General features: G+C 29.3%; 48 protein-coding genes, 1 tRNA gene and 3 pseudogenes. 34 read left to right on the top strand and 18 right to left on the bottom strand.

What is annotated here, in order from left to right:
* The 4 genes from CQA44_RS07070 to CQA44_RS07085 all read right to left on the bottom strand — a co-directional run.
* The coding region (locus tag CQA44_RS07070; protein WP_147289762.1) for an arginase family protein at window positions 1-603 on the bottom strand (603 nt) is incomplete at its 3' end.
* An 11-nt stretch (window positions 604-614) separates the two neighbouring features.
* The gene (pseI, locus tag CQA44_RS07075; protein WP_258864928.1) at window positions 615-1,640 is read right to left on the bottom strand and encodes a pseudaminic acid synthase; all 1,026 of its coding nucleotides are present in this window, start codon (window positions 1,638-1,640) and stop codon (window positions 615-617) included.
* 2 nt (window positions 1,641-1,642) lie between these two features.
* A complete protein-coding gene (pseH, locus tag CQA44_RS07080) occupies window positions 1,643-2,179 on the bottom strand; it encodes a UDP-4-amino-4,6-dideoxy-N-acetyl-beta-L-altrosamine N-acetyltransferase (RefSeq protein ID WP_115546582.1) in 537 nt (178 codons plus the stop codon).
* 9 nt (window positions 2,180-2,188) lie between these two features.
* Window positions 2,189-3,118 carry a phospholipase A gene (locus CQA44_RS07085; protein ID WP_115546583.1) on the bottom strand — a complete coding sequence of 310 codons (930 nt, stop codon included), beginning with the start codon at window positions 3,116-3,118 and terminating at the stop codon, window positions 2,189-2,191.
* A gap of 86 nt (window positions 3,119-3,204) precedes the next feature.
* Here CQA44_RS07085 and glmS point away from each other — a divergent pair, with 86 nt between their 5' ends.
* Window positions 3,205-4,989 carry a glutamine--fructose-6-phosphate transaminase (isomerizing) gene (gene glmS, locus CQA44_RS07090; protein WP_115546584.1) on the top strand — a complete coding sequence of 595 codons (1,785 nt, stop codon included), beginning with the start codon at window positions 3,205-3,207 and terminating at the stop codon, window positions 4,987-4,989.
* An 8-nt stretch (window positions 4,990-4,997) separates the two neighbouring features.
* Entirely contained in the window at window positions 4,998-6,977 is a 1,980-nt protein-coding gene (locus tag CQA44_RS07095) for a GGDEF domain-containing protein (RefSeq protein ID WP_115546585.1), read from the top strand.
* 59 nt (window positions 6,978-7,036) lie between these two features.
* Here the strand turns inward: CQA44_RS07095 and CQA44_RS07100 are convergent, their stop codons facing one another.
* Window positions 7,037-7,942, bottom strand: coding sequence for a methylenetetrahydrofolate reductase (locus CQA44_RS07100; protein ID WP_115546586.1), 906 nt, complete (start codon window positions 7,940-7,942; stop codon window positions 7,037-7,039).
* A gap of 109 nt (window positions 7,943-8,051) precedes the next feature.
* Between CQA44_RS07100 and CQA44_RS07105 the strand changes: the two genes are divergently transcribed.
* Window positions 8,052-9,707 carry an N-6 DNA methylase gene (locus CQA44_RS07105; protein WP_115546587.1) on the top strand — a complete coding sequence of 552 codons (1,656 nt, stop codon included), beginning with the start codon at window positions 8,052-8,054 and terminating at the stop codon, window positions 9,705-9,707.
* 92 nt (window positions 9,708-9,799) lie between these two features.
* Here the strand turns inward: CQA44_RS07105 and CQA44_RS07110 are convergent, their stop codons facing one another.
* Both CQA44_RS07110 and CQA44_RS13000 read right to left on the bottom strand, forming a co-directional pair.
* Window positions 9,800-10,330, bottom strand: a complete 531-nt coding sequence (locus CQA44_RS07110; RefSeq protein ID WP_220272147.1) for a BspA family leucine-rich repeat surface protein — start codon at window positions 10,328-10,330, stop codon at window positions 9,800-9,802.
* A 25-nt stretch (window positions 10,331-10,355) separates the two neighbouring features.
* Entirely contained in the window at window positions 10,356-10,493 is a 138-nt protein-coding gene (locus CQA44_RS13000) for a hypothetical protein (RefSeq protein WP_220272148.1), read from the bottom strand.
* Window positions 10,494-10,650: 157 nt separating this feature from the next.
* Between CQA44_RS13000 and rfbF the strand changes: the two genes are divergently transcribed.
* The gene (rfbF, locus tag CQA44_RS07115) at window positions 10,651-11,457 is read left to right on the top strand and encodes a glucose-1-phosphate cytidylyltransferase (protein ID WP_115546588.1); all 807 of its coding nucleotides are present in this window, start codon (window positions 10,651-10,653) and stop codon (window positions 11,455-11,457) included.
* 57 nt (window positions 11,458-11,514) lie between these two features.
* Here the strand turns inward: rfbF and CQA44_RS07120 are convergent, their stop codons facing one another.
* Together CQA44_RS07120 and pta are read right to left on the bottom strand one after the other, a co-directional pair.
* Window positions 11,515-12,714 carry an acetate/propionate family kinase gene (locus CQA44_RS07120; protein ID WP_115546589.1) on the bottom strand — a complete coding sequence of 400 codons (1,200 nt, stop codon included), beginning with the start codon at window positions 12,712-12,714 and terminating at the stop codon, window positions 11,515-11,517.
* An 11-nt stretch (window positions 12,715-12,725) separates the two neighbouring features.
* Entirely contained in the window at window positions 12,726-13,730 is a 1,005-nt protein-coding gene (gene pta, locus CQA44_RS07125) for a phosphate acetyltransferase (protein ID WP_115546590.1), read from the bottom strand.
* A gap of 196 nt (window positions 13,731-13,926) precedes the next feature.
* Between pta and CQA44_RS07130 the strand changes: the two genes are divergently transcribed.
* Window positions 13,927-14,017, top strand: a tRNA-Ser gene (locus CQA44_RS07130).
* 20 nt (window positions 14,018-14,037) lie between these two features.
* On the opposite strand, the gene CQA44_RS07135 is transcribed toward CQA44_RS07130, so the two are convergent.
* The 7 genes from CQA44_RS07135 to CQA44_RS07165 form a co-directional block, all read right to left on the bottom strand.
* The gene (locus tag CQA44_RS07135) at window positions 14,038-14,976 is read right to left on the bottom strand and encodes a beta-1,4-N-acetylgalactosaminyltransferase (RefSeq protein ID WP_309544884.1); all 939 of its coding nucleotides are present in this window, start codon (window positions 14,974-14,976) and stop codon (window positions 14,038-14,040) included.
* Entirely contained in the window at window positions 14,913-15,179 is a 267-nt protein-coding gene (locus CQA44_RS07140) for a hypothetical protein (RefSeq protein ID WP_115546592.1), read from the bottom strand. The genes CQA44_RS07135 and CQA44_RS07140 overlap by 64 nt, the downstream gene beginning before the upstream one ends.
* A 446-nt stretch (window positions 15,180-15,625) precedes the next feature.
* A complete protein-coding gene (prpD, locus tag CQA44_RS07145; protein ID WP_115546593.1) occupies window positions 15,626-17,080 on the bottom strand; it encodes a 2-methylcitrate dehydratase in 1,455 nt (484 codons plus the stop codon).
* 9 nt (window positions 17,081-17,089) lie between these two features.
* Window positions 17,090-18,217, bottom strand: a complete 1,128-nt coding sequence (locus CQA44_RS07150; protein ID WP_115546594.1) for a citrate/2-methylcitrate synthase — start codon at window positions 18,215-18,217, stop codon at window positions 17,090-17,092.
* Entirely contained in the window at window positions 18,204-19,088 is an 885-nt protein-coding gene (gene prpB / locus CQA44_RS07155) for a methylisocitrate lyase (RefSeq protein ID WP_115546595.1), read from the bottom strand. The genes CQA44_RS07150 and prpB overlap by 14 nt, the downstream gene beginning before the upstream one ends.
* A 317-nt stretch (window positions 19,089-19,405) precedes the next feature.
* The gene (pyrC, locus tag CQA44_RS07160) at window positions 19,406-20,422 is read right to left on the bottom strand and encodes a dihydroorotase (RefSeq protein WP_115546596.1); all 1,017 of its coding nucleotides are present in this window, start codon (window positions 20,420-20,422) and stop codon (window positions 19,406-19,408) included.
* Between the two features lie 8 nt (window positions 20,423-20,430).
* Window positions 20,431-21,792, bottom strand: coding sequence for a phosphomannomutase/phosphoglucomutase (locus tag CQA44_RS07165; RefSeq protein WP_115546597.1), 1,362 nt, complete (start codon window positions 21,790-21,792; stop codon window positions 20,431-20,433).
* 127 nt (window positions 21,793-21,919) lie between these two features.
* Between CQA44_RS07165 and hisC the strand changes: the two genes are divergently transcribed.
* The 6 genes from hisC to CQA44_RS07195 are packed head-to-tail and all read left to right on the top strand — an operon-like array spanning window position 21,920 to window position 29,202.
* Entirely contained in the window at window positions 21,920-23,026 is a 1,107-nt protein-coding gene (gene hisC, locus CQA44_RS07170; protein ID WP_115546598.1) for a histidinol-phosphate transaminase, read from the top strand.
* 18 nt (window positions 23,027-23,044) lie between these two features.
* A complete protein-coding gene (gene fliF, locus CQA44_RS07175) occupies window positions 23,045-24,733 on the top strand; it encodes a flagellar basal-body MS-ring/collar protein FliF (RefSeq protein ID WP_115546599.1) in 1,689 nt (562 codons plus the stop codon).
* 1 nt (window position 24,734) lies between these two features.
* Window positions 24,735-25,766 (top strand): flagellar motor switch protein FliG, encoded by a 1,032-nt coding sequence (gene fliG, locus CQA44_RS07180; RefSeq protein ID WP_115546600.1) that lies wholly within the window; start codon window positions 24,735-24,737, stop codon window positions 25,764-25,766.
* On the top strand, window positions 25,759-26,535 hold the full coding sequence (fliH, locus tag CQA44_RS07185; RefSeq protein ID WP_181881816.1) for a flagellar assembly protein FliH: 777 nt from the start codon (window positions 25,759-25,761) through the stop codon (window positions 26,533-26,535). Before fliG ends, fliH begins: the two co-directional genes overlap by 8 nt.
* A gap of 27 nt (window positions 26,536-26,562) precedes the next feature.
* Window positions 26,563-28,362 (top strand): 1-deoxy-D-xylulose-5-phosphate synthase, encoded by a 1,800-nt coding sequence (dxs, locus tag CQA44_RS07190; protein WP_115546622.1) that lies wholly within the window; start codon window positions 26,563-26,565, stop codon window positions 28,360-28,362.
* A 3-nt stretch (window positions 28,363-28,365) separates the two neighbouring features.
* Window positions 28,366-29,202, top strand: coding sequence for a hypothetical protein (locus tag CQA44_RS07195; RefSeq protein WP_115546602.1), 837 nt, complete (start codon window positions 28,366-28,368; stop codon window positions 29,200-29,202).
* 134 nt (window positions 29,203-29,336) lie between these two features.
* On the opposite strand, the gene CQA44_RS07200 is transcribed toward CQA44_RS07195, so the two are convergent.
* A complete protein-coding gene (locus CQA44_RS07200) occupies window positions 29,337-29,645 on the bottom strand; it encodes a TRL-like family protein (RefSeq protein ID WP_115546603.1) in 309 nt (102 codons plus the stop codon).
* Between the two features lie 228 nt (window positions 29,646-29,873).
* Here CQA44_RS07200 and plsY point away from each other — a divergent pair, with 228 nt between their 5' ends.
* The 10 genes from plsY to CQA44_RS07250 are packed head-to-tail and all read left to right on the top strand — an operon-like array spanning window position 29,874 to window position 37,745.
* On the top strand, window positions 29,874-30,542 hold the full coding sequence (plsY, locus tag CQA44_RS07205; protein ID WP_115546604.1) for a glycerol-3-phosphate 1-O-acyltransferase PlsY: 669 nt from the start codon (window positions 29,874-29,876) through the stop codon (window positions 30,540-30,542).
* Window positions 30,543-30,878, top strand: coding sequence for a dihydroneopterin aldolase (locus CQA44_RS07210; protein WP_115546605.1), 336 nt, complete (start codon window positions 30,543-30,545; stop codon window positions 30,876-30,878). It abuts the gene before it with no gap.
* Entirely contained in the window at window positions 30,871-32,004 is a 1,134-nt protein-coding gene (locus CQA44_RS07215; protein WP_115546606.1) for an ABC transporter permease, read from the top strand. The genes CQA44_RS07210 and CQA44_RS07215 overlap by 8 nt, the downstream gene beginning before the upstream one ends.
* Complete coding sequence (locus tag CQA44_RS07220; protein ID WP_115546607.1) at window positions 32,001-32,762, top strand: ABC transporter ATP-binding protein; 762 nt, start codon at window positions 32,001-32,003, stop codon at window positions 32,760-32,762. The genes CQA44_RS07215 and CQA44_RS07220 overlap by 4 nt, the downstream gene beginning before the upstream one ends.
* Window positions 32,747-33,583, top strand: a complete 837-nt coding sequence (locus CQA44_RS07225; protein WP_115546608.1) for an MlaD family protein — start codon at window positions 32,747-32,749, stop codon at window positions 33,581-33,583. Before CQA44_RS07220 ends, CQA44_RS07225 begins: the two co-directional genes overlap by 16 nt.
* The gene (locus CQA44_RS07230; RefSeq protein ID WP_115546609.1) at window positions 33,580-34,155 is read left to right on the top strand and encodes a hypothetical protein; all 576 of its coding nucleotides are present in this window, start codon (window positions 33,580-33,582) and stop codon (window positions 34,153-34,155) included. Before CQA44_RS07225 ends, CQA44_RS07230 begins: the two co-directional genes overlap by 4 nt.
* A 10-nt stretch (window positions 34,156-34,165) precedes the next feature.
* Complete coding sequence (gene gltX, locus CQA44_RS07235; protein ID WP_181881817.1) at window positions 34,166-35,524, top strand: glutamate--tRNA ligase; 1,359 nt, start codon at window positions 34,166-34,168, stop codon at window positions 35,522-35,524.
* 44 nt (window positions 35,525-35,568) lie between these two features.
* Entirely contained in the window at window positions 35,569-36,105 is a 537-nt protein-coding gene (locus tag CQA44_RS07240) for a 50S ribosomal protein L25/general stress protein Ctc (RefSeq protein WP_115546610.1), read from the top strand.
* 3 nt (window positions 36,106-36,108) lie between these two features.
* Window positions 36,109-36,693 (top strand): aminoacyl-tRNA hydrolase, encoded by a 585-nt coding sequence (pth, locus tag CQA44_RS07245; RefSeq protein ID WP_115546611.1) that lies wholly within the window; start codon window positions 36,109-36,111, stop codon window positions 36,691-36,693.
* Window positions 36,693-37,745, top strand: a complete 1,053-nt coding sequence (locus CQA44_RS07250) for an LptF/LptG family permease (RefSeq protein ID WP_115546612.1) — start codon at window positions 36,693-36,695, stop codon at window positions 37,743-37,745. Before pth ends, CQA44_RS07250 begins: the two co-directional genes overlap by 1 nt.
* On the opposite strand, the gene lnt is transcribed toward CQA44_RS07250, so the two are convergent.
* Window positions 37,730-39,049 (bottom strand): apolipoprotein N-acyltransferase, encoded by a 1,320-nt coding sequence (gene lnt, locus CQA44_RS07255; RefSeq protein WP_115546613.1) that lies wholly within the window; start codon window positions 39,047-39,049, stop codon window positions 37,730-37,732. The two genes, CQA44_RS07250 and lnt, sit on opposite strands and share 16 nt — an antisense overlap.
* An 87-nt stretch (window positions 39,050-39,136) precedes the next feature.
* On the opposite strand from lnt, the gene CQA44_RS07260 reads away from it, so the two are divergent.
* The 13 genes and pseudogenes from CQA44_RS07260 (at window position 39,137) to CQA44_RS07315 (ending at window position 53,120) form a co-directional block, all read left to right on the top strand.
* On the top strand, window positions 39,137-39,697 hold the full coding sequence (locus CQA44_RS07260; protein WP_115546614.1) for a CvpA family protein: 561 nt from the start codon (window positions 39,137-39,139) through the stop codon (window positions 39,695-39,697).
* Between the two features lie 15 nt (window positions 39,698-39,712).
* Entirely contained in the window at window positions 39,713-41,230 is a 1,518-nt protein-coding gene (gene lysS, locus CQA44_RS07265) for a lysine--tRNA ligase (RefSeq protein ID WP_115546615.1), read from the top strand.
* Complete coding sequence (locus tag CQA44_RS07270) at window positions 41,230-42,477, top strand: serine hydroxymethyltransferase (protein ID WP_115546616.1); 1,248 nt, start codon at window positions 41,230-41,232, stop codon at window positions 42,475-42,477. Before lysS ends, CQA44_RS07270 begins: the two co-directional genes overlap by 1 nt.
* On the top strand, window positions 42,477-43,022 hold the full coding sequence (locus CQA44_RS07275) for a DUF1882 domain-containing protein (protein ID WP_115546617.1): 546 nt from the start codon (window positions 42,477-42,479) through the stop codon (window positions 43,020-43,022). The genes CQA44_RS07270 and CQA44_RS07275 overlap by 1 nt, the downstream gene beginning before the upstream one ends.
* 18 nt (window positions 43,023-43,040) lie before the next feature.
* Window positions 43,041-43,724: an SPOR domain-containing protein gene (locus CQA44_RS07280; protein WP_115546618.1), complete on the top strand. Its 684-nt coding sequence runs from the start codon at window positions 43,041-43,043 to the stop codon at window positions 43,722-43,724.
* Between the two features lie 952 nt (window positions 43,725-44,676).
* Window positions 44,677-45,273, top strand: a pseudogene (locus CQA44_RS07285) (saccharopine dehydrogenase family protein); the annotation flags it as partial.
* A 477-nt stretch (window positions 45,274-45,750) separates the two neighbouring features.
* Window positions 45,751-46,359: pseudogene (locus CQA44_RS07290) on the top strand (saccharopine dehydrogenase family protein); the annotation flags it as partial.
* A gap of 811 nt (window positions 46,360-47,170) precedes the next feature.
* Window positions 47,171-47,419 (top strand): annotated as a pseudogene (locus tag CQA44_RS07295) (DUF4156 domain-containing protein); the annotation flags it as partial.
* A gap of 137 nt (window positions 47,420-47,556) precedes the next feature.
* Window positions 47,557-48,078 (top strand): SLATT domain-containing protein, encoded by a 522-nt coding sequence (locus CQA44_RS07300; protein ID WP_115546620.1) that lies wholly within the window; start codon window positions 47,557-47,559, stop codon window positions 48,076-48,078.
* Complete coding sequence (locus tag CQA44_RS07305) at window positions 48,065-48,880, top strand: SMODS domain-containing nucleotidyltransferase (protein ID WP_115546621.1); 816 nt, start codon at window positions 48,065-48,067, stop codon at window positions 48,878-48,880. The genes CQA44_RS07300 and CQA44_RS07305 overlap by 14 nt, the downstream gene beginning before the upstream one ends.
* Window positions 48,881-48,961: 81 nt before the next feature.
* Entirely contained in the window at window positions 48,962-50,602 is a 1,641-nt protein-coding gene (locus CQA44_RS07310) for an N-6 DNA methylase (RefSeq protein ID WP_258864929.1), read from the top strand.
* A gap of 122 nt (window positions 50,603-50,724) precedes the next feature.
* Window positions 50,725-51,066 (top strand): hypothetical protein, encoded by a 342-nt coding sequence (locus CQA44_RS13195; protein WP_258864930.1) that lies wholly within the window; start codon window positions 50,725-50,727, stop codon window positions 51,064-51,066.
* Window positions 51,063-53,120: a restriction endonuclease subunit S gene (locus CQA44_RS07315; protein WP_258864931.1), complete on the top strand. Its 2,058-nt coding sequence runs from the start codon at window positions 51,063-51,065 to the stop codon at window positions 53,118-53,120. Before CQA44_RS13195 ends, CQA44_RS07315 begins: the two co-directional genes overlap by 4 nt.
* The last annotated feature ends 66 nt before the right edge of the window (window positions 53,121-53,186 follow it).

The raw sequence follows: 53,186 nt of genomic DNA on the forward strand, positions 1-53,186 counted from the left end.
ATGGCTAGGTAGGCTAAAGCTCTCTTTAAGCCCACCCTTGCCGATAATAGCACTCACTGCCATAGCGTGATAGCCCTTGTAAAAATCATCATTGGGTAGAGCTATGTCTGGGTGTGCGTCAATCCACACCATCGCAATCTCATCTTTATACATTTGTGCAAGGTAGGTAAAAGGCGGCACAGAGATAGCACATTCCCCGCCAAGAGTAAGGATTTTAGCGGGTTTATGTGTAGAGAGAATTTCTAGGGCACTTTTAGTCTGGCTTGCCAAAACCTCCTTATCAATAATGCCCTCTTGCACGATTCTATGCCCTGAATCATCTACTATGAAGTCCCTATTAATAGGCACTATGGCGGTATGATGCTTGCTAGAGTAAGCAGAATGAGCTTTACTAGGGGCTATGGTGCTATGCTCACTGCTTGATAAAATACAATCAACGATTAGATTAAGAATCTGTGCTCCTAATATATAGCCCTGCGAAGCCTCGCTTTGACTTAAGTCCCCAAACCACCCTGCTATATCACCACCCTGCCATTGAGGATAGATGAGCCTTAAAATCTCTTTTTGCGGATTTGAAGAATGATGTGAAATGTTATTTTGCATAAATGATCCTTTTAACTAAAATCTTCCCACTCTAAAGGCTTTCCAAATTCTAAGTCTCTTAAAGCAGTTTTGTTTATAATATCTTTAAGATATTTTGGTGATAGCCCATTATTTGGTCTAACTGATTTAATATTTTCTAATGTTAGCTTATCTCCTTTTTTAATATCTTTACAGACAAATAGACTTCTTGCAAATTCTCTTCCTTTTTTTCTATTTTTATATTTTAAAAAGTTATTGTTTTTTAGTGCAGCTTCACTTTCTCTGATAATCTTTACTAATTTAGTAAATTGTGTTTTATTTAGACTAAATTTACTATCAACTCCTCCATATTTTTTATCTAGTATAAAATGTTTTTCAATTACACTCGCTTTTAGGGTAGTGGCAATTATTGATGCAAGATTTCCTTTGCTATGGTCAGATAAGCCATATTTTATTTTTATTTTATATTTTCTTTCTAGTCTTTTAGCATCATTTACCATATCAATAAGATTTAATTCACTAGTCTTAGCAGGGTAAGCACTAGTGCATTTAAGCAGCGTTATATCATAATTATTTTGTGTTATTATACACTCTATTGCATCATCTAGTTCATTATTATTTGCAATTCCACTTGATAAAATTATTGGTTTATTTTTACTTGCAATATAGCTTATTAGATTTGTATCGGTTATTTCAAAACTAGCAATTTTATAGATAGGATTATTGATAGATTCTAATAAGTCTACCCCTTCTTTATCAAATGCAGAGCTAAAACAAAACAAGCCAATTTTTCTAGCTATACTAAAAAGTTCATAATTCCATTCTAATGGCATATATGCTTCTTTATATAAATCATAAAGATATTTATTGTCCCATATAGTATTTGAATTGATTTTAAAAATATCACTTCTGCACTCTAATGTAAGGCTATCAGGTGTATAAGTTTGTAATTTAATAGCATCAGCCCCGCATTCTTTTATTGCATATATACTCTCTTTTGCTAATGATAAGTTTTGATTATGATTTGCACTTAATTCTGCAACTATAAATATGCCCAATATTACTTCCTTAATGCTAGAATGATAATATCAATAAAGACTTTATTTCTTTTGATTGCTTCAGGAAAAATCCCATATTGCATAAAACTATGTTTTTGATAAAATCTTAATGCCCTTTTATTTGTGCTTAGCACTTTAGCAAATAATATATGAAGATTTAATTCCTTAAATGCTATATATTTTAGGATATTCATTAATTTATCTCCATTTTTTTCATTTGGGTTTGAGTAGATTCCAAATATGGCATTTTTATTGTAAAAATCAATATTATTAAAACAAACTACACCAATAAAGCAATCTTCTTTATTTTTTAAATTTTTATTTTGAATACTTTGTTCCTGTATGGCAAAATATGCTTTATTCTTATCTCTTTTAAGATTTTCTATGAATTTAAAATGCTCTTCTTTGGTAATTTCTCTATTTATGGACATAAACTTCCTAATATTCTTATTATTCCTCATCTCTAAAATCTCTAATTTTTGTTTTTCGTTAAGATTTGTAAAGTTAAACGCAATTAAATTTTCAAAACTAAAATTCATTTCTATATCCTAAAATGTAGCTATGGCAATCCCTATACCAATGCCATTTTTTTTAAAATTATATTCAAATATATTATCTCCATAGCCATAGAAATATTGTGCATATATCGCAAAATTTTCTAAATTAAATTTATATTCTAGCAATACATTGCCTTTGTATTTTGCATAATTATGAAATAGATTTGATATAGTAAGTTTAAGGTTATTTCGAGATAAGAAATCATATTCTAAGATTAAATCACTATATCCTAAATATTTATCAATGTTTTTTGGATCTTTTCTTATATATGCCCAAGCTTTTAGCTTTAATCTAAAATTTTCTATTTTATACATAATTTCTGCTAGTATTAAATCTACTCCGCGTGATATAGTAACATTTTCTTCTCCATTAGAGATATGTTTAAATCCAAATCTAATATTATACAATTTTCCGCCAAGAAAGGGAGTATCTAATGTTTTATATATGATTAATTCAGGAATATAATCATTATTTCTAAAGGGGCTTGATAGCTTTGGTGAGTATATTTGAAAGAAAGACTTTTGTGTATAGGCAAAAAATGCTCCAAGCCCCCAAGAGATATTTTGAAAAATATTTGCTTTTGCACTAAATTGAAGTTTTATTTCATATTTTTTATATGGGCTTGGAGCTGTGCTTTGATAATAAATAGGAAGAAAATAGTTTTCATTATGTAAAGAAAATCTTTTAATAAAGCTATTTGCAGTATCTAAATTATGATAATATGGGAATTCATAATCCTTTATTTCATCTTGTGTTGCAGAATCTTTCGTTTTAGAATTTTTAGAAGATTCTCTAAAGGTTATTTTGGAGCAATCTTGCTTTTTTGTATAATTTATAGCTTCTATTGATTGTGAGTTCTCACTGCCATTTAATCCATATATTATTAATGAAAATAAAATTATTATATTTAAATAGCTCATAAGCAATCCATAAAGTAAAAATAATCTTTAATTAGGTAGAATTCTACATTTTACTCAAAAATTACTTAAAAATGTATGGAGTGTGTATGTGTGGCATTATAGGCTATATTGGGAATAAAGAAAAAAAACAAATAATAATTGATGGATTAAGAGAGCTTGAATATAGAGGTTATGATAGTGCTGGAATGGCAGTTTTAAATAATGATGGATTAACTATTTTTAAAACCACAGGAAAATTAAAAAATTTAGAAAGTAAATGCAAAGATTTTAGCTCAAGTGGTTTTGGCGTAGCAATAGGACATACTAGATGGGCAACTCACGGGAAAGTTTCTGAAGTAAATTCTCACCCAATTAGTGCAGAATTTAGCACCATAGTTCATAATGGAATAATTGAAAATTATATAGAAATAAAGCAGGATTTAGAAAAAAAAGGTCATATATTTTTAAGTCAAACAGATACTGAAGTAGTAGTGCATTTATTTGAAGATATTTTATTAAGCACCAAAGATGTTTTTAGTGCTTTTAAAAAGACTATTGAAGTAATCAAAGGCTCTTATGCAATTTTGCTAATAACAAAAAAGGATAAAGAAAAAATTTTCTATGCTAAGAATTCTTCTCCATTGCTAATAGGTAGTGATGGAGCTGGTATATATTTTGCCTCTTCATCTACACCTTTAATTGGCATTGTAAATGAGGTTTGCTATCTTGAAGATAATGATGTTGGCTACATAGATATAAATAACTTTAAGAGTTTAAAAAATATTCAACCTATAACTAATACTAAATTGCTATCTCAAAAAGATGGTTATAGGTATTTTATGGAAAAAGAAATTTATGAGCAACATAAAGTTTTACAAGATACCATAGCAGGAAGAATCTTTGATGATGATATAAGATTAGAATTGCCAGAAGATTTTTTAGATGGTATTAATTTAATCACATTATGTGCTTGTGGTACAAGCCATAATGCTTCTTTGAGTGCAAAATATCTTTTTGAAAGAGAAGTAAAAATTAAAACAAATGTAGTTATAGCAAGTGAGTTTAGATACTCTAATCCTGTAATGCAAAAAGATGAGCTTTTTGTGGTTATCTCTCAAAGTGGTGAGACAGCAGATACGCTAGAAGCATTAAAACTAGCAAATAGGCATAATCTAAAAACCCTTGCAATTTGCAATATTGAGGATAGTTCTATTGTTAGAGAAGCAAAATATAGCCTTCTTACTCGTGCTGGAATAGAAAGAGGAGTAGCATCTACAAAGGCATTTGCTACGCAAGTAATGTTGCTTTGGATGTTTGGAATCTATATTGCCATTAATAAAAAAACTATTTCACAAGATGAAGTTAAAAGACATATTGTTGATATGAGAAATTCAATCAATGCTACCAAAATAAGCCCAAAAATTCACGATAGACTAAAAAAACTTTCTAAGAGATATTTACATGGACATGGATTCTTTTTTATTGGGAGGGATATTTTTTATCCTCTAGCTTTAGAAGGTGCTTTGAAATTAAAGGAAGTTAGCTATCTTCATGCAGAGGGTTATCCTGGTGGTGAAATGAAACACGGACCAATAGCATTAGCTGATAGTGAGCTTTTTACAATAAGCCTTATGCCAAAAAAAATATTATATGATAAGATTAAAAATAACACAGAAGAATTAAGCACGAGAGACGCTACAATTTGTGTAATAAGCAGTGAAGTTATAGAATTAGCTGATGATATGGTTTTAATTGATAACTTTAATAGCTACATGGAAGAGTTTTTTTCTATGATGGTTATTTTGCAGATTCTAGCTTTAGAGGTTGCTATAAGGTTAGGTAATGATGTTGATATGCCTAGAAATTTAGCAAAGAGTGTTACCGTTGAATAGGAGAAAAAATGTTTTTTTTACGATTAAAAATTATTATATTATCTATTGTTATTATAGGTCTAACTAGTATATTTTTGTTATACAAGACAGATTTATATATTAAAAATAAGGCAATTGATTTAATATCAACACAGTTATCAAGCACTTCTAAAACAGCTTTTGATATTGCTAGTATAACTGGTATTGGGGTAGATTCTCATACTTATGAGATTATAAATACAATTAAAAGCCAAAATAATGTAAGAGACTTGTGGATTAGCAGAAATGATAATTTAAGCAAAGAACTTAATAAATCTAAAAGCTCACTTCGTGATTTAGTTGAAAGAAAGGTATATATTTCAAAAAGCCCAAGAGAAGTTGAAATTAGAAAAGTAGATGGGATAAATGAGCATATTGCTAGAGTTTCTGTCCCTATAATAGCTACTGATAAATGTGCTCTATGTCATAGTAGTATTAAGACAGGAGAAGTTGCTGGAAGTGTGAATATAGAGATGTTATTAACTGATAACATACAAGGAATTTATGATTCTATGCATGCTGAATTTATAGGGATTGTTTTAGTTTCTGCTTTTATATTAATGATTATGACTATGTTTAGTATCAATTCATTTACTAAGTTAGTTACTAGCGTTAAGACTGCAATTCAGGGTGCTATAAATGGAGACTTTTCTCTAAGAGTTAAGGATACAGGGGTTGGAATTTCTAATGATATTTCTAAATTAACGAATAGATTATTAGAGTCTTTGGATAAAAATATTGCAATTATTGATACAAAGGTTTCATCTATCTTTTTTTATAATAAAGCACTTTATAATAGGAATCCTCTAACAAGGCTTGTTGAGGTTATTTCTGAAGTTACTAATCTATTTATTTTTAAAAATAAGATAGGCAGATTCTATCAAACTAAAGAAGTATATAAAGAGTTGCAAGCAATTATTTTTAGATATATTAAATATAAGAATTTATTTTTTGCTGAAATTGTTAATGGGAAAATTGCAAGCGGATATAAAATAGAAAATAATACAGAAATGAGAGTTATTGCTGGTGAAATAAAAAGTATAGAAAAACGGCTAGATGACCCAAATCCTAATATTATTTTTAATGATGATAATGGAAGTATTTTTATATCAACTTCTATTGGTGACTTAAATGTAATTGACTTAAGAATTATTATTTCTAAGAATGTTATGCTTTATTATTCTATAGCTCTAAGTTCTAAAAAGGAGTTGTTAGAAAAAGAAAAGAGTATTACTAGAATCTATAACTATATGCGTGAAGCAAAACCAATAATTAATAATATATTACTTTTAAAAGAGATTGAAGAGTCTTCTTATACAGACCCCCTTACTAAAGTTTATAATAGATTCTATCTTGAAAAGTACGCCACAGAAGTTGAAGCACAGCTTGAAAAGTATATAAGCTTTGGGATATTGATGTTAGATATAGACCATTTTAAAAGGATTAATGATAGCTATGGACATGCTGTTGGTGACGCAGGGATTGTGCTATTAACTGAAACTATAAGAAATATCATAAAAGATAAAGATAAGATTATTAGATATGGTGGGGAAGAGTTTGTAGTTATATTGGAGGGTTATGATATAAATGAGACAAATAAAGTAGCTGAAAGAATAAGAAGTGCTTTTGCTATGGCTAAAAAATGTTCTCTTATGGAGCTTGATTTTAATAAATCTGTAAGTATTGGTGTATCTTGTATGCCAGATTTTTCTAAAAATGTTTGGGATTGTATTAAACAAGCAGACTTAGCACTTTATGAAGCAAAAGAGAGTGGTAGAAATAGGGTAATAAAATATTCTCTTGAGTTAAAATTAAAAGATGATGCTAAGAAAGCAGAAGAAGATTTAGAACAAACTAAAGTTAAGGAATCTAAAACATCTAACACTTCTTTAAATGGTGTAAAAAATGAAAATTCTGCTAATGATGATGAGGATTTCTTAGAGAGTTTGAGATTAAATAACTTAATTTAAGTTATTTAAATCTTAATAGTTTAAAAGATGTATAAAAGAGGTGTAATTAATATTAGGATTTAATTTAATAAAATAGATTCTGCTAAACTTATTTTGTTAGCACACATAAAGTGGATTTTAGGATAGATATTATTTATTTCTTTATATAAATTTTTGCTAAGTTCTATTCCAACTCTTTCTTCATTATCTCCTGCACTTTTTAATTCATTTATCCATATATCAGGTATATAGCAACCCGGTAGTTTGTTGTATAAAAATAACGCAGTTTTTAAGCTAGATATAGGATAATATCCAAATATTATGCTAGTTTGCACTTTAAGTTCTTTATTGATTTTATCTATCATATAAAGCAATTCTTTTATATTATCTATACTATAAACGGGTTGAGTGATTAGAGCTATAGCCCCTTTTTGTATTTTTTTATACATTTTTTTATAAATATTTTCCATATTATTAGCATAGGAGTTTATCACACCAAGATGATATATTTTTTTCCCACTATCAATTAGGCTTTTATTTTGTAAATCTTTGTTTTGATTAAGATTATTAATAATATCAAAAATTATACAGCTGTTAGATTCAAACACCGCTTTTGCTTGTGGTTGGTCTCCTAGTTTTATTGGATCTCCACTAAGTGCAAGAAAGATTCTAATATTAAATTCATTTAATCCCATTATTTCACCCTGCAACGCAATTGAGTTTTTATCTCTAGTACTAATTGTGCAAATCGTTGGCTTATTTAGGTAGTTTTGTATTTTTATGCTTGCTAGAATGGAGCTATGTTTTAGTCTAGCAAGCGGGGAATCTGTGCAAATATAGCAATCAAATATTTCATTTAGCTTGCTTTTTTTGATAGATTCTAGGGTTTTGTTTAGGCTAAAACTTTTTTGTGGGACTACCTCATAGCTTAAAAAACTTTCATTTTTAGTAATTTTTTGTAATATAGATTTTATTTTGTTATCCATTTTATTTCCTAAAATAATATTTTACATTTAAATTTAATTTTGATATGTGTTTAGCAATTTTAAGATAAAAATTATATAATATCAAATATTAATCATTTTAGGACATATAATGCAACAGATGTTACTTATTTTTGGATATTTAAAGAGATATCATTCCGATATAATAGATACTATATGTATATTATTAGGAATAATAGCTCTTAGAATTTATGCTCCAAATGAAATTAAGATTCTATTAGATAAAGCAAAGAAGAGAAAAGCTGTATTTGATGATTTTGATTTGACTATGAAAAATTTACTTGGAGATTTATATGTAAAGCCAAGTCCAAATATGAATATAATAAAAATATTAAGAACAATTAATGAGGTAGAGCCAACAAGTGAACAAATAGAGATTTTAATAAATACAATCACACAAAAAAAGACAATAAATAAATTATATTCTTATTCAACACCAATGGAGATAAATAAACTTGTTGTTGATATATTAGAATTACAAGATGGTGATGAGATTTATAATCCGTGTTATGGAATAGGCAGTTTATTCTTAGAGTTAGCTAGGACTAAAAAGAAATTTAGCATTTTTGGAGAAGAGCTAGATTCTAGTTTAGATAAGGTGGCAAAGTTAATATTAAAAACGTTAAATATAGATTCCAGCAATTTATTTGTTAATAATATTCTAAAAAATCAAATTTTCCCTTTAAATAAAAAGTTTAATAAAATTATGTGTAATCCTCCAATAGATGTTTATATAGGCATATTAGATTTAAAGAAAAATGAAAGATTTGCAAAATATGGGCTTATTACAAAGAGCGTCCCAGAGCTTAGCTTTATAATTAATGGAATTTCTTATTTAAAAGATAAGGGTGTATTTATCATAAGAAATCAGCTTCTTAAAAAAACTTCAGTTGAGGAGAAGTTTAAAGAAAAACTATGCCTAGAGAGGCTAATTGAAGCAATAATAGAGCTACCTAATAATATATTTCCTCATAATAGTGCGGATTTTTCAATTATGGTTATATCAAAAAATAATGATGGAATCCTACATATTGATGCTTCTAGTTTTTACAAAAAAGAGGGTAAATATAATCGTTTAATAAAAACAGATAAGATTTTAGAGATTTTAAGAGAGAAAAAAGATACTAAATACTCTAAATTTACCAAGATGAAAGATATAAATATAGATGATTTACGAGCACAAAGCTACTTAAAAAAGAAAGATATTGCAAATCCTATTCAAACTATAAGAAGTATTAATGCAGATATTATACGAGGGCAGAGAATCTATGATTTAAAGTCATCTAAAGCACAGAAATACAAAAATGTAGGGATAATTAACTTTAATGAATATGGTTTTATTGATGAAAGTAGTATAGAAGAACATATTGGTGATAAAGAAAAGATTGAAAAAAATAAATTACTTCCTTATGATATTCTTTTATCGCTTCGTGGCATTAATCCAAAAATTACAATTGTAAATGAGAGTAAATCTCTTATGGTGGCAAATACAGGCATTATAATAATACGCACAAAAAATAAAGATGATGCCTTTGGACTTTATTGCTTTTTATTTTCCAATAAAGCACATAAAATTTTAAGTGAGCTTTATATACAGAGTGAAAAAAAGAGTATTGATATAGACGATTTATATGATATTGAGATTCCGCTTGATTTTAAAAAAGATGCAAAAGAAAGATTTGAAAGGATAAATTCAATAGGTCAAGAGATATTAACCCTGAATAAAAAATTAGATGCTATGAGATAGTATTTAATTATTTTGTCAAAATAAAAATAGAACTAAGTTCTCTTTTAGAAGAATTTAACTCTCTTTTTAAAGCATATATTAAGTATATTTACTTATTTATACCAAATTGGTGGATTATTTTGCATTGGAGAATTATCAAACATATTTTTCATATTTTTAACATTACTTACATTCCACGAGTTTAGTGGTTGATTAAAAGATTCTGCCATAAAAAACATACGGTTCATACTTCTAACCTTGCTCACATTCCAAATATTTAGATTTTGATTAAAGGATTTTGCATAACTAAACATATCGCTCATATTTTCTACATTACTAACATCCCAAGCATTTAAGGGCTGATTAAAGGACTTTGCTTCCACAAACATCCACTCCATATCTCTTACATTACTAACATCCCAAGAATCTAAAGGCTGATTAAAGGATTTTGCTCCTAAAAACATACCTTGCATATTTTCTACATTACTAACATCCCAAGAATCTAAGGGTTGGTTAAAACTTATACTTTTATTAAAGAAGTTTGCCCAATAAAACATATAGCTCATATCTTTAACATTATTTACATTCCATTTATCTATCCCGCTAAAATCTCTCCTCTTTGAATCTTTAAATAAATAGCTCATATCAGTAATTTTTGAAGTATCAATTTCATTTAATTTTTATACTCTCATTATTAACAAGCATTATTAATTCTTTTTTATTTTGTGGGCGGTATTTAAGTTTAGAAGCTTGCACACTATGGCTAATTATAAGTATAAGTAAAAAAACTTTGATAACTATTTTCATTTATTTCCCTTGTAATAATATTTAATTTATAATTGTGCTTAAATCAAGTAAATTTTACAAATATTTTTAGCTTAAACAAAGCATAGAGCCTTTAAGCAAAATTTAAAATTACTAAAATTAGAATATAGACTTTTAATATCATTATTTAAGGATTTAGATGAAGGTTTTAATCCTTGCAGGTGGCTTTGGCACTAGACTATCAGAAGAGACAGAGTTAAAGCCAAAACCTATGGTTGAGATTGGTGGGAGACCAATATTGTGGCATATAATGAAGATTTATAGTTTTTATGGATTTAATGAATTTATTATTTTGACAGGCTATAAGGGGCATTATATTAAAGATTATTTTATCAATTATTATACGAGATATAGTGATATTACAATTGATATGAGAGATAATTCCTTAGAAATTCATAAGATGAAAGCTGAACCTTGGCGTGTTACTATGCTTTATACAGGGCAAGATTCTATGACAGGTGGTAGGATAAAACTCGCTAAAGATTATGTTTGTAATGAAACTTTTATGCTTACTTATGGCGATGGAGTAGCAAATATTGATATAAAAAAATTGCTAGATTTTCATAAATCTCATAAAAAATCAATAACAATGACTGCAATCCAGCCTGAAGGTAAATTTGGTGCATTAAATATTGATGATAATAATAGAATTATAAGTTTTACAGAAAAGCCCAAAGGTGATGCAAGTAAATATAATATGGGTTGGGTTAATGGAGGATTCTTTGTATGTGAGCCAAAAATATTTGATTATATATTTGGAGATGATTGTGTATTTGAACAAGAGCCATTAACTAATCTTGCAAAAGATGGAGAATTATTTTCATACCATCATTATGGATTTTGGAAGTGTATGGATACATTGAAAGATAAAAATGAACTATGTGATATGTATCTAAGTGGAAATGCCCCTTGGGCAGTGTGGAATAAAGCAGTGCAAAATAAATAGTAATAAACAATATTGTTTTAGAGCTTTTAGTAAATCTTAAAAGATTTACTAAAAAGATTATAGTTTTGATACTATATTAAATGTATCTTGTGCTATTACAAGCTCTTCATTTGTAGGCATAACACATATTTTTACCTTAGAATCCTGTGTAGATATTATGGCTGCTTTTCCAATGGTGTTGATATTTATATCTTTATCTAGTTTCACTCCTAAAAACTCTAAATGTTCAACTATCATCCCTCTTATATAAACTGCGTTTTCACCAATACCAGCACAAAATGCTATTGCATCTACGCCATTCATAGCTACTACATAAGAGCCTATATATTTTGCAACACGATATGCAAATACTCTCCTTGCTATTTTTGCTAACTCATTCCCTTCATTTTCTGCTTTTAGCAAATCTCTAAAATCACTAGAGAGTTTTGATATACCCAAAACCCCGCTTTTTTTATTTAATATATTTAAAACCTCATCAATATTTAGATTCTCTTTTTTTGCAATGTGTTGTAAAACTGCAGGGTCTAAATCCCCGCTTCTAGTTCCCATAGCAATACCCTCTAGTGGCGATAATCCCATACTTGTATCTATGCTTTTACCATTTTTTACCGCACAAATTGATGAGCCATTACCTAAATGACAAGTAATAATTTTAGAGTTGTTTATATCAAGTCCTAGGAATTCTGCAGTCTTGCGACTCACATAGTAGTGGCTTGTCCCATGGAAGCCATATTTTCTAACTTTATATTTTTCATACCACTCATAAGGGGTAGCATATAGATAAGCCACTGGCTCAATTGTTGCATGGAATGCAGTATCAAATACACATACCATAGGGGTATCTGGCATTAGCTCTTTACAAGCTATAAGCCCAGTAATATTAGCTGGATTGTGTAGTGGTGCTAAGTCACTACATTCTCTCATCGTTTCAATTACATTATCATCTGCCAATACGGAAGATCTAAAATACTCTCCTCCATGAACTGCTCTATGCCCTATTGCTTTAATTTCATCAAGTGATTTAATAGCTCCATACTCACCATCAGTTAATATTTCAAAGACATATCCAATAGCACTTTTGTGGTCTGGCATAGGAACTTGTTTTTCTATTTTTTTATCTTTAGCTTTATGTTTTAATATACTTCCTTCAAGATAGATTCTATCGCATATTCCTTGGGCTAATACTTCTTCTGAATTTATATTGATTAATTGATATTTTAATGATGAGCTTCCACAGTTTATTACTAATATATTCATTTTTTCTCCTTTTATTCTGTTGCTTGAAGAGCACTAATAGCTATTGTCCCTACTATATCATCTGCACTACAACCTCTACTTAAGTCATTAATAGGCTGTGCAAGCCCTTGTGTCATAGGTCCATAGGCATCTGCTTTTGCAAGCCTTTGCACTAATTTATAACCTATATTCCCTGAGTCAATATCTGGAAATACCAACACATTGGCATTTCCTGCAATCTTAGAATCTGGTGCTTTTGCTTTTCCTACACTAGGAACTATTGCTGCATCTAATTGCAATTCACCATCAATCAATAGATTAGGATTTAATTCTTTTGCTATGTTTAATGCCTTGCAAACTTTATCGATTTTAGCATGTTTTGCACTACCATAAGTAGAATGGCTTAATAAAGCTACTTGCGGAATTCCACCTGTTAGCTGTGTAAAAGTTTCTGCACTTGATATAGCAATTTGTGCTAATTCTTCTTCGCTTGGATCTTGAATTAATGCACAATCTGCAAAACCAAAGATTCCACCATTTTCGTGTTGGAATCCTAGATGAGTATCTTTTAGCACCATTAGCATAAATGTTGATACTACCTTAGCATTCTTTTTTGTTCCTACAATTTGAATTGCCGCACGAAGGACATTTGCTGTTGGACTTATAGAGCCAGCTACCATTCCATCGGCTTGATTATCTTTTACTAAAGCCGCACCAAAATAAAGAGGGTCATTTAGTAATAAATCTAGAGCTTTTTCTTTAGTCATACCTTTATGTGCCCTTAATTCTACTAGCATATCTACATACTTTTCGCATAGTTGGCTATTTTGTGGATTTATTATCTCTGCTTTGCTTATATCAAAGCCTCTAGATTGGCTATGTATTTTATCTTTATCTCCTAAAAGAATGATTTTAGCAAAACCTTCATTTAATACTTTACTAGCTGCTTCTATCACTCTTATATCATTTGTTTCTGGCAAGACTATCGTTTTTAGGTATTTTCTTGCCTTACTCTTTATATCATCTATGAATTCCATATTAACCACCTTTTTTGTAAAAATTTAAATTATCATACTTTAAAAAATATTAAATAAATCCAAAAATAAAATAAATTAATTTTTTATAAGCTTAAATGTATATTTTTTACAAAATACTATTTTATTTAATATTTTATTTTGATAGAATTTTATTTTTAAAAAGATTGCTTTGTTTTTTGCATAACTTTAATTTTTTGGACCGGTGGGTGAGTTGGCTTAAACCACATCCCTGCTAAGGATGCGTAGTCGTAAGATTACCGAGGGTTCGAATCCCTCCCTGTCCGCCATAGCTTTTTAATTTAAAATATTATTCAAATTCTTTACATAACTCTAAAATAATTCTAGATTTTAAAATATTTTTATCTATAATACTGCCTATATCATTACTTTCCCAATCTTTTAATTTAATCCACTCAAACTCTTTTACTTTGATTTTCCTAAAATCCTTTTGATATGGAAAATGTAGATTATTTAATTCAGAATATATTGCATTATTTGTGTGTGGTTTTGCAGTTTCAAAATATCCAATTTTATTATCAAGCCCATTCCAAGCCTCTTTAGCCTCTTTAAAATATAGATTAATATTTTTGCATAAAAAATGGTCTCCTTGTATGTTGGAATTTGTAGTTTTTTTATTAATTACAATATCATCTCCATCATAATAAACATTTAAAAAATGTAAAAATACTATATCCCATGCTTTTTTAGGGAGGTAAAAACTCTTATATAATTTATCAGCAAAATAAATATTATCTACATCAATTTTTATTAGCCACTCTCCTTTTGGAATTACACTTAATATATAGTTATAATAAGCATATAATTTATTTTCTTTATTTTTTGGGTTATAAATATCTACATTATATGGGTATTTTATGGGGATAAAGCTAGGGAAGGTTTTACAAAACTCAAGTATTATTTCTTCACTCCCATCTATGCAATCATTATAACCAATTACACCTCTTTGCAAAGCAGGTAGGATAGAGTAAAGTGAGGCTCTAAGCGTATGAGCTTCATTTTTTACTCTAATATATGCCCAAGGATTTAGCTGTGATTTTGGAGATTTAGCGTTTATATCAAGGTCAAAATATCCTTTATGAGATACTTTTGTATGTGCGGTTAATGCTAACTTTTTTAATAAGCTAATATCTAAAATAGGAGAAGCATATATTTTAGTAGAAGTTATAAGGTGGGGGGGGTAGAATTGCTTAGTGATATTATCTCTTTTAGTGGCATTGGATTTAATTTTTCTTTATAACTAGATAAAAAACTAAGAGGATTGATTTTGTTTATTTTATCTTTTATAGGGATATTAGAATCTATTTCATCTAATAATACTTTTTTATTTCCAAAACCAAAATAGGCATTAAGCTTTAATCTTAGCTTTTTTGTTGGAATAAACCAGCATAATATTTTTACAAAAAATCGCCTAATATAAAATTCAAACATTATTATTCTCCTTATGTATAGCCTTTATGTTTAAAGTAATACATATATTTAAATTAAATCTTGTTTTATAAGCTCTATAAAAATAGTGTTTATTAAAAGCAATTCTACTATATTGTGTTATTTTTGTTTCATTGTTATCTTTATTTCTTTAAATTAACAACTTTAAATATAACTAGATATTTTTAAAAATTAATATTTGATATAAAGATTCTATTGTTTTCTAAGAAATTTTCTTAAATGTTAATTATTAGCAGTAATATTAATTATTTTAATATAAAAGATTGTAAGAATTCTTTTTAGATTATCAACTATATAAATTTTAAATTTATATAGTTTTATTATATCTATGGTTTCTAGAATCTGCTTTAATTATCCATATAAAGGAGCTAAAAATTATTTTTATACATTGGATTTATTTGTATTTCTAAAAGCAAATTTTAATTATATTATCCTAGCCAAAATAAATCACTAAATTCATTAAAATTCATTTTTTCTAAAGCTTTTTGGTTGCTACAAATTTTTTCAATTAAAGTTACTTTTTTAGTGTCAAATTTTACTGCTAGATTAGATTTAAATTTTGATAAAAGTAAAGGAATGCCTTCATTTCTCCTTCTTTTATGCCCAACAGGGTATTCTATTTCAACTTTTTGTGTTTTTGAACCATTTTTAAAGAAAACCTGAACTGCATTTGCTATGCTCCTTTTATCACTTTCTAAATATTCTTTAGTATATCTATCATCAACCTCAACTAACATTTTTTCACGCAAAGTATCAATTCTTTTATCATTTGCTATATTATCTTCATAATCATCAGCAATAAGCCTTCCAAAAATCAAAGGCACAGCAACCATATATTGAATGCAGTGGTCTCTATCAGCTGGATTAGCTAGTTCTCCTGTTTTGTTAATAATTCTGTGCCCTGATTCTTGAGTAGTAATGATGATTTTTTCAATTTCATCAAGGCGGTCTTTAACTTCATTATGGAGTTTTAAAGCTGCCTCAACAGCAGTTTGTGCGTGAAATTCAGCTGGAAAAGAAATTTTAAATAAAATATTTTCCATTACATAAGTGCCAAATTCTTGAGGAATGCTAAGTTTTTGTCCTTTCATTTTTACATCTTCATATCCCCAAAAACTTGCACTTAAAGCTGAAGGATAACCCATTTCACCACTTTGTGCTTTTAGAGCTAAATCTACACCTCTGCTTGAGGCATCTCCTGCTGCCCAACTTTTTCTTGAACCTGTATTTGGAGCGTGACGATAAGCTCTTAAAGAACCTCCATCAATAAAAGCGTGCGATATAGCATTTCTAATCTCTTCAAAAGAACAATCTAAAAGTTTAGCTGTAACTGCAGCAGAAGCTATACGCACAAGCAAAACATGGTCCATCCCTACTTTATTAAAGCAATTTTCAAGTGCTAAAATACCTTGAATTTCGTGAGCTTTAATCATAGCTTTAAGTACACAAGCCACTTTCAAAGGTTCTTTATTTTCACTTATATTTTTACGACTGATATAATCAGCAATTGCCCAAATAGCCCCTAAATTATCACTCGGATGTCCCCATTCAGCTGCAAGCCAAGTGTCATTAAAATCAAGCCATCTAACCATAGCTCCTACATTAAAAGCAGCCCTTATAGGCTCAAGCTGATAAGAAGTTCCTGGAATTTTCGCCCCTAATGGTCTAAATTCAGCTCCCTCAACACTTGGTCCTAATAGTTTTGTGCAAGCAGGATATTTTAAAGCTAAAAGTCCACAACCTAGAGTATCCATTAAACAATATCTAGCTGTTTCTAAAGCAAGCTCACTTTTAACTTCATATTCATCAACATATTTTGCTATTTTAGTTAGTAACTCATCGAATTCTGGTCTTTTTGCTTCTAAAATTCCCATATTATTCATTATATCTCCTTATCTTTTATCAATTGTTATAAATTCTCTTGGCTCTGGTCCTGTATATTCACTGCTTGGACGAATAATTTTATTATTAGCTCTTTGTTCTTTTATATGTGCGCACCATCCACTTACTCTGCTCATAATAAAAATAGGTGTGAAATATTCTGTTTTAATACCCATAAAGTGATAAGCTGAAGCACTATAAAAGTCTGCATTTGGTGGTAGATTTGGCTTTTTCTCTTTCATTAAATTTTCAATTGCCTCACTTACTTTGAAAAGTAAAGTATCTCCACCTAAGTATTTGCTCCACTCTTTTATTAAAGCATTTCTAGGGTCCCCTCCTGCTCCATAAATTCTATGCCCAAAACCCATTAAAAGCTCTTTGTTTGCTAATTTTTCATTTACACCTTTAATAGCCTCTTCTACACTATTAAAACTTTCTATTAAATACATTGCTGCTTCATTTGCTCCACCATGTAAAGGTCCTCTTAAAGCACCAATAGCTGCAGTCACAGCAGAAAAAATATCACTTCTTGTAGAAGCACAAACACGAGCTGTGAAGGTTGAAGCATTAAATTCGTGTTCAGCATAAAGTATAAGAGAACAATGCATTGCTTTAATAAAATCTTCTTTTGGCTTTTTTCCTAAAAGTTTTTCTAAAAAATACCCACTTATGCTATCTTGGTTTGAATCAAAGTCAATTTCTTTACCAAAATTTGCATAATGATGCCAATAGCAAAGTATCGAAGGTAAAACTCCTAAAAGTTTTATTATTTTTTCATCTTGATTGCTAAAATCTTCTTTTTCTCCCTCTAAAGCACCAATAGCCGCCACAGCACTTTGCATAAGATTCATAGGATGAACATCTTTTGGAATTGCCCTTAAGATTGCTTTTAATTCATTACTTAAAACTCTTTGAGAGCGTATTTTTTCTTTATATTCTTCTAAATCTTTGGATTTGGGCAGTTTCCCAAATTGTAATAAATAAGCAACTTCTTCAAATTCAGCATTTTTTGCCAAATCCTCAATACTATAACCATAATAATTAAGTCCATTTCCAAGACCACAAGTACAAATTGCACTCTCTCCTGCAATTATTCCAGCTAAACCCCCCACTTTTTTCTTTGCTTCATTTAAGCTCATTTTTTCCTCCTTTAAAAAGCTCATCAAGTTTATTTTCATAAGTATAATAATCTAGCATTTCATAAAGCTCTTCACGTGTTTGCATAAGTTCTAAAACATCTTTTTGATGCCCATTTTTAAGTATGCTTTCATAAACTAAAGTAGCAGCTTTATTCATTGCCCTATTTGCAGAAAGTGGATAAAGCACCATAGAAACCCCTACTTCTTTTAGCTCTTTAATATTAAAATAAGGTGTTTTACCAAACTCTGTTATATTAGCTAGCACAGGCACTTTGATAGTTTTTGTAAATTCAGCATACTCTTCTAAAGTGTGAATGGCTTCAGCAAAAATCATTTCAGCACCAACTTCTACATAAGCTAAAGCTCTTTCAATAGCTCTTTGTTGTCCTTCTATGGCGTGAGCATCAGTTCTTGCCATTACTACAAAATCATTATCAATCTTTGCATCCATTGCAGCCTTTATTCTATCACACATTTCTTCAGTGCTAACAAGCTCTTTATTAGGTCGATGCCCACATCTTTTTTGTGATACTTGATCTTCTATATGTGTTGCAGCTGCACCTGCACGAATCAGCTCTTTAATAGTTCTTGCTATGTTAAAAGCACCTCCAAAGCCTGTATCTGCATCAACTAGTAAGGGAGTATCAACACGTGAAGTTATGCGTCTTACATCAATACATACATCTTCCAAGCCTATTATACCAAGGTCAGGTAAACCATAACTCACACTTGCAACGCCACTTCCTGAAAGATAAAGAGCCTTATGTCCTATTTTACTAGCCTGTAATGCACTATATGCATTAACAGCTCCTACAATAATAAGAGGAGAGTTTTCCTTCAAAGCCTCTCTAAATTTTTTTCCTTTATTCATTTATTCTCCTTAGTTTTTGCATTGCTATTTTTAAAGCATTAATAGATATTGTATAAATATTTTAAAAATTTTATGTAGTTTAGGATATTTATCATAATCCACAAGATTTCATAAAATTTTAGTAAAATCCTATTATTTCTTTGTATTTTCAATGCAACAATACATTATAAATAATTTAAAACAAAACAATATATTTTCTATGTAAAAATAGAATTTTAAATGTTACTAAAAGTTTTTAATTGTAAAATTAGGAAGTAAAATAAATCTTATTTAAGTTTTGTATGTAAAAATCAATTAATTAGTATATTTTTGCATATCTATTCTATCTGCCATTTTAATGCTTCTCCACCAAATAAAACAGTAATATATTCACTTTCTATAAATACCTCATTTATAGCACTAGAATCTTTTTTTATTAGTGTAACTTTTTTATTAGGTAAATTTTTTAAAGCATAATTTTTAAAGGCATTATCACTAATAAAGCTTTGTAGATTTTCTAATTTATTATGCTTTTCAAATATTTCACAAAGTTTAGATAATAATATTGGGGCACTAAAGATTCCAGCAGAGCCATTATTTAACTTAGATGATTTTAAATGAGGTGCAGAATCTGAACCAAAGCTAACTTTTTTATGTGCATTTAATGCTAGATTTAATAGAGCCTCTTTGTCTTTTGGAGTTTTTATTATGGGCTTACAGAAATAATGTGGATTTAAATTTCCCCCAAGTAAAGAGTTTAAGTCAAAACAAATATGATGAAGCGTTAATGTAGCAAATAGATTATCATATTTTTCTAATATATCAATACTTCGTCTATCACTTAAATGCTCCATTATAATTTTTAGTTTTGGAAAATATTTTGCAATTCTCTCAAAAACTACTCCAAATTCAAATTCTCTATCTATGCAGAATCCATTGCTTTCTCCATGAATTGATAGTATAAATCCTAAATTTTGTGCTATTTCAAAAATTTCTAATGTTTTAGAATCTAATATATTATCAACTCCATTTTCACTTCCTGTTGTAGAACCCTTTGGGTATAGTTTTAATATATTTATATTGTTTTGTTTTGCAAGAAGTAATTCATTTTTATCAAGTTTGTGCGTTAAATAAAGACTCATTATAGGGGTGAAAGATTTATTTTTATTTGCTTTTAAAATTTTATTTTTATACTCCAGTGCCATATTTGTATTTATTATAGGTTCCTTTAGATTTGGCATAGCAAGAGCAGCACAAAAGGCACTTGAAGTATAATTAATCACAGATTCTAAAATTTCACCCTCTCTTAGATGTATATGCATATCAAGAGGGTTGTTTATGGTTATACTATCCATTTTAATCCTTATAATAATTCTAATAATTTTTGTTTGTAATAATTAGCAGTATCCCTATCTTTTGCTTCAAATCTAGTAACTAGCACAGGTGTTGTATTGCTAGCCCTTATTAATCCCCATCCATCCTTAAAAACTACTCTAATCCCATCGATATTTATAATATCAATTATTTTTGGAAAATCTGTTGGGGGATTTTGTAATTTTTTTGCTAGATTTTCTATCATTTTAAACTTCATATCTTCACTAGATTGTATTTTTTCTTCTGCGGTAGAATACATTTGTGGTAAATTTTTAATAAAATCTTCTATTTCATTAATATTGTTATCTAAAAACAACTCTAGCACTCTAAATGATGAATATATAGCATCATCATAACCAAAATATCTATCATTAAAGAATATATGCCCACTCATTTCAGCTGCTAGATGAGCATTTGTTTCTTTAAGTTTTACTTTTAGGTTGCTATGACCTGTTTTATACATAATTGCTTGTCCTATCTTTTCAATTTCACTATACATTATTGATGAGCATTTAACCTCACCAATTACAACAGGCTTTATTCCACTTTTTAAAATATTTTTAGCAAATAAAATTGCTAATTCATCACCTTTAAAAGAATAATTTTCACTCACAAAGCCAAGCCTATCAGCATCACCATCAAAGGCAATTCCTAATTTAATATTAGATTCCTTCATTGCCTTTTTTAAATCTAGCAGATTTTTTTCTTCACTTGGGTCTGGGTGATGGTTAGGGAATGTTCCATCAGGTTCAAAATAAAGAGGAAGATAAGAAATGTTTAATCTTTCTAAGACTTCTTTTATAGCAACTCCTGCTACACCATTACCGCAATCTAGTGCAATTTTATATTTGAAATTTGTTAGTTTTGAGAAATGTTCTACTAAAAAGTCAATATACTCTCCTAATATGTTTATTTTATTTATTTTTGGATTTGTATTTTGAAAGCAAATGTTGCTAGATTCTATCATTTTGCCTATATTTTTAATTTGTTCTCCATAAAATGGCTCTTTTAGTATAGTGATTTTAAATCCATTGTATTCTGGGGGATTATGTGAGCCTGTAATCATAATGCTAGAATCTATACTAGTATTTTTACTATACAAGCTAAAATACGCAATAGGTGTTGGAATCATACCTAAGTCATAAATTTTTATATCAGTTGTTGCAATGCCGTTACTTAACCACTCAAATAATATTGGGCTATGGACTCTTGCATCATAGCCTATTGCTACGCTTTTGCCACCTTTATTTTTAATTTCATTTGCTAGGGCTTTGCCTATGCTAAAGACAATTTCTTTATTTAAATCTTTTTGATAAATCCCTCTAATATCATATTCTCTAAATATACTCATATTTTGCCTTTAATTTAATATTTATAATCACTAAATTTTAATTAGTATTTAGTATTTTTGGATAAAATTATATCTATTTTTATAATTTCATTTGTTTTCATTTGTTAAATATATTTTGGGAGTATTGATGGGGTTTAAAAAATATTTAGATAAATTAGTTTGTTATGAGGCAGGAAAGCCAATAGAGCTTGTAGTTAGAGATTATGGAATTTATGAAGATGATATAATTAAACTAGCAAGCAATGAGAATCCATTAGGCACTCCAAAAAGTGTTATAAAAGCTATTAAAAAAGAAGCTAAGAATGCCTTTAGATATCCAGATGATTCAGCATTTGAGCTAAAAGAAGCATTATCAAAAAAATATAGAATCTATCCTAGTAATATTATCATTGGTAGCGGAAGCGACCAAATAATTGATATTATTATTAAAGCAATTTGTAATAAAGACACTAAGATTTTAATGAGTTCTACTACTTTTGCAATGTATGAAATATATGCAAAACAAAATGAAGCAAATATTATTCGTACAAAAAGTGGAATCCACAACATGGATGAGTTTATAAATGAATATAATACTATTAAGCCATCATTGGTTTTTCTTTGCTTACCAAATAATCCTTTGGGTGATTGTTTAAGTAAAGATGAGGTTTATAAAATCTTAGATTCTGTTTCAAAAGATTGTATAGTAGCCCTTGATTGTGCTTATAATGAATTTGCTAAATATAAAGATAAATCAAAGGCAATTATTCCAAATGAGCTAATAGAAAAATATCAAAATGTAGTTTATTTAGGGACATTTTCTAAGCTATATGCACTTGGTGGAATGAGAGTTGGATATGGAATTGCAACTGATAGCATTATTAAAACACTCTCAAAACTTCGCCCTCCATTTAATATAACAAATATTTCGTTAAAAGCTGCACTAACAGCTATAAAAGATAAAAAATTTGTAGAAAAAACATTAAAAAATAATTTTAAAGAAATGGAAGTTTATGAAGAATTTGCTAAGGAAAATAATATTAAATTTATAGATTCTTATACAAATTTTATTACATTTATTTTTGATGATATGTTAGATTCTACTGCTCTTACAAATTATTTATTAAAAAATGGCGTAATAATTAGGGATTTAAAATCTTATAGATTAAATGCAATTAGAATAACTATTGGTACAAAAGAGCAAAATAAAAGGGTATTAAAACTTATCTCAAAGTATTTACACAAGGTAATTTAAGTAAAAAGGTAAAAATAATTGGATATTAATAAGTTATTTAGACAATTACTAGATTTATATAACAAGCTTAATAAAAGACAAAAGATTGCAGTAATAGGTGGTATAGTCGCTGTAATAGCATTTTTATCTTTTTTTATCGTATTTTCTATAAAAGAAAGAAGTGTAAATTCAAATTATGCAGTATTGTTTGAAGGGTTAAGTCCTAGTGATAATGCCCTTGTTGTTCAGCACTTAAAAACTAATAATATTGCATATAAGATTCCAAAAGAAGATACCATTTTAGTTCCAAAAGATGTTGTATATGAACAAAGAATTGAGCTTAGTAGTAATGGAATTCCAAAAAACAGCAAAGTTGGTTTTGAGATTTTTGATGAACAAACATTTGGAATTACAGAATTTGAACAAAAGGTAAAATTAACTCGTGCTATTGAGGGTGAACTTAGCAGGACTATTGAGAGTCTTAAGCCTATATCTAAAGCATCTGTTCATATAGCTTTACCAGAAGAGAGTGTATTTGTAAGTAAAGAAGTTTTACCAACAGCCTCTGCTGTTCTTGAGATTAGACCAAATATGTATCTTTCCCCAAATCAAATTGATGGCATTAAAAATTTAATATCTTCTTCAGTGGCTAAATTAACTAAAGAAAATGTCTCAATTATAGATCAAAACGGAGAGGCTCTAGGAAGTGATAGTGAATCTTTAGCTTCACGTGAGTTAATAAACCTTCAATTAAAATATAAAAATAACTATGAAAAGATATTAGAAGATAAAATTATAAATGTATTAACGCCTATCATTGGTGGGAAAGATAGGGTTGTAGCAAAGGTTAGTGCTGAATTTGACTTTTCTCAAACAAAAAGTATGCAAGAAACTTTTGACCCAAATAATGTTGTTAGAAGTGAGCAAAATCACGAGGAAAGAAAAGAAGGCGTTAGTGAGCCAGAGATTGGTGGAGTTCCGGGAGCAGTTAGTAATATAGGACCTGTGCAGGGGTTAGATTCTTTAACAAACAATCAAATTCATACAATAAACACAACTACCACAAACTATGAAGTTGGCAAAACCGTATCTGAAATTAAAGGTGCATTTGGCGTTTTAAAAAGGCTTAGTGCAGCTGTTGTTGTTGATGGGAGTTATGATTTAGTCAATAATAATGGTGTTGAAAAACTACAATACATTCCTATTGAAGAAGCCAAAATGACACAAATAGATAGCCTTGTAAAACAAGCCATTGGTTTCTCTCAAAATAGAGGTGATGAAGTAAGTGTGAGTAATTTTGAATTTAATGCAAAAAGTGGAACATTTAAACCACAGACAACTATGGAAAAAATTTCTACAATGCTTCAACCTTTAATACCATTCTTTAAATATATTCTTGTTGGAATTATTATATTTATATTCTATAAGAAAATTATTGTTCCATTTGCAGAGCGTATGATTGAAACAGCAGAATCTAAAGAAGAAGATGTAGAATCTTTACTTACAATTGATGATGATGAAGAATATTCAAATAGGGAAAATGAGCTAAGAAAAAGGATTGAAGACCAGCTTGGTTTAGGAAACTTTAATGAAGATAATTTAAAATATGATGTATTGCTTGAGAAAATCAAAACCCTAATATCAGAAAAACCACAAGAAATATCAGGCTTGTTTCAAATGCTAATACGAGATGAATTAGGGTTAGAAGAGGTAAAAAAGGGAGAGTAATATGGCTTTCAATCTAACACCAAAACAAAGAGCACAATACGAAGAGTTTTCTATGGCAGAAAAAATTGCTATCTTATTGATGCAATTAGGCGATGAAGCAACAGGAGAGGTTTTTCAATATTTAGATATAGAATCTATTACTGAAATATCAAAATATATTGCACAAATGAAAGGAACAGATAAGATTATAGGGGCGGCTGTTTTAGAAGAATTTTATGCGATATTTCAATCAAATCAATATATTAATGCTGGTGGATTTGAATATGCAAGAGAGCTTTTATATCGTGTGCTTGGTGAAGAAGAGGCTAAAAAAGTTCTTGATAAATTATCTAAATCAATGCAAGCTACTAAAAACTTTTCTTATTTATCAAAAATTCGCCCTCAACAACTTGCAGATTTTATAGTAAATGAGCATCCACAAACGATAGCACTTATTTTGGCACATATGGAGCCAAATGGTGCAGCTGAGACTTTGAGTTATTTTTCAGATAATGAGAGGGCAGAGGTTGCTATAAAAATGGCATCACTTGGAGATATTGCACCTCATATAGTAAAGAGGGTTTCTGCTGTATTAGAAAATAAATTAGAATCTCTTACAAGCTATAAAGTTGAGGTTGGTGGTCCAAGGGCTGTTGCAGAGATATTTAATAGATTAGGTCAAAAGGCAGCAAAAACTACAATAGCACATATTGAACAAGTAGATGAACAATTAGCTACAAAAATAAAAGAGATGATGTTTACATTTGAAGATATTATAAAATTGGATAGAGTAGCAATTACAGAGATATTAAAATCTGTTGATAAGAAAGATTTAACTATGGCTCTTAAATCTGCACCAGAAGAATTAAAACAAAAATTCTTAAGTAATATGAGCCAAAGAGCAGGAGAGCAGTTTATTGAAGAACTTCAATATTTAGGGGTTGTTAAGGTTAGAGATGTGGAAAATGCACAAAGAAAAGTTGTAGAAATAGTCCAAGCATTATCTGAACAGGGTGTTATACAAATAGGTGAAGAGGAAGATGTTGTTGAATAATGATAAAAGTGTTATTTCATCACAGGAATTAAGTAGGCATAGTATGAAAAAATATGAGTTTAAAACAATTAGCCAAAATGAATTAAGGCAACAAGATGAGCTAAAAAAAAGTAACGATTTTGAGGTAAAAGAACCAAGTAGAAGTCAAGTAGCAATGATTGAGAGTAGTTTAGAGAAAGAATTAATAGAAAAATTACTTATTAAAAGTGATGATTTAGCAGCATCTTTAAGTAATTTTCAAACACAATTTCAAACCCTTCAAACACAATCCATAGAAAGAGAAAAAGCAGCTAAAGAAGAGGGTATTAAAGAAGGGCAGATGATGGTTAATTTAGAGCTTAAAAATAGTATAGAAACTGAAAGAGAGAAAATAGCAAAATCAATAGAGAAGTTAGATAACGAAATAAAGAATGCAAAAGAGCAAATTATAAAGCTAGAATCTGAATTAAGCACCATAGCACTTGATATTGCAAGAGAAGTTATAATTAAAGAAATAAGTCAATATAGTGCTAAAATTGCTGCTTCTATTGCAAAAGAGCTGCTTCAATCAATGTCTGCCAATTTAAATGTGGTAATTAAAGTAAATCCAAGTGATTTTGAATTTTTAGATAACCTTATAAAAAATAAATCTAATATTTCAATTAAAAGTGATGATGCCATAGCAAAAGGCGGCGTTGTGATTGTTAGTGAGAATGGCAATATTGATGGCAATGTTATGTCTAGATATCAGCTTTTAAAACAAAGCGTTTTAGAAAATTTTAGGCAATAAGGGATTTTCGTGGTTGATATAAAATCTATGAATATTGATGAGTTAAATGACTTAGCCAATAAGATCAGAAGTAGAATAATTGATGTTTTAAGCAAGAATGGGGGGCATTTAAGTAGCAATTTAGGTAGTGTTGAGATTACAATAGCAATGCACTATATTTTCGACTGCACAAAAGATCCATTTATTTTTGATGTTAGTCATCAATGCTATACTCATAAACTTCTTACAGGTAGATGGGAATCTTTTAGCACACTAAGGCAAACTAATGGTATTAGTGGATTTGCAAACCCAAGAGAATCTAGTAGCGATTATTTTATTGCGGGTCATAGCTCTACATCATTATCTATTGGAGTTGGAGTAGCTAGAGCTATTAAATTAAATAATGAAGATAGGATTCCAATTATTTTAATTGGAGATGGAGCAATGAGTGCAGGGTTAATTTATGAAGCACTAGATGAAATAGGTTATATAAAATATCCTATGATTATTATATTAAATGATAATGAGATGAGCATAAGTAAGCCAATAGGTGCTATGAGTAAATATCTATCTACAGCAACAGCAGGAAAAGTGTATCAAAGTTTAAGAGAAAAGTTAAAAAAGTTCTTAAGCATTATGCCAGATAGTGCTACTTATATGGCAAAGAGATTTGAAGAGTCTTTAAAATTAATAACACCTGGAATCTTGTTTGAAGAATTAGGACTAAATTATATAGGACCTATAAATGGACATAATATTGCAGAATTAATTAGCATTTTTCAAAAAGCTAAAGACTTAAAAAAGCCTGTTTTAATCCATACACAGACTATAAAAGGTTATGGATATAAGATTGCTGAAGGAAGGTATGAAAAATGGCATAGTGTATCTCCATTTGATATAAATACAGGAAAGGCATTAGTTAATAAAAGTAATATTAATCCAACATCTGTTTTTGCAAATAAACTCCTTGAGTTAGCAAAAAAAGATGAAAAGATAGTAGGAGTTACTGCGGCTATGCCAAGCGGAACAGGGCTTGATTTATTGATTGATAACTTGCCAAATCGCTTTTTTGATGTAGCTATTGCTGAAGCTCACGCTACTACATCAATGGCAGCAATGGCAAAAGAGGGTTTTAAACCTTTTGTTGTTATTTATTCTACATTTTTACAAAGAGCATTTGATAGTATAATTCATGATGTCTCTATTATGAATCTTCCTGTAAAGTTTGCTATTGATAGAGCAGGGATTGTAGGCGAAGACGGTGAGACTCATCAAGGTATTTTTGATATTTCATATTTATCTCTTATTCCAAATATGGTAATTTTTGCTCCAAGGGATTATGATAGTTTAGAATTAGCAATTAGTTTTGCTGCTAAATACAACAAATCTCCTATTGCATTTAGGTATCCTAGAAGTTCATTTTTATTAGAAAATAATACTTTTAAAAATGAGCCATTTAAGTTTAAAAAAGGAGAGGTTTTACAACAAGGCAAAGAAATAGCATTACTAGCATTTGGAAATGGTGTTGGTAGGGCGTATTTGGTAAATAAGATTTTAGGTTTTAGTGCTACTTTGGTTGATTTACGTTTTGCTAAACCACTAGATTCTGATTTAATTATAGATATTGCTAAAACTCATAAAAGAATATATATTTTTAGTGATGGAGTTAAATTTGGGGGTTTGGGTGAGAGAATCTCAATGTTATTAAATTACAATAATGTATCGGTAAAAATAAAGAGCTTTGAATTTGATGATAGTTTTATTCCACACGGAAAGATAAGTGATATTGAAGATATATTATGTATTTCTCCTATAAAAATTGCTAAGTTTATTAAGAAAGATTGCTAAAAAATGCTAGATTTTATTAAAAAATACAAGAGTGAGGTTTTTATAAGCTTTATTTTTGGGGTATTTTGCATATTTGGAATGTTAGATTTGCTTAATAGAAATGCTAGTATTTATATAGAATCTAATTTTAATTTTGCATTGACTAATGCAGGAATTATTGCTGGATTAAAGATAATATGTGGAATATTACCATTTAGCAGTGGGATTAGTGATATTTTAGATAAGATTTTTAACTTCTTTTTTCTTGCAAATATTTTAATTGGTATAGAATATATTTTGCTAATGATAAATAAAATTTTTATATTTAAGATTTTAATTATTGCACTATTTTTTATTAGATTTATTTCAAATTTTAAAACGATAGCTACAAAGATTTTAGTTATTCTTTTATTTTTTAATCCGGGATTAAATATTTATATAAACCTTATAAAAATAATTTCTAATGAAGCAAATTTGCAAATAGATTCTAAAATAGATAGTGAAATACAAGGTATTAAAAAAATGTTAGGTATTGTTGAAATGCCAAAAGTTGATTTAGAATTTAATGACTCAAGAAGCACAAGTCAAAAAATTATAGGTGAAATTGGGCTTTTTACTCAAAAATTTAGTGATAGCACAAAAGCAATTACAGAGGCTATAACAAGTCCAATAGATTCTACAAAAGAAGTCATAGATGCTACTAAGCAAAAGATATATAAAAGTATAAGTTTTATAGCAAGTTCTCTTGATTTAGTTTTAAAATTAACAATACAGTATATGCTTAATATATTTTTCTTATATTTTATTATGCCTATAATTTATTTTTATATCTTATATAGAGTTGTTTCAAGTAGAAGTTAAATAAATTAATTTATTTTTAGATTCTAAAGTTATGATTTTTAAAATTATAAAATAGCTTTAAATTATAAAATAGCTTTTGATTGATAATATAAATGTTTTATAAACATTTATATTATATTTATCTAATTTAAGAATTATTCTCCAGTTACTATTGTAGTAAAAGTAGAATATATTCCAAGAACGCTAAATGACTCGTGATCTATTGATGAGACTTTAGAAATTTTGCCATCTTTTTTAGCTGCATCAACTGAGCAATCGCCATAAGCAGCAATTCCTAGGATTGATGTACAAACAGCCTTACCTGTTTTTGAACCTTTTTCTGCAGTAGAATTTATTGGAGCCTTTACACCAGTATAGACAAAACCGCTAACTGGTGATTGAACTGACCCACATCCAGCAAAAAATAATCCTAATAATATGCTTACAATTGCTAATTTTTTCATATACTACCCCCTTTTGTATTTATTGTAAATCTTATAATAGTTTAGTAACTAGCTATTAAGCTGATGATTATATCACAATAAATTTAAATATTTTTTAACCTGCAATTAAGCTTACACTTTTGATTTATTTGGAGATTTAATTAATTTAATACTCTTATTTAAAAATTTGCTTAGGGTTAATAAAACAAAATTTAGATAAAATAGGACAAAAGATTTATAAGGTAAGTTATGTTCGAAGGAATTATAGAATTTTTAGCTAAAGCATTAAGTAATATTAATGTAATTTTTTATTTAATAGCTTATTTGGTGGGTGGAATACCATTTGGATATTTTATTGTAAAGTGGTTTTATAAAGTAAATATTTTAAAGATAGGAAGCGGCAGTATCGGAGCTACAAATGTGTATAGAGCTATAAAGCATATTACCCCCTATGCTAAAAGAATTTCTATTTTAACTATTATTTTAGATTCTACCAAAGGTTTGGTTGTTGTTTTAATAGCAAAGCTAATAGGATTATCCTATGAAACACAGTGGGCTATTGCTGTTATCAGCGTTCTTGGGCATTGTTATAGTCCATATTTAAAGTTTAATGGAGGCAAGGGAGTATCAACAACTATTGGTTCAACAATACTTTTAGCTCCTATTCAAGGCGTAATTGGGCTTATTGCTTGGTTTATAGTTGGCAAAATATTTAAAGTATCCTCTCTTTCATCTCTTATTGGAGTTAGCATAGGGATTTTATCTAGTTTTGTTTTATATCCTAGTTATCCTAGTATTTCTATTGTAAATCAAATAGGCACACATACACCACTAGTTATACTATTTGTATTGATAGTTTATACTCATATTCCAAATATTATTCGCTTAATTAAGAGTGAAGAAAGTAAGATTTTTTAAATGAATTTTTGTCTCTCATTAAGTGATTTTAGAATTAATACAATTATTGGAATACTTCCTAAAGAAAGGAAAGAGTCTCAAGATATAATATTAGATTTAAGTATTGTTTATAGTGTAGAATCTAAAATCATTGATTATGCAATACTACATTCAATAATACTAGATATTTTTAAGAAAAATCATTTTGGATATTTAGAAGAGGCTTTAAGATGTTTATTAGATTCTATATTAGAGCAATTTGACAATATTAAAGCAATATCTTTATGCCTTAAAAAACCCACTATTTTTGATGACTGCATTCCTAGCATTACTTTAAAATGGGATAAAAATGATTAATTCTAAAATAAATAAAAATGAAGTTACTATAATTTTACAGGGTGAGTTTAGCACAAGAATTGCAAAACAAGATATTGAAAATATGCAATCACTTTTTGATAACCCAAGCATAAAGCAATATATCATAAACTTAGATTCTATCTCAAAATTTGATTTTACATTTTTGATTTTTTTATTTAACTACACAAAAAAGCTCAAAGATTCTAATAAGGATTTTAGACTATTAGCAAATAATGCTAATGCAATAAAAATTGTAAATTTATTAAAAGAAATTGAGATAAATAATTCATCTATTCCTATTGTAGCTAAAGAAAATATTTTTACTAGTGTATTAAAGCAAATTACTTCTATAAAAAATTTAATATATGATTATAATCAAACTTTGATTGATTTTATAAATTTTCTTGGAATCTTGATATATACTCTTGTTAAATCATTGTTTAATCCTAGAAATATTAGATACAAGGCTATAAACTACCATATTTTTAATGGTGTTATTTCAGCTATGCCAGTAATTTTTATTGTTTCTTTTATTGTTGGTGGTGTTATAGCCTATCAAGGAGCGGCGACATTAAGCAGAATGGGTTTTATCCAAGCTAGCGTTGAGATGACAGCAAAACTTACTTTAAGAGAAATAGGTCCTTTTGTTGTCGCATTGATAGTTGCAGGTAGAAGCGCATCGTCATATACAGCACAAATTGGTGTTATGAAAATGACAGAAGAAATTGATGCTATGAAAATTATGAAATTAAATTTATTGAATTTTATAGTTATTCCTAGATTTATTGCTTTAATTATCTCTTTTCCATTTATGGTATTTCTATCAGATTTAGTATCTATTTTTGGATGTATGGTATTTTTAAAATTTGGATTTGGCATTTCATTTTATGATTATATTTTACAAATCAAAGAATATGTTGGAATGAATAGTTTTTGGACAGGAATAATAAAAGCACCATTTTATGCCGCAGTGATAGTGATTATAGGCTGCTTTATTGGATTTAGGGTGGAGGATAATACGCAGAGTGTAGGCGAAAAAACAACAACAAGTGTTGTTTGCGCCCTCTTTGGTGTGATTTTAATAAACGCATTATTTTCTCTAATATTTACGGAGTTAAAGTTTTGAATAATATTATTGAGGTTAGAAATCTCTTTACAAAATATAAAAATCGTTATATACAAAATGATGTTAGTTTTGATGTTAAGTATTCTGAAATCTTTGGGATATTAGGAGGAAGTGGAAGTGGTAAATCAACCCTGCTTAGCACACTAATTACCCTAAAACACCCAGAGAGTGGCAATATTAAGATTTTTGGTGAAGATATTTGGAAGGTAGAAGAAAAAAGCAGAGATAATATTTTAAAACGTTGTGGTGTTTTATTTCAATTTGGTGCACTTTTTTCTTCACTAAATGTAATTGATAATATTGGAATAATGCTAGAAGAATATAGCTCTTATCCAAAAAATATAATTAATGAAATTGCACAATATTATATAAATGCAGTAGGATTACCTCAGTATGTTAAGGAAATGTATCCTTATGAATTAAGTGGTGGTATGAAAAAAAGAGTGGGTCTTGCAAGGGCACTTGTGTTTAGTCCAGAGATTTTATTTTTAGATGAACCTACTTCAGGGCTTGATCCAAAGAGTGCAGAAAATTTTGATAAATTAATTATAAAATTAAGAGATGAGTTTAAATTAACAATAGTTATGGTAACCCACGATTTAGATTCCATTAAAGATGCAACAGATAGGTTTATTTTACTAGATAATTCAAAATTAGTCTTTGAAGGTAGTTTAGATGAGTTTAGAGTAAGTCAAACTGCAAAGCTAGACACATTATTGAAATCAAAGAGAGGAGAGCGATTATGGAGAGAGGAGTAAATTATATTTTTATTGGATTTTGTTTTGTTGCTTCATTAATTGGTTTTGTGGTATTTATATTTTGGTTTGGGAATTCTGGAATCTTTAAAGATGATGTGAGGATTTATAGGGCATATACAAAACAATCACTTGATGTAAAGATTGATAGCCCTGTAAAATACAAAGGTATTAATGTAGGGAAAGTTACAAATATAAAATTTAGAGATAATAATTTTGAAGAAATTGAAGTTGTAATTGAGATTAGAAAAGATTTACCTGTAAAAAAGAATTCTAGTATCAAATTAGAGCAAAATGGATTTCTTGGTGGAAGTTATCTTGCACTATTTCAAAATGAAAAATCAAAAGAAGTAATTACTACTGAAAATGACGCAGTGCTAAAACTTAGATTAGATTCTCTATCGCAGATTTTAGATACTATACCAAGCATAGCTGGAAAAGTAGATTATTTTCTTGATAACGCAAATGAAATATTAAATGAAAATAATGCTAAAAATATTGCAAATATTTTGGTTTCAATTAAAGATTCCTCAAATAGCATAAATGATATGTTAAAATCTCTCAATAAAAGGACTGATGATTTAGATGTAATACTTAAAAGTGTGTCAAAAATTACACAAAACACAGAAACAATAATAGAAAATATTAATAATAAAGTTGCAAAAGGTGAGTATGACTTAAAAAGTATATTAACTCCAACATTAACATCCTTTGAAAAAGCAATGAATGATATATCTACTTTTGCACAGGATGGCAGCTCATTTATCAATAAACTAGAAAATAATCCATATAATACAATCTTTGGATATAGGGAGGAGAAATGAGGATTTTAATTTTTATATTTTTAGCTTTATTTTTCAGTGCTTGTTTTGATGTGAATTTAAAAAGTGAATTGCCAAAGCTTAATTATTATGATTTAGATACTATTGAAGTAGAGAGTTTTAAGTCCTGTGGTGCATATAATATAATAGGGTTAAATAAGGTTGATATTCCAAGTAAATATCAAAATAAAAAGATTTTATATAAAGAAGATTCTAAAATCTCAAGTTTAGAGGGCGTAAATTTCTCTAATTCTCTTGATAATTCAATAGAATCTATGATTATAAAAAACTTTTCTGCTAAGTGCTTGAAAATTATAGTCCCTCCATTTAGCGGGATTAATGTAGATAGCTATTTGAGTGTAAAACTACTTGATTTTATTATTGACAAAAAGACACTTAAAGCAAGTGTTGCTATATTCTACCAGCTTTATCAAAAGGGGGATATTTTGCAAAGCGGAATATTATCATCTAGCTCCAAATTAGATTCTTTTAGTAATGAAGATGCTGTCCGTGGATTACAAGATTCTACATTTAAAGTCATTGATAATTTATCAAATAAGATTATTCCAAAATAAGGAAATTTAAATGATTATAACTCGTTTTGCTCCAAGCCCAACAGGATATCTGCATATAGGTGGGTTAAGGACTGCTTTATTTAATTTCTTATATGCTAGAGCAAATAAAGGAAAATTTTTACTTCGCATAGAAGACACAGATTTTTCTCGTAATAGTAAAGAAGCAACAGAGGCTATTATTAAAGCTTTTTCTTGGGTTGGGCTAGATTATGATAGTGATATTGTATATCAAAGTCAAAGGCTTGATATATATAAAGAGTATGCAAAAAAGCTTTTAGAAAATAATAAAGCATATTATTGCTATATGAGTAAAGAAGAGCTAGATTCTTTGCGGGAGAATTATAAAAAAGAGGGTAAAATTTATAAATATGATAATAGATATAGAGATTTTAGCGGAACTCCTCCAAAAGATATAAAACCTGTTATTCGTATTAAAGCACCATTAAGTGGGAAAGTTAGCTTTAATGATTCATTAAAAGGTAGAATTGAAATTGATGCAAAAGAATTAGATGATTATATTATTATGAGAAGTGATGGGACACCTACTTATAACTTTGTCGTAGCTATTGATGATGCTTTAATGAATATAAGCGATGTAATTCGTGGTGATGACCATCTTTCAAATACGCCAAAACAAATAATTGTTTATGAGGCATTAGGGTTTAATGTGCCTAGATTTTGTCATATTCCTATGATTTTAAATGATAAAGGATATAAATTGTCAAAAAGGGATGGTGCAATGAATGTTATGGATTATAAGGGTTTAGGAATTCTCCCTGAAGCATTGCTTAATTTTTTGATAAGACTAGGTTTTAGTTATGGAGATAAGGAAATTTTTTCACTAAAAGATGGTATTGAGCTTTTTAACTTAGATAATCTTAGCTCCTCTCCATCTTCTTATAATCAATCTAAACTTCTTTGGTTAAATAATTATTATATTAAAAATTTATCAATAGATAAGCTAGATTTAGCATTACAAAAGCAGTTATCAATAGATTTAGCTAAAAAAGAGATTTTGTATAAAGAAATAAAAGAGAGGGTAAATACTATTGTAGAATTTAGAGAAATGATAGATTCTATTATTCAACCTCCAAAAAGCTATGATGATAAAATGATAAAAAAATTAGATTTAAATTTAAAGCCTAAATTGTTAGAAATACTAAATTTAATTGATTTTAATAATGTAGAAGTTTCTTTAAAAGATATTGCAGATAAAAATGGCTTTTCTGTTGGAAAGCTATTAAGTGCTTTTAGACTAGCTTTACTTGGGAAAAGTGGCGGTATAGGTATAAATGAGACATTGTTTATACTAGGGAAAGATGAGTGTAAAAAAAGAATAGAAGCTTTTTTGTCAAAAAATAGAGGCTAAATTTGATATAATTTTGCCTTTATTTTAAATTTAAGGATAATATTATGTTAGAAGGAATTATTAGAGAGAGTATTTCAAAGTCCTATACAAAGGCTTTAAGAAAAGATGGCTATCTAATAGCAAATATTTATGGAAAGGGTGTAACAAACATTCATTGTGCATTTAAAATAAATGATTTTATCAGAACATTAAAATCAAAAAATACACTAGCCTTTGATGTAAAAGTTGCTAATAAGGTTTATAATGTAGTAGTTCAAGAATATCAAAAAGACCCTGTTAGCTCACAGATATTACACACCGATTTACTTCTTGTTCAAAAAGGGGTATTGGCTAAATTTAAAGTTCCTGTTAAAATAGAGGGTTCTCCAATAGGTGTAAAAAATAAAGGAATTTTACTATTTTCAAAAAAAAGGATTAGCATAAAATGTTTTCCTGAAAATTTAATAGAAAGTATTAAGATTGATGTATCAAAACTTGATATTGGTGATGCTATCTTAGTTCGTGATTTACCTACTTTTGAAAATATAAAGATTATTGATAAGCCTAATGTAGCTATTGTTGGAGTTATAAAGGCTAAATAAGATTTGAAGTTAATTGCCGCACTTGGAAATCCGACATTAAAGTATGAGAATACTAGACATAATGTTGGGTTTATGGCACTTGATTTTTATCTAAAACAAAAAAATCTAACTTTATATGACAATAAAAACTTTGAAGCAAAAATTCTAAAAAATGATGATACTATTTTTTTAGAGCCACAAACTTTTATGAATCTATCTGGAAAATCATTTCAAAAAGTCCTCTCATTTTATAAAATACAAAAAATTTTAGTAATCCACGATGATTTAGACTTAAAATTAGGAGCTATTAAATTTAAATTTGGAGGCAGTAGTGGTGGTCATAATGGATTAAAATCTATTGATGGTTATATAGGAAGTGAATATTTTAGAGTTCGCATAGGTATAGGTCGCCCACAGAATACAGAATTAAACTTTTTAGAATCTAATGTAGCAGAATCTAGCATAATTAATTTTGTATTAGAAAAATTTACTAAACCTGAATTATTAGTTTTAGATTCTAGTTTTGAATTAATATCAAAAGCACTAGATTCATTTATCTCAAATGCAACACTATTAGAAATTCAAAATTTATATACAAAGAAAAAATAATGCTTTTTAGGTTTTTGGGGTGGATTTATATTAAATTTATTTTATTAATTTTTATTGCTTTACAATTATTTTTTATGGGAATTGATATTTTAAAACACTCTGATAATCTACCAGATTCTGCTAATTTATTTGTTCTATTTTTGATGTATGATTTTTTATATGCACTAAATTATACATTCCCAATATCTATAATTTTAGCCCCTATTGTATGTTATATTGTGCTCTTAAAGTCAAATCAATTAACAGCAATTTTTTCTATTGGTTACTCTAGAAGGCAAGCTTTAATGCCACTTTTAGTAATTTCAATTTTATTAAATTTATTTTATATTTCATTAAATGCCACATCTTTTGCTTATTCTGAGGAAAATATCGAGAATATAGTCAAAAGAGGTGGAATCAATGATGCAAAGAGTAATCTTTTTGTGAAATATAATAATAATTATATTTATATGGAAAAGATTTTCCCTCTTCTTCAAAAAGCACAAAATATTAAGGTTTTTGAGATTAATAATTTTACTTTAGCAAAGTTTATTGAGGCTAAAGAAGCTAGCTTTGATGGCACTTGGTGGAATCTAAAATCAGCCACTATAACTACTATTCCAAAATCTCCTAATTTTGAGGATTCTAAACTTTTAATACAAAATATAAGTAATTATAAGATATTAAAAGATTTTAAGCCAAAGATTCTTGACACTATTTATCAAAATAAGCCAAATATATCTATTATAGATGCAATAAATACACTATTTTTGCTCCAAGAACAAGATGGTAATACACAAAAGATTCGCTCCATTCTATACTCATTTATTGCAATTCCAATAGCAATACCATTTACAATAATAATTATGTATTTTTATGTTCCTAGTTTAGCAAGATATACTAATCTTGCAAAATTAGGCTTTGTTTTTGTATTGCTTTGTCTTATTGTTTGGGGAGTATTTTTTATGCTGACAAAACTATCAATAAGTGGATTTCTAATTCCAGAGTTTGGCGTAATTATACCCCTTTGTATTTTTATTTTTACCTCATTATATTTTTATAAAAAATTATAATTTTTTACCATAAATTCTAAAGAGGTTTTAGGGCTTATTATTCCGCTCTTAGAGCCATTTGTTGAATGCAATACTATTGTATTGTGCAATCTAGCATAGTATTTTATAAGCATCATTTGAAGTATTGGCTCTATGCTAGGATTAAACCAAGCATTATTACTTATTGCAATCATATATTTTGGGTTATTTTGATATGCTTTTTTTGTGGTAGCTTCATAGCAAATAGCATTTCTAAATGTTATATTTTTTGTGATTAAGTCTTTTGGCATCTTTGAGTTTGTATTAAAATTAGAATTATAATTAATGCCAGAGATTTTATTAAAAATATCCATAAATATATAAGGAATTGGCATATATTCACCAAATGGGGCTAAAAATACCTTATCAGCAAAGTTATATTTTCCATCTTCAAATACATAAGTACTATTATAGAATCTACCATTATCCTCTCTTTGAGAGCCAACAATAATAGTAATTTTATTGCTTAGTTTAAGTAATTTTTGCATAATTTGATTTTGATTATTTAAAACAAAAGGAAATGCAGTTTCAGGCAGTATTACTACCTTATAGCCATTAAAAATAGAATCTTGTATTTTACTAAAATTATATTCTATTACATTGTTTAGACTCTTCCATTTATTGCTTTGGTTGATGTTTGTTTGTGTAATATTTATTTTTGAGGGAAGGTCAATTTCTTGTGTTTTAAAATCTACTAGCAAGATTAGTGCAAATAATGATATAAATCGATATATTTTTAATGACTTTAGGCTAATTATAACAATGATTAATGTAATTAAACAAAATGATATTTTATCTACTCTAAACACACTAAATGCAAGTATAGAATCAGGCACAAACCAATCAAATCCAAGTATTGATATATAGCTAGCTATACTTATACTAAATATCCTAAAAAGTTTGTTTTTAAAAAATAATAGTAGATAAAAAAATATTCCATATATTACTGAAACAAAAAATATCACAATATATAATATATTTGGTGATGAGGTGAATCTAAAACTAAGAGAAATCCAATAAAACCATAAAATTCCCACAAAGAACCCAAAGAAAAATCTATACTTTCTATTAATATTAATAAATATAAAGATAGATATTAACGCAAAAATTCCATTGATATATGGAAAATAAATTGTTTTATAATAAGTAAATATGTTTAAATAAAGCGGAATGCTAAAAATAAATGCTAAAGAAAATGGGATTAAAATATAGCTTTTTAGCCCTATAAATATTTTACTATTTTTTATTTTTGGGATGATTGGGATGAATAATATTTTATTAAACATACTAATTTTAAGTTCCTTTAGGCTAAAATAATATGGAATATTATCGTAAGTTTTTATATAAATAAAATAAGTGGTTTTGAGGTATAGATGGGAGTTTCTGTTTATTTTGACATTATTATTACTGCAATAGTTATTATACTAGCTTTCAAGGGTTTGTTTAATGGCTTTGTTAGAGAATTTTGCTCTGCTGTTGGAATTATAGGCGGTGTTTTAATAGCATCAAGATACAATATGATTGTTGGTGAGTGGATAAACAATATTATTAAGATTGAAAGTCAAACTTTAGTTAATTTATTTGGATTTATGATTATTTTAGCTTTTATTTGGATTTTTGCATTAATTATAGCTGAAGTAATACTTAGATTTGTTAGATTTATTAAGCTTGGAGTTTTTGATAAGATTTTTGGTGTGATAACATCTGGTATAAAAGCATTTTTAGTATTATCCGTTATATTTTTTACATTTTCAAAAATTAACTTTTTATCAAATTTTACATCAAAATTACAAGATTCTAGTCTTTTATATCCATTTATGATTAATATTGGGGATTTTATAGTAAAGACTGATTTTGTAAGAGAGACAGGAGAAACAACATCTAGCTTACTAGAATCTAGCTTAAAAGAGATGAATAATAATATCACAGAGTAAATTAAGGATTTAAAATTGTTTTCTAATATTTATATCAAACAAAGAATTCAAAAAGCAAATAGCATTAGAGATTGTGGTAAGAATCCATATGATAATAATGCTATAAAAACAATATCAAATATAGATTTTATTAAAAAATATGAAATCAATGCTAAAGATTCTGCTTTAGCAAAAGAGGATTCTCATATTAAAGAATATATTACAGGGCGTGTAAAATTAATAAGGCTTATGGGAAAAGCTGCTTTTATTGATATAGAAGATGAAAGTAGTGTGTTACAAGTTTATATTTCTAAAAATGACCTAGAAAGTGAATTTGAGGAGATTAAAAAAGTACTTGAAGTAGGAGATATAGTAAATATTGGCGGATATCCATTTAAAACCAAAACTAATCAGCTAACACTTCATTCTACATCATTTAAGATTCTAACAAAGTCAATTATCCCTCTACCAGAGAAGTTTCACGGACTAGTTGATATAGAGCTTCGTTATCGCCAACGTTATCTTGATCTTATAATGAACACAAATGTTAGAGAAACTTTTAAGCTAAGAAGTAAAATTATTTCTTTAATTAGAGCTTTTTTTGAAAATAAAGGCTTTTTAGAGGTAGAAACGCCAATGCTTCACCCAATTCCTGGTGGTGCAAATGCAAAACCATTTATTACACATCATAACTCATTAGGTGTTAAGAGATATCTTAGAATTGCACCAGAACTTTATTTAAAAAGACTTATTGTAGGTGGATTTGAGAGTGTATTTGAGATTAATAAAAGCTTTCGAAATGAGGGGATAGATCACTCCCATAATCCAGAATTCACTATGATTGAATTTTATTGGGCATATAAGACATATAAGGATTTAATTGCCCTAACAAAAGATTTTTTTATTTATTTATTAGATTCTTTAAAGCTTCCTAGAGTTATAGAATGGGGTGAATTTAAAATTGATTTTAATAATTTTAATGAGATTTCTTATATAGATTCTTTGCATATAATAGGGGGAATAAGCAAAGATATTGTAGGCGATAAAACTAAATTATCAAATTATTTAAAAAACGCTAATATAGAGGTGGAATCTAATCTTTCTTATGGTAAGATTTTATCGCTAGCATTTGATAACTTTGTAGAATCTAAATTAATCTCTCCTACCTTTATTACAGATTTTCCAATAGAAATAAGCCCTCTTGCAAGGAGAAATGATAAAAATCCAAACTTAGCTGATAGATTTGAGCTATTTATAGGTGCTAAAGAAATGTCAAATGGATTTAGTGAATTAAATGACCCTCTAGACCAGCTAGGTAGATTTAGACTTCAAGTCCAAGAGAAAGAAAAAGGAGATGAAGAAGCTCAATATATGGATGAAGATTATGTATGGGCTTTAGGCTATGGAATGCCACCTGTTGCAGGGCAAGGTATAGGAATTGATAGGCTAATTATGTTACTTACAAATAATAAGAGTATAAAAGATGTTATTCTTTTTCCAGCAATGAAAGTGCAAAAAAATGAATTTGATATAGTTAATAAAGAGGTTGAATAATGAATTACTTAGAACAAAATGATAAAACAATTTTTGATTTAATACAAAAAGAATGGCATAGACAAAGAGATTGTTTAGAGATGATTGCTAGTGAGAACTTTACTTTTCCTAGCGTTATTGAAGCTTTAGGTAGCGTATTAACTAATAAATATGCTGAAGGTTATCCAAATAAGAGATATTATGGAGGTTGTGAATTTGTAGATGAAATAGAACAAATTGCAATAGATAGGGCAAAAAAGCTTTTTAAATGTGATTTTGCAAATGTCCAACCACATTCTGGTAGCCAAGCAAATGCGGCTGTATATGCTTCATTATTAAAGCCTTATGATAAAATCTTAGGAATGCACTTAAATCACGGAGGACACCTAACACACGGGGCAAAAGTTAGTCAAAGTGGTAAAACATATCAAAGCTTTTTTTATGGTGTTGAATTAGATGGTAGGATTAATTATGATAAATTAGAAGAGTATGCAAATGTCATAAAGCCAAATATTATTATATGCGGATTTTCTGCATATACTAGAGAGCTTGATTTTAAAAGATTTAGAGAGATTGCAGATAGGGTTGGGGCAATATTATTTGGTGATATTGCTCATATTGCAGGGCTTGTTGTAGGAGATGAATATCCAAATCCATTCCCACATTGTCATGTTGTAAGCACTACTACGCATAAAACTTTGCGTGGTCCTAGAGGTGGAGTTATTTTAACTAATGATGAAGATATTATAAATAAGGTAAATAAGGCTGTATTTCCGGGAACTCAAGGAGGTCCTTTAGTAAATGTGATTGCCGCAAAGGCTGTTGGTTTTGCTGAAAACCTAAAGCCAGAATGGAAAATTTACGCAAAGCAAGTTAAAAATAATGCAAAAATTTTAGGTGAAGTTTTTATTAAACGAGGTTATAACATAGTAAGTGGTGGAACAGATAATCATCTAATTTTAATGAGTTTAATAGATAAGCCATTTAGTGGTAAAGATGCTGACTTCGCATTAGAGAGGGCAGGGATTACGGTTAATAAAAATATGGTTCCAGGAGATACTAGAAGCCCATTTATTACAAGTGGTATAAGGATAGGCTCTCCAGCTTTGACAAGTAGGGGAATGAAAGAAAAAGAATTTGAATATATTGCAAATAAAATTTGTGATATATTAGATGATATATCAAACACATCTTTACAAGATAAAATAAAAGTAGAGATAAAAGAATTTAATAAAAATTTTCAAATCTATGAAAAGGCAATTTATTAATGACAATGTTAGATTTAGAATTAATCAAGTTAGATAAAAGCCATTATTTTATGTTAAATAATAATAATGTTTCTAATACAAAAATTAATTATAATAATAGGGTGTTTTTTGATAAATTTCATAGAGTGGATTCTACACTTACTATGGCGATTGTTAAAAAGCATCTTGCAAATCAAATTGTTGTAGCCCATAATATAATTACAAATAACAAGGTTGAAAATATTGTTATTGATTATAATGGGAGAAATGATAGTGTTTTTTACCATAAGGCACAATTATTGCTTAGAAATGAAGGATACTTGAATTTTACGGCATATAGGTCTAAAACACAAGGTCATTTGCATATTTATATACATAAAGGTCATACTAATTTATTAGAGGCTAATGTATTGGCAAAAACATTGAGTTTAAAATTAGAAAAAGTAGCACCGAAGCAATGGAGGGTTTTCCCAACTGATGAAGTCCCCCCTAAATTTAATATCTTAGTTTTACCTTATGAGGTTTATGCAAAAGAACGAGGATCATTTTGGTCAAAACATTTATGAAATTAAAGGAGGTTAATAATGAATGACAAACGTGAGTTAAATGATATTTTAATAGGTGGTGAAGACCACAAAACAAAAGAATCTAAGAAATTAATTTTGCTAATTGTTGGTATAGTTATTTTAGTCCTTGCTATTTCTATTATTGTAATTGCAATGACAAATACTAAGGAAGATACTATTGTGGTAAATCATACAGAGAAGGTTGATGGCAATATTCCTAAAGAATTTACTCCTATTAATGTTGATAATGATGAAGATAGATTTGAACAAATTGTTAGAGATATTAAAAATAATAGCGGTTCTTTAGATAATAATACGACATCTAATAATGTTCTACAGACTGAAACAATAAATACAGAGCCACCTAAAAAAGCTACTATGCCTCAAAAGATAGATAGAGCATCATCTACTATCAAGCCTATTATTACAAGCACTCCAAAAAGAAATGTAAATCGTTTGAATAATGGAGATATAGCAGAGAATGGATATTACTTACAAGTTGGTGCATTTAGCAAAACTCCAAATAAGAGTTTTATAAATAGTTTGAATAATTATAGTTATAGAATCCAAGAAATAATGATAAATTCCAATGTAATTACTAGATATCTAATAGGACCATATTCTAGTAGAGAAGAAGCTCAAATGGATTTTGATAGAGTTAGTAGAGAGATTGCTAAGCCTGTATTTTTACAAGTTCAATAAGCCAAGAGGCTCTATAAGCCTCAAACTCGTGCTCATTAAAGGAAGTAAAAATACTCTCATATATTATAATTAATTTAAATATATAGAGATTTTATTTAATTCTAAATGGCTTAAGAAAACTAATTTTAGAGATATTGACAACTTGTTTTATTAAATTCATTAGAGAAGTTGCAATAAATTTTATATGATGTGTTGTTTATTGTTTGTAAATTAGTTTTCTTAGCTATAAATATTTATAGCTAAAGTAACTGTATAATTCATCAATAGCAATAAATATTGTGGAACAATATCAAATAAAATTATTAAAGTAATTTTTACAATAGCTATTATAAAATTAACACATATAAACTATTCAAACCTTTGATAACCATTAGGGTAATGTTAGAAAAAATGTATTAGCTCCATATTGGATACTTTTATATACTTTGTAAATTTTTAATGTTTGTATTTTGTTTATAGCTAATATATTAAACCATCATCTATAAGTGTAAATTAAGAATTACTTAGATTTTATCCTACTGCTAATTGAATTAATGGTTATTAATGAAAAAGATTCTATAAATTATGTATTGTTTTTATCTTTAAATTAGAACTTATGTTTTATAATCAACATTTTCATTTATATTTTAGTTTTATTCTTTTTTAAAATATTTTTACTATTATCTATTTTAAGTCTAAATACAACCTATGAAACAAAGCATATTTAGGAGAAAAATTATAAAGATTTTGTAAATATTTTTCTTATAATCTGTACCTAACTATAAGAGTATGTTAGTAAATTTGCAATTATTAATCTAATGTTGGTTATTTATTAAAAAATTTAATTAAATTTTTTAATAAATACTTTAGCAATAAAATTAAATTTATTGTTGTATTTCAATCTAATTTATTATCTAAAAGCTAAAAATTATATAATATTCAATTTATTTTATATTTATGGAGTAAAGTAATTATGGCGGTCGTTTTACAAATCGGAGCAGGGGGCGTTGGCGGTGTAGTCGCACATAAAATGGCGATGAATAGGGAGACTTTTTCTCGTATCATCTTAGCCTCACGCACACTTAGCAAATGCAAGGCAATCGCAGATTCTATCCGTGCTAAAGGACTAGGCGAGATTGAATGCGAAAGCGTCAATGCAGATAGTGTAGAGGAGCTTGTCGCCTTGATTAAGCGATTTAACCCCACTCTTGTGGTGAATGTCGCCCTGCCTTATCAGGACTTGAGCATTATGGAGGCGTGTCTTCGCACAAAGACGCATTATTTAGATACCGCAAACTACGAGCACCCCGATAATGCACACTTTGAGTATAAGGAGCAGTGGGCGTATGATAAGCGATTTAAGGAAGCTGGAATCTTCGGGCTTTTGGGCAGCGGGTTTGACCCGGGGGTTACAAATGTCTTTTGTGCCTACGCACAGAAGCATTATTTTGATGAGATTTATTCTATCGATATTTTGGATTGCAACGCGGGCGACCACGGCTATGCCTTTGCGACAAATTTTAATCCAGAGATAAATTTACGCGAGGTGAGCAGCAAAGCAAGGTATTGGGTTTCGCATTCAGCTTGTAGTGAATCTTGTAGGAGTGCCCCAGACGCTTCATTGCAGCGTATGTCTGATACATCTCAACCCTCGCTTGAGAATTCCTCATTTCAAGTTTTAAAATCCGCTGCTATGACGCAAGCGTTAGATTCTACATTGCAAGATAATACGCCTCATTCGCCCTCCTTACACAACTCACAAGATTCATCTACAATTTTAGGTGGAGAATTTGGGCAAAATGGGGATTTTACACCACAGCCTGCAAATCTCACGCAAGATACTAGAATCGCAGAATGTGGGGATTCTAGTTCTAAATCGCAGAATGTGGATTCTAAAAACCTCGTCTCCCAAACCGATTTGAATCTGAATCCAGACTTGCAACAAGACACAATTTATCGCAAATTTGAGCGTAAAGAGCGGCATTGGGAGCAAGAAGTCGCAGAGAAAGAGAGGATAAGATTAGCTAAAGAGAGAGGAAATTCTAAGATTTTAGATGAGAAATCGCAGTTGCAAAGTTGTAAATGCGGAGATAAGACAGGAGCGTCTATCGCACAAATGAGCGACAAGCCCTCTAATTTATCGCTAAAAGCTGAATTTTCCTATTGTGGTGGGCAGTGGCGAGACATCGCCCCCTTAGCCTTAATGAAAGAATGGGATTATCCCGAAGTGGGCGTGAAAAACTCTTATCTACTCTATCACGAGGAGTTAGAATCGCTTATCCGCAATATCAGGGGGCTAAAGAGAATCCGCTTTTTTATGACCTTTGGCGAGAGCTATCTCACACATATGAAATGCCTAGAAAATATCGGCTTATTGCGGGTTGATGAGGTATCACATCAGGGGCAGAGTATCGTGCCTATTCAAGTGCTAAAGACGCTTTTGCCAGACCCCGCTAGCCTAGCACCCCGCACAAAGGGTAAGACCAACATCGGCTGCTACATTCGCGGGGTGAAAGGCGGGAAGGAACGCACGATTTATATCTATAATGTCTGTGAGCACGAGAAATGCTTTGATGAAGTCAATGCGCAGGGCGTGAGCTACACCACAGGCGTGCCAGCGATGATTGGGGCGAAGTTGATATGCGAGGGCAAATGGGGCGTTGGGGCGAGAAAGAATGTGTCTCTTACTCATTCTTTGCAGGAGCTTGAAAAATCCTCAATCGATAGGCACACAGCCTTATTAGATTTTTCGGCGCAAGCTTCAAATCTTAAGCAAGATATACATTCTTTGGATACTCACCTTACGCAAGATTCTAGCTCGCCTCAATCTAGTGAGCAGTTAGGGCAAAATTTACATTCTTTGGATTCTAATGATTCTAGGGCGGAATCTTTTAATGCCAAGCGTTTGGAGCTAAATAAAGATATGCCACAGGGCGGGGAATATCAGGGGATTGATAATGCGACTGAATTGCAAAAATTAGCACAAAATAACATAGAATCAAGCAAAAAAGAAAGTCAAGATTCTAAGATTTTAGGGGGTAATGCGGAAGTAAAAGAAGCTGAAAGAAATTCTAAGATTTTAGATGAGAAATCGGGGCTGCAGAAAAATAATGCACAAGCAGTTGAGATGAGAAATTGTGATTTTAAAGCTGGAGGTGAAAGGAGTTTAGCGAGTCTAAATGCCCAATCTAAATGCGAACAATCTGCAATTTATCGCTCAACGCAAGGTGCGGGAGTTTGGAATATGGAGCAAAATGACCCCGATTTTTTTATGAAAGAGCTAAATAAGCAGGGCTTACCCTATGTAGTGCTAGAGATAGAATCTAGCAAAGAAGTTAGGGTGCTAGAAGATGGGAGGAAGTGAAATTTGTTTTTATTAGTAGGAGAGTTATGAAAATTGTATTGCAATTATTTTTTAGCTTTATTGTTGGGCTGCACATCAAAAACGCAATTATTCTCAAGCTAAAAGCATAAAAACAACAAACGAAAAGCCTAAAGATTGTCATTTGTTGAGTCAAGAAATTGGGCAAAAGATAGATACTTTTGATTCTATGAGTTTGCTAGATTTAAGAGAATCTGCCCTAAATGATTTGAAAAATAAATCTGCAACATTGGGTGGAGATACTTTATATATATTAAATATGGGAAAAGGTTGGAATTTGTTTTGGGATTCACAAGAATATTTAGTAGAAGGTGAAGTTTATAAATGTGAGTAGAGAATTTATTTGAGTGGGAGAGTTTCATAAAATAGATTTCCTCATAGTTTTGTTGGGTTTCTTTTTTTGAAATTCTCTAAAAGAACCTATTAAAATAGATTCTAAAGTTTAAAAATCTCATCTGGTGGGAGTAAAAAGTGAGTGAAAATGAAATTTTAGAAAATATTAAAAAAGAGATTAAAAGAATCATAGAAGATTCTGAATATTCATCTAAGGGACACTTTGAGAGTGCAAAATATTGGAGATATGGAAATTATGTCTTAATGATAGCCTCTATTATTTCTGTTTGTGCGAGCTTGGTTTTTGTGTATGATGATTTAAATGAATATTGGAGTGGTTTTATTGCTTTTTTATCGGGGCTTATTACGATGTTGCTTGTCTTTTTAAATCCTCAAGAAAAGTATTTTTCGCATTACAGAAGCGGGAATCAATATTTATCTCTTAGAAACAAAGCAAGAATCTTTTTAGAAATACAATCTGTGGGAATGAATAGAGAACGACAAAAAGGATATTTAAAAAAGCTAGATTCTAAAAGAAATAAAATAAATAAGCATTCTTTACCTATTGTTTCAATGGGATATAAAAGCGCAAAAAGACAGATTAAAACAGATAAAAACACACAATATCAAGCAGATAAGGAGAAAAATGAGCGTGAATAGCTATTTAAATGGTTTGGCGGAAAGAGCGATTGTAAGGGATAATGAGAAGAATAAGATTAAGATTTCTATCGACACGATATACCAAAGATTAAAACAATATGATGAAAATGATGAGTTTTCATTGAATGCAAAAAATCAAATCGATGATTACCTTATTTTTGGTTCATATAAAAGAGGAACAATGATTTCAAGGCAATTTGATGATAATTCTGATGTCGATATAATGGTCGTTTTTGGAAAAAAATTTAATGAGTTTTATCATTTGGAAGCTAGAAATAATTACCCTAAAAAGCCACAGACCTATTTGAACTACCTGAAAGAATTTGCAGAATCCAAATATCCAACCTCTATTTGCAAGCAAAGTTTCCCAGCAGTAGTTTTAGAACTCAATCATATTAAATTTGATTTAGTCCCTGCTATTATTGATGATTTTGGATATTGTAGAATTCCAAACAAGCAAAATTGGTATCAAACGCGAGTTTTGGATTGGATTTCAACTAATCCAAATGATTTAGACGGAGCATTAGCAAATAATCAAACTCTAAGGCGATTGGTAAGGGTGGCTAAAATTTGGAATGCAAAGCAAGGGCATATTTATGAATCTTATGGGCTAGAAAAATGGATAGTGCAACAACATTTTTCTGGGGATTTGAGCGAGCATTTTTATAGCTTTTGCGAATTGCTACCTATTAATTCAAACTTATCTCAAGATAAAAAGAATAGAATCGAAAAGCTCAAAAAGTCAGCCAAAGAAGCTAGAGATTATGACAATGAATCCTGTATCAAAGACTTATTTGAATAATTTATGCAAAATATTTTGGAAAGTATCTTTAAAAATTTTGAGTTTTACATAACTATTATAAAAGAAATCTAAGGAGAAAAAATGCAAGAAGATTTAAATCAAACACTTAAAGAAGCTATCGGACAAAACTATATTAGTTTTGAGGGAGATTTTATTGTCTATCATACCAAAAAGCCCTCAAAGCAAAATTATAAAAATCCCGAAGAGCAAGTGAGGGCTGAGATTTTTGCAAAACTTCTCTTGCAGAAAAAATATCCCTTAGGGCATATTGGCATAGAAATCCCTGTCAAACGAGGCAGTGAAAATAAAAGTCAAAAAAGAGCGGATATTATTGTGTATGCTGATGATTCTCATAAGAAAGCTTATATTGTCATTGAGCTTAAAAAACAAAACCAAAGAGATTTGCGAGAAGCGAAAGAACAAGCTTTAAGCTATGCAAATTTTTTGCGAGCGGATTATGCACAAGCAACAAATGGTAAAGAAAAAATAACGCTTTATATTAAAGATGATGGTAATGATTTGATTGATGATATTCCAGACTATGGTGGCGATGCACCTCTATGGAAATATGAAAGAGATTCTAAAGATAATAATATCCAGCCAATCACCACGATAGAGCTAAAATCATTACTACAAAAAATCCATAATTACTTATGGAATGGTGGCAAAAGAAATCCAGCAGAAGCTTTTAGCGAATTTAGCAAGATTATTTTTACTAAAATTATGGACGAAAAAATTGCCCAATATGATGCAGATTACAACAAAGAATATTATGAGTTTCAAAAAAATCGCGATGAGAATAAGTACGGCTTAGAAAAAAGAATTAAAGAACTTTATAATCGTTATAAAGAAAAAGATAAAAATGTTTTTGATAACTCCTTAATCCTTGATGCAGACGAAATTAAATTCCTTGTGGAAAATTTAGAATCAATCAATCTTAGCAAAACAGATTTAGACATTAAAGGACAAGTATTCCAAAAGTTTTTTGCCGACTTTTTTAAAGGCACAGCAGGGCAATATTTCACACCGCTTAATATTGTTAAATTTATCGTGCAATGCTTTGAGATTACAAAAGATGATTTAGTGTTAGACCCAAGTTGTGGAAGTGGAGGATTTTTACTGCAAACCCTGCAATATATGCAAGAAAAAAGCAAAAAGCTTAAAGATAAAACCTCGCAGCATAACTTTTGGCATTCCTTTGCTGAAAAAAATCTCTATGGCATAGAAATCAGCGGCGGGATTTCACAAACAGCTAAAATGAATATGATTATCCACGATGATGGACATACCAATGTCATTACTGCCGATGGGCTAGATTCCTTTGAAAACTTCATCATTAAAAATAACAAATTCCAAAGAAATACTTTTGATTATATTTTTACCAATCCCCCATTTGGCTCTAGTATCCCCTCAAGCAAATCGTATTTTGAAAACTTTGATTTTGCTAAAAGTGAAGTGCATTTCATTGATGAAATCATAGATAAAAAATCAAACAGAGATTTAGAATCTCAAAAAAGTGAAATTCTCTTTTTAGAGCGATATTTTGACTTTTTAAAAGACAATGGCATTGTTGCTTGTGTCTTGCCCGATGGAATCTTGACAAATTCTAGCACACAAAATGTGCGAGATTATTTGCTAGAGAGATTCTATCTGCTTGCTTCTTTTTCTCTACCCCAACATACCTTTTCAAACTATGGGGCGGGAGTAAATCAAGCATTTTAATTTTAAAAAAGAAGCCCAAAAAGGCTTATGAATCTTTTATCTCTCAAAAAGAAAGCATTGAGCAAAGTAGCACTTTAAAGTATAAGCCAGAGATTTTATCTCTAAGAGAAGAGAGTAAGAAAATGATAGCCCCACTCAATAAAAAACTAAAATCCCTAGAAAAAGAACTCAAAAATGATTTAGAAAATGAAATCTTAAAAGACAATATTAATACCCTTAAAAACGAAATTGCAAATATCAAAGGAGAATATAAATTTAAAGAAGAAATTATAAGAGACAAGATAGAGAGTGAGGCAAAGGAGCAAATCAAAACCTTAGAAGAGTATCGCATTTTTATGGCTATTGTTGAGGAGATAGGCTTTGATGCCACAGGTAAGCAAACTTGCGAATATGAGCAATGCGATTTGGCTAAAGTCGCCCAGCAGTTTAAAGAATATTATGCACAAAATTGGGGTAAAAAATGAGTGAAGTATTTTTGAGGGATTTTAGCGAAGTGTATGGAGGAAGTTTTCAGCCGAATTACTATATGGATGAAAGATTAGAAATTATTGAAAAACTGAAAAAACAATATAAAAATAATTTACTTAAATTGAAATATATTGTTAAGTTTTTAAATCAAAAATCTATTGCAAAAAACGTTGAAACCTATATAGGAATGGCAAATATAGAATCTAATACGGGGTTGTACCTTGAGAGTAGTGAAGATAAAGGACAAGGGGAATGCAATATTTTTAATAAGGGCGAAGTTTTATTTGGAAAACTTCGCCCTTATCTCAATAAAGTTTATTATGCTGAATTTAGTGGTGGCTGTAGTTCTGAATTTATTGTTTTGGATTCTCTTAATAAAGAAAAAATTTCTAATAAATTTTTATCAATATTTCTTTTATTAGATTGTGTGGTAAATCAAACAAAATATTTGATGACAGGTAATACATTGCCTAGAATGCAAATATCTGATGTTGAGAATCTTTTAATTCCTATTCCACCCAAACAAATCCAACAGCAAATCATTGATATTATGGACAACGCCTATCAAGCCAAGAAAGACAAAGAGCAACAGGCAAAAGAAATTTTAGATTCTATTGATGAATATCTATTGGGGGAATTAGGTATTGTAATGCCAATGCAAACAAACAATACCTTAGATTCTAGAATCTTCACGCAAAAAATAAGTGCTTTAAGCGGTTCTCGCTTTGACCCAAGCTATCATCAAAAATACTATCAAGATTTAGAAAAAGCCTTGCATTGCTCCCCCTATCCTTTAGTAAATCTAGCTTCTACGATAGAAGACTTCAAAAAGGGCATAGAAGTTGGTAGTAATGAATATTCTCAAAGTAAAGAGATTCCATTTATTAGGGTGAGCGATATTTCAAGCAATGGCATAGACTTTGAGAATGTGCAAAAGTTTATTAGTGCTTCTTTGTATGAGAATCTTAAAACTTTCCAGCCTCAAGAAAATGAACTTTTGTATTCCAAAGATGGCACGATAGGGATATGCCTAGAGGCAGACACCTCAAGAGATTATATTATTAGCGGGGGGATACTTAGGTTAAAGATAGCTCAAGAAGTTAATAGATATTTTTTGCAGTTTTTGCTTGCAAGCTCTATGATGAACATTCTAGCTAATCGCCAGAGTATCGGTGCAGTGATAAAACATCTTAATATTGATAAATTTTTGAATCTCAAAATCCCCTTGCCACCCCTAGAGATTCAAAATCAAATCGCCAAAAAACTTTTAGATTCTCAATATCAAGCATTGGCATTGCAGACAAAAGCAAAAGAAGTTTTGAATGCGGCAAAAATCGATATAGAAAATATTATATTAGCTCCAGAATCTAGGGGGGGGGTAATATATGAATTTGTTGTTAATTTTGACATTATGGAGAATATTTTACCTATCAGTGAAATGGTGAAATTTCAAACTGACTTGCACAGACTTTGGGGTGGAGCTAAATATCCTGTGGTGAGGTTGGGGGAAAAAGTATTGATTAATAATATCTTAGAAGACACCAAGAAATATGAAAGCATTAATTATATTGATTTATCTTCAATCAATAAAGAAAATGGCAATATTGAAAACATTAAAAGCATAAATAGTGATTTTCCTAGTCGTGCAAGGCAAAAAGTCCATAAGGGCGATTTGTTAGTTTCAAGTCTAAGTGGTTCTATGAAAGCTATTGCAATTGTTGATAGCAAAAAGGAGAATCTAATTGCTTCCACAGGGTTTTTTATTATTAGGCACACAAATGATTTACTAAAGAATTTCCTAATGTTTATTTTAAGAACGAATTTATTTCAAGAATTGCTTAAAAGAGAATCTAGTGGTGCAATTATGGCTTCAATTAACCAAAGCGAACTTTTAAATCTTAAAATCCCTCTCCCACCCCTAGAGATTCAGCAACAAATTGCCGATGAAATCACTCATCGCAGAGATAAGGCAAAGAACTTACAGCAAGAGGCAAAAGAGATTCTCAAATCTGCTAAAAAAGAAATAGAGCAAATGATATTAGGAGAATAGCTTTAGCAAATGATGATAGCAAGGAGTAAATGAAATTTAGGCATATAGGCAAGGGTTATGAATGGT

The organism is Helicobacter sp. MIT 14-3879, assembly GCF_003364125.1.

What these genes read in the sequence shown, in the direction of transcription:
- CQA44_RS07225 (WP_115546608.1), top strand. Translation starts at nt 32,747, where the DNA reads ATGGAGAGAGGAGTAAATTATATTTTTATTGGATTTTGTTTTGTTGCT.
- pyrC (WP_115546596.1), bottom strand. Translation starts at nt 20,422, where the DNA reads ATGGATAGTATAACCATAAACAACCCTCTTGATATGCATATACATCTA.
- gltX (WP_181881817.1), top strand. Translation starts at nt 34,166, where the DNA reads ATGATTATAACTCGTTTTGCTCCAAGCCCAACAGGATATCTGCATATA.
- CQA44_RS07275 (WP_115546617.1), top strand. Translation starts at nt 42,477, where the DNA reads ATGACAATGTTAGATTTAGAATTAATCAAGTTAGATAAAAGCCATTAT.
- CQA44_RS07165 (WP_115546597.1), bottom strand. Translation starts at nt 21,792, where the DNA reads ATGAGTATATTTAGAGAATATGATATTAGAGGGATTTATCAAAAAGAT.
- plsY (WP_115546604.1), top strand. Translation starts at nt 29,874, where the DNA reads ATGTTCGAAGGAATTATAGAATTTTTAGCTAAAGCATTAAGTAATATT.
- CQA44_RS07240 (WP_115546610.1), top strand. Translation starts at nt 35,569, where the DNA reads ATGTTAGAAGGAATTATTAGAGAGAGTATTTCAAAGTCCTATACAAAG.
- CQA44_RS07250 (WP_115546612.1), top strand. Translation starts at nt 36,693, where the DNA reads ATGCTTTTTAGGTTTTTGGGGTGGATTTATATTAAATTTATTTTATTA.
- CQA44_RS07210 (WP_115546605.1), top strand. Translation starts at nt 30,543, where the DNA reads ATGAATTTTTGTCTCTCATTAAGTGATTTTAGAATTAATACAATTATT.
- CQA44_RS07195 (WP_115546602.1), top strand. Translation starts at nt 28,366, where the DNA reads ATGCTAGATTTTATTAAAAAATACAAGAGTGAGGTTTTTATAAGCTTT.
- CQA44_RS07110 (WP_220272147.1), bottom strand. Translation starts at nt 10,330, where the DNA reads ATGAGCTATTTATTTAAAGATTCAAAGAGGAGAGATTTTAGCGGGATA.
- CQA44_RS07150 (WP_115546594.1), bottom strand. Translation starts at nt 18,217, where the DNA reads ATGAGCTTAAATGAAGCAAAGAAAAAAGTGGGGGGTTTAGCTGGAATA.
- CQA44_RS07095 (WP_115546585.1), top strand. Translation starts at nt 4,998, where the DNA reads ATGTTTTTTTTACGATTAAAAATTATTATATTATCTATTGTTATTATA.
- prpB (WP_115546595.1), bottom strand. Translation starts at nt 19,088, where the DNA reads ATGAATAAAGGAAAAAAATTTAGAGAGGCTTTGAAGGAAAACTCTCCT.
- lnt (WP_115546613.1), bottom strand. Translation starts at nt 39,049, where the DNA reads ATGTTTAATAAAATATTATTCATCCCAATCATCCCAAAAATAAAAAAT.
- CQA44_RS07280 (WP_115546618.1), top strand. Translation starts at nt 43,041, where the DNA reads ATGAATGACAAACGTGAGTTAAATGATATTTTAATAGGTGGTGAAGAC.
- CQA44_RS13000 (WP_220272148.1), bottom strand. Translation starts at nt 10,493, where the DNA reads ATGAAAATAGTTATCAAAGTTTTTTTACTTATACTTATAATTAGCCAT.
- CQA44_RS07105 (WP_115546587.1), top strand. Translation starts at nt 8,052, where the DNA reads ATGCAACAGATGTTACTTATTTTTGGATATTTAAAGAGATATCATTCC.
- CQA44_RS07230 (WP_115546609.1), top strand. Translation starts at nt 33,580, where the DNA reads ATGAGGATTTTAATTTTTATATTTTTAGCTTTATTTTTCAGTGCTTGT.
- CQA44_RS07100 (WP_115546586.1), bottom strand. Translation starts at nt 7,942, where the DNA reads ATGGATAACAAAATAAAATCTATATTACAAAAAATTACTAAAAATGAA.
- CQA44_RS07085 (WP_115546583.1), bottom strand. Translation starts at nt 3,118, where the DNA reads ATGAGCTATTTAAATATAATAATTTTATTTTCATTAATAATATATGGA.
- glmS (WP_115546584.1), top strand. Translation starts at nt 3,205, where the DNA reads ATGTGTGGCATTATAGGCTATATTGGGAATAAAGAAAAAAAACAAATA.
- CQA44_RS07305 (WP_115546621.1), top strand. Translation starts at nt 48,065, where the DNA reads ATGAGCGTGAATAGCTATTTAAATGGTTTGGCGGAAAGAGCGATTGTA.
- prpD (WP_115546593.1), bottom strand. Translation starts at nt 17,080, where the DNA reads ATGAATAATATGGGAATTTTAGAAGCAAAAAGACCAGAATTCGATGAG.
- hisC (WP_115546598.1), top strand. Translation starts at nt 21,920, where the DNA reads ATGGGGTTTAAAAAATATTTAGATAAATTAGTTTGTTATGAGGCAGGA.
- CQA44_RS13195 (WP_258864930.1), top strand. Translation starts at nt 50,725, where the DNA reads ATGATAGCCCCACTCAATAAAAAACTAAAATCCCTAGAAAAAGAACTC.
- CQA44_RS07200 (WP_115546603.1), bottom strand. Translation starts at nt 29,645, where the DNA reads ATGAAAAAATTAGCAATTGTAAGCATATTATTAGGATTATTTTTTGCT.
- pta (WP_115546590.1), bottom strand. Translation starts at nt 13,730, where the DNA reads ATGGAATTCATAGATGATATAAAGAGTAAGGCAAGAAAATACCTAAAA.
- CQA44_RS07140 (WP_115546592.1), bottom strand. Translation starts at nt 15,179, where the DNA reads ATGTTTGAATTTTATATTAGGCGATTTTTTGTAAAAATATTATGCTGG.
- pseH (WP_115546582.1), bottom strand. Translation starts at nt 2,179, where the DNA reads ATGAATTTTAGTTTTGAAAATTTAATTGCGTTTAACTTTACAAATCTT.
- fliG (WP_115546600.1), top strand. Translation starts at nt 24,735, where the DNA reads ATGGCTTTCAATCTAACACCAAAACAAAGAGCACAATACGAAGAGTTT.
- CQA44_RS07270 (WP_115546616.1), top strand. Translation starts at nt 41,230, where the DNA reads ATGAATTACTTAGAACAAAATGATAAAACAATTTTTGATTTAATACAA.
- CQA44_RS07215 (WP_115546606.1), top strand. Translation starts at nt 30,871, where the DNA reads ATGATTAATTCTAAAATAAATAAAAATGAAGTTACTATAATTTTACAG.
- rfbF (WP_115546588.1), top strand. Translation starts at nt 10,651, where the DNA reads ATGAAGGTTTTAATCCTTGCAGGTGGCTTTGGCACTAGACTATCAGAA.
- CQA44_RS07315 (WP_258864931.1), top strand. Translation starts at nt 51,063, where the DNA reads ATGAGTGAAGTATTTTTGAGGGATTTTAGCGAAGTGTATGGAGGAAGT.
- dxs (WP_115546622.1), top strand. Translation starts at nt 26,563, where the DNA reads ATGAATATTGATGAGTTAAATGACTTAGCCAATAAGATCAGAAGTAGA.
- CQA44_RS07310 (WP_258864929.1), top strand. Translation starts at nt 48,962, where the DNA reads ATGCAAGAAGATTTAAATCAAACACTTAAAGAAGCTATCGGACAAAAC.
- CQA44_RS07260 (WP_115546614.1), top strand. Translation starts at nt 39,137, where the DNA reads ATGGGAGTTTCTGTTTATTTTGACATTATTATTACTGCAATAGTTATT.
- CQA44_RS07120 (WP_115546589.1), bottom strand. Translation starts at nt 12,714, where the DNA reads ATGAATATATTAGTAATAAACTGTGGAAGCTCATCATTAAAATATCAA.